Source organism: Streptomyces zhaozhouensis (genome assembly GCF_900230195.1).
In the GTDB taxonomy this organism is placed as follows: Bacteria; Actinomycetota; Actinomycetes; order Streptomycetales; family Streptomycetaceae; genus Streptomyces; species Streptomyces zhaozhouensis.
The window spans coordinates 1-57,671 of record NZ_OCNE01000020.1 but is presented as its reverse complement, the minus strand read 5'-3'; the positions used below and the strand labels follow the sequence as shown (position 1 = coordinate 57,671).

Here is a 57,671-nt window from a genome sequence, read left to right as displayed (position 1 = left end):
CCAGCGCGCTCAACCAGATGGGCGCGCACATCCAGCTCTACCGCGAGTGCCTGGGCGGCACGCCCTGCCGCTTCGGGCAGCGGAACTTCCTGCACTCGGCCGTCGTCTCGGGGCCCACCACGCTCCAGGGCGGCGACCTGGTCATCCCCGACCTGCGGGGCGGTTTCTCCTATCTGATCGCCGCGTTGGCGGCGCACGGCACCTCGCGGGTGCACGGCATCGAGCTGATCAACCGGGGCTACGAGAACTTCCTCCAGAAGCTGGAGGAGTTGGGCGCCAAGGTCGAACGCCCCTGACCGGCCACGACGGGCCCGGATGGGCACGGGTGAGCGACGGGTGAACGAACATGCGTAAGGGGTGGCCCCATTGCGGGGCCACCCCTTCAGTCATCCTCAGCCGAGGGTCACTTGCCCTTGGCGGCTTCCTTCAGCTTGGTGCCGGCGGAGACCTTGACGCTGTACCCGGCCGGGATCTGGATGGGCTCGCCGGTCTGCGGGTTGCGCGCGGTGCGGGCGGCGCGGTGGGTGCGCTCGAAGGTCAGGAAACCGGGGATGGTGACCTTCTCGTCGCCCTTGGAGACGACCTCCCCCACGGTCTCGGCAAGGGCCGCCAGCACGGCGTCGGCGTCCTTCCGAGTCACCTCGGCGCGCTCGGACAGAGCGGCCACCAGCTCACTGCGGTTCATATTTCGTACTCCCAAGTTCATCTTGCCAATGAGGCGTGAGATCGAAGCCGATGCTGCCAGGACCCACTGACACTGCCAGGACCAGGGGTCCTCCCTGGCGCCCGGGTACGCATCCTGCCCTCACCAGTGGCGGGAAGGCCAATCCGAGGCCCCCGGTCGGACGCCGTGAAGCGCCCTGGTCCGCAGGTTGTGACATGCCCGAGGCCGTGCCTCCCGGTCACCCTAAGGGGCGGGCGGAGCGCGTTGGCAACCGACTCGCCGCCCCGCGCGCCGCCGCCGGGGCCGCTCGGGGTGAACGCGAGGGCCCGTGCGGGGCCCGTCGCACGGCCCCGAACGGGCGGGAAGGGGAAGGCCGGCCGGAGGTGAACGTCGCCGCCCTTCCCCGACCCCCCTGCGGCGGGGGCCAGTTGGGCTCGGGCCCGGTCCCGGGGGCGCGCCGGCACGCCGGCGCGCGCCGCTCAGCTCTCGCGTGCCGCCTCGCGCACCGCCTCGGCCACGGCGCCCGAGACCCGCTCGTTGAAGACGCTGGGCACGATGTAGTTGGCGTTCAACTCGTCCCCGCCGACGACGTCCGCCAGCGCCCGCGCGGCGGCCAGCATCATCTCGGTGCTGACGGAACGCGACTGCGCGTCCAGCAGGCCGCGGAACACCCCGGGGAAGACCAGCACGTTGTTGATCTGGTTCGGGAAGTCCGAGCGCCCGGTGGCCACCACGGCGGCCGTCTGGCGGGCGAGCGCCGGGTCCACCTCGGGGTCGGGGTTCGCCAGGGCGAAGACGATCGCGCCGTCGGCCATCGCGGCCACGTCGTCGCCGGTCAGCACGTCGGGCGCGGAGACCCCGACGAAGACGTCGGCGCCGGCGATCGCCTCGCCCAGCGTGCCGGTGACACCCTCCGGGTTGGTGTTGTCCGCGATCCAGCGCAGCGGCGAGTCGCCGTCGGCGTCCACCAGGTCGGGGCGGCCGGCGTGCACCACGCCGTGGATGTCGGCGACGACCGCGTGCTCGACGCCGGCCGCCAGCAGCAGCTTCAGGATGGCCGTCCCGGCGGCGCCGGCGCCGGACATCACCACCCGCACCTGGTCCAGCCGCTTGTCGACGACGCGCAGCGCGTTGTGCAACGCGGCGAGCACGACGATCGCCGTGCCGTGCTGGTCGTCGTGGAAGACGGGGATGTCCAGCGCCTCGCGCAGCCTGGCCTCGATCTCGAAGCAGCGGGGCGCGGAGATGTCCTCCAGGTTGATCCCGGCGAAGCCGGGGGCGATCGCCTTGACGATCTCCACGATGGCGTCCGGGTCCTGGGTGTCCAGGCACAGCGGCCAGGCGTCGATGCCGGCGAAGCGCTTGAAGAGCGCCGCCTTGCCCTCCATCACCGGCAGCGCGGCGTGCGGCCCGATGTTCCCCAGGCCGAGCACGGCGGAGCCGTCGGTGACCACCGCCACGCTGTTGCGCTTGATGGTCAACCGCCTGGCGTCCTCCGGGTGCGCGGCGATCTGGGTGCACACCCGGGCCACGCCCGGCGTGTAAATCATGGACAGGTCATCGCGGTTGCGAATCGGGTGCTTCGAGGTCATCTCGATCTTGCCGCCGAGATGCATCAGGAAGGTCCGGTCGGACACCTTGCCGAGCGCCACCCCGTCGATGCCGCGCAGCTTCTGCACGATCTCGTCCGCGTGGGCCGTGGAACTGGCCGCGATGGTGACGTCGATGCGCAGCTTCTCGTGGCCGGACGCCGTGACGTCCAGACCCGTGACGGAGCCGCCCGAGGACTCCACCACCGTGGTCAGCGCGCTGACGGCCGTACCACTGGCCGGCACCTCCAGCCTGATGGTCATCGAATACGAGACACTGGGCGCCGTTGCCATGGCCGAACTTCCTTCACATTCCTCAATGCCCCTCCGTCCGCGCCTGGCGGCGAAGGGCGGCCGCCGAGCGGACCGCTGTCACCTTACGAGAGGCCGTCGCCGGCCCGGAAGCCGGGACCGGCCGAGGGCCCGACGGTAACAGCGGGGTGGAAGGCGCGGAAGTCACGCCGGGACGCGGGCGTGAACAGGGGGAGAAGAAGAGGGGCGCCGACCCGCCAGCTCGCCTCGCGGCAAGTGGTCGCTCGTAGCGACAATGGTTGGGCCCGGGGGCATGGAACGGGCCGACGCCACTTCCAGGCTACCGCACTGAGCCCGGGGGTCAACCGGGCTCAGTGCGCAGGTCAGCGCGGTGTCCCCGACACCGCGGCGGCGTCGGGCCCGGCCGCGTCCGCGTCCGTCCCGGCCCGCAACGCCTCGGGGACGCCGGCCTCGTCGGGGGCGTCCCCGGGCCCGGAGAGCACCGTCAGCCGCTGGGTGGAACGGGTCAGCGCGACGTAGAGCACCCGGGCGCCGGCCGGCGACTCGTCGGCGATCCGCGCCGGCGCGACCACCAGCGTCGCGTCGTACTCCAGGCCCTTGGCCTCCAGGCTGCCGAGCACCACGAGCCGGTCGTCGGCGCCGGCCAGCCAGGAGCGGGCGGTGGCCCGCAGCCCCATCGCGACCACGACGCCGACCGTTCCCGAGACCTCCGACAGCAGCCGCTCCGCCTCGGCGCGCACCGCGTCCGGCAGCGCCTCCTCCGTCCCGGCCACCGCGTAGCGCGGCAGCACCCCGGTGGAGCGGACCGCGCGCGGCGGCCTGGCGCCGGGCATCGCGCGGGCCAGCACGCCGTCGGCAACGCGCGCGATCTCCGCCGGGTTGCGGTAGTTGACGGTCAGCTCGAAGCGCCGCACCGAGCGGCCGCCGAGCGCCGCCCGCCGCTCGGCGGCCGCCTCCTCCGGCGCCGTCCACGAGCTCTGCGCCGGGTCGCCCACCACCGTCCAACTGGCCTGCCTGCCGCGGCGTCCCACCATCCGCCACTGCATGGGCGTCAGGTCCTGCGCCTCGTCGACGATCACATGCGTGTAGTCGAAGCGCTCCTCGTCGCGCTCCCCGCGCTCGCCCCGCTCGGCCCGGCGCTCCTGCCGTTCCGCGTAGGTCGTCAGCTCGGCGACTCCGGCGAGCGCGTCCAGCTCGTCCAGGCCGCCGCCCGGGGCGGGGCGCGCCGGCTTCGGGGGCGCGCCGAGCAGCGCGCGCAACTCGTCGAGCAGCGCCACGTCGTGGGCCGAGAGCCCACGCCCGTCGGGGGTGACCCGGCGCAGCGAACGGGCCAGCAGCCGGATCTCGCGCGGCCGCAGCAGCCGGCGGGCCTGGCGGGCCAGGCGCCGCTCGTCGGCCATGGTCAACAGCGCCTGGAGCGGCGTGCGTTCCGGCCACCAGGCGGCCAGGAACTCCCGGAAGGTGTCCTCGTCGCCGATGTCCTCGAAGAACGCGTCCCTGGCCTCGGCGGCGAGCTCCGGGTCGGGGTAGCGGGCGGCGGCCCCGGAACGTTCCCACAGCGCGTCGAGCAGCAGCCGGCGGGCGCGCGGGCGCAGCAGGTTGACGGGGGCGGTGCCGCCGAGCACCTGGCGGCGGACGCGCGCCAGCGCGTCGGCGTCCAGCTCGACGCGGCGGCCGAACGCCACGACGCGCAGCCGGTCGGGGGCGTCGTCGGCCTCGGTCGCCTCCCGCGCCACCCGGGGCAGCAGCCGCGCCATGGCGGCCGAGCCCTTGACCGCGGCCACCGGCTGCTCGTCGTAGGCGTCGGCCTCGAACCCGTCGACCAGGGAGCCGAGCGCGCGGATCGCGACCTGGCCCTCCTCGCCGAGCGAGGGCAGCACGCCCTCGGTGTACGAGACGAGCAGCGGGGTGGGGCTGACCACCAGGATCCCGCCGGCGTAGCGGCGCCTGTCCTGGTAGAGCAGATAGGCGGCGCGGTGCAGGGCGACCGCCGTCTTGCCGGTGCCGGGACCGCCGCTGACCTCGGTGACCTTGCCGGCGGGCGCGCGGATGACCTCGTCCTGCTCGGCCTGGATGGAGGCGACGATGTCGGTCATCCGGTGGCCGCGCTCCCTGCCGAGCGCGGCCAGCAGCGCGCCGTCGCCGACGACCGGCAGCTCCCGGCCGGCGAGCGAGGCGCGCAGCCCCGGGCGCAGCAGGTCGTCCTCGACGCCGAGCACCCGCCGCCCCCGGCTGCGGATCACCCGGCGGCGCACCACGCGCCCCGGGCGCAGCGGGGTGGCCCGGTAGAACGGGGCGGCGGCCGGTGCCCGCCAGTCGATGACCAGCGGCACGTAGTCGGCGTCCAGCACCCCGAGCCGGCCGATGTGCAGGGTCTCGGCGATGTCGGCGACCTGGCCGTCCGGCTCCTCGCGCACGGCGTCGTCGGCCGGCTCGACGGAGGTCGAGGCGCCGTCCGGTCCGCGTTCGCCGTCCTTGCCGGCGAGCAGGTCGATGCGGCCGAAGAGGAAGTCCTCGAACTCGCGGTTGAGCCGGGAGAGATGGAGTCCGGCCTGGAAGACCTGGGCGTCCCGCTCGGCGAGCGCGCCGGGCGTGCCGACCTGGCCGCGCCTGGCGGCGTCCGCCATCAGGTACTCCGCCTCGTGGATCTTCTCGGTCAGCCGTCCGTAGACGGCGTCCAGATGCCGTTGCTCGTCCCGGATCTCCCGGTCTCGCACGTCCAACGCCTCGGCCCCCTTCTGCTGCTGTGGCAGGGCGGCCGTCAACCGTACGCGAAGTCGGGACCACCGGCAGCCACCGCGCCACGGCGGGGTGCTGTCCCGCGACTGTCAGTCGCCGTACTTGGCGCCCGCCGGGGCCGGGTCGATGGCCAGCCGGTAGCCGCGTTTGACCACCGTCTGGACCACTCCGGGCGCGCCCAGCGCGGTGCGGAGCCGCGTCATCGCGGTCTCGACGGCGTGTTCGTCCCGGCCCGCGCCGGGGAGCGCGCGCAGCAGCTCGGAGCGGGGAACGACCCAACCGGGGCGGCGCGCGAGGGCGCGCAGCAGAGAGATACCCGCCGGCGGCACGGGCCGCAGCGCGCCGTCGAGTACTACCGCGCGCCCCCTGATCTCCAGCCGGTGGCCGGCGACCGGCAGGGTCTCGACCCGCGAGGGCAGCTCGGCGCAGAGCAACTGCACCAGCGGGCCCAGCCGGAACCGTTCCGGCTGCCGCGTCGGCACGTCGTGGGCCTGGAGCGGCAGCGCGGTGACCGGACCCACGCAGGCGGCCAGCACCCGGTGCCGCAACGCCTCCAACAGCGGTTCCAGCAGCGCCCGTTCCTCCGCCCTGCGCAGGAACGAGGTGGCGGCGGGCGCCGAGGTGAACGTCACGGCGTCGACGCCGCGCGCCAGCACCGTGTCGATCAGCCGGTCGACGGGGGCGATGTCGGCCGGCGGCATCCAGCGGTAGACCGGCACCTCCACCACCTCGGCCCCCGCGGCGCGCAGCGCCTCCAGGAAGCCCGGCTGCGGCTCACCGTGCAGTTGGAGCGCGAGCCGCTTCCCCGCGACCCCCTCCTCCAGCAGCCGGTCCAGCACCTCGGCCATCGACTCGGACGCCGGCGACCAGCTCTCCCGCAGCCCGGCCGCGCGGATGGCGCCGCGCACCTTGGGGCCGCGGGCCAGCACCTCGCCGGTGGCGAGCGCGGCCAGCAGCGGCTCGCCGAGCCCCCAGCCCTCGGCCGCCTCCACCCAGCCGCGGAAGCCGATCGCCGTGGTCGCCACCGTCACGTCGGGGGCGCGTTCCATCAACTGGCGGGTGGCGGCCAGGAGTTGCTCGTCGTCGGCGAGCGGCACGATGCGCAGCGCGGGGGCGTGCGTGACCTCGGCTCCGCGCCGGCGGAGCAGCGCGCCCAGTTCCTCGGCCCGGCGCGCCGCGGTGACGCCGACGGCGAAGCCGTCCAGGGGCCGGACGGCCGGCCGCTGACGCTCTTCGTGCTGGTCCTGCTGGTCCTGCTGGTCCTGCTGGGGCATGACCGTTCCACCCTGGTGGTTCGCTCGCTGACGGGGACATGGGGACGAGGCCGACGGATGGTGCGGGGCACCGGCCATGGAGTGCCGCCGAGCCTGGCAGACGGGCGTGTCGGTGCCGGTTCCGCCGTGTTGCGCCGGTGTGAAGCGGCCCCGGCCCGCACCTCAGACTCCCACGTGGCCCGGCACCTCGTTCCGCCGGCCGCCGGCGACCGCGGTCTCCCGCGACCGGGGCCCCATCGCGCCGCGCAGATAGACGGCCCAGGTGACCGCCGAGCACAGGGCGTAGAAGACGAGGAACGCGACGAACGCGTTCACCCCCGAGCCCGTGGCCTGGAAGGACTGCCGGAAGGCGAGGTTGATGCCCAGCCCGCCGAGCGCGCCGACCGCCCCGATCAGCCCGATCGCGGCCCCCGACAGCCGCCGCCCGTAGGCCGCCGCGGCCTCCCCGCGCAGCCCGAGCGCCACGGCCTTGGCCTGGTAGATGCCGGGGATCATCTTGTACGTCGAACCGTTGCCGATCCCGCTGAGCACGAAGAGCGCGACGAAGCCCACCAGGAAGACCCCGAGCGACTCGGCGCGCGAGGCCGCGATCACCACCCCGGTCGCCGCCGCCATCCCCAGGAAGACCCACAGCGTGATCCGCGCCCCGCCGAAGCGGTCGGCCCAGTGCCCGCCGAACGGCCGCACCAGCGACCCGAGCAGCGGACCGACGAACGTCAGGGAGGCGGCCTGGAGCGGGGTCCGGTCGAACTGCGTCTGGAGCACGAGGCCGAACGCGAAGCCGTAGCCGATGAACGAGCCGAACGTGCCCGTGTACAGGAACGACATGATCCAGGTGTGGCGGTCCCTGACCGACTCCCGCGCCGCGCCGGTGTCGTTGGTCACCGGGGCCAGGTTGTCCATGTACCGCCACGCCAGCACGGTCGCCACCACGATCAGCGGGGTGTAGGCGGCCAGCAGCACCCGGGGGCTGCCGTCCCCCGCGGTGGCGATCACCAGCAGGCCGGCGAGCTGCACCACGGGCACGCCGACGTTGCCGCCGCCCGCGTTCAGACCCAGTGCCCAGCCCTTCTTGCGCAGGGGGAAGAAGGCGTTGATGTTGGTCATCGACGAGGCGAAGTTGCCACCGCCGATCCCGGTCACGACGGCGACCAGCAGGAACGTGCTGTACGAGGTGCCCGGTTCCATCACCACCCAGGCGGCGAGCGTGGGCAGCAGCAGCAGCGAGGCCGAGATCACCGTCCAGTTCCGGCCGCCGAACCTGGCCACCGCGAAGGTGTACGGCACCCGTACCAGGGCGCCGACCAGGGTCGCGGTGGAGACCAGGAAGAACTTGCCGGCGGCGTCGACCCCGTACTCGTCGCCCATGAAGAGCACCAGCACCGACCAGAACGACCAGACGGAGAAGCCGATGTGCTCCGAGAGCACGGAGAGCAGCAGGTTCCGGCGGGCGACGCGTTCCCCCGTGGTCCGCCAGAAGTGCTCGTCCTCCGGGTCCCACTGCTCGATCCAACGTCCGCCCCGACGGGCGGGCCGTGGCCTGACGACTGACATGCTGCCTCCAGCGCGGTCCGAACGAACCGAGAACGTAACAACCGGCGGCTTCGGCACTGTTGGCGGCAGGTGACACGCACGCAACCTCCGCCTCACCCACGGGAGGCTCCACGAGTGAGCGCCCACCACGACCGGGGGCGCGGGAATCCGCGCGGGCGACCCGGCACCGGGCCGCACCCGACGCCCCGGCCCGGCCGGCGGGAGCGGCGGCTACCCCTCGGTGAGGCGGCCGGGCAGCGGAGTGGGCCCCAGATGCGTGCTCTTCGGTGGCATTCCCGCGCCGCTCGCCGCGCCGGCCCAGATCTGGTCCCAGGTCGGCGGCGGCAGGATCAGCCCCACCTCGTCGGCCGCCGGGTAGTGGCTGGTGTAGCGCAGCGCAGGCGACAACTGCTGGTCCTCGCAGAGCGCCGGGATCAGCACATGGTCGCTGATCGCGGCCGGCAGCTCGACCCACTCCACCGGCAGCGTCCGCAGCCGCCCGGCCAGCGCGACGGGCGAGATCTCGGAAAGACCCCAGATCCGGCCCTGCCCGGTCAGCAGATAGGTGCCGGGGCGCGGCACCGGCCGCCTCGCCGGCGGCAGTTCACGGACGCGCGCGATCCGCTCCGCGGCGCGCACCGCCCGTTCCAGGTCGAGTCCCGGCACCACCCGGTGGGTGGCCGAGAGCGTCAGCGGGTAGCGCCGGTGGTCGACGACGAGCGCCAGCAGCCGGTCGCCCACCGCGTCGGGGTGCGCCCGGCGCAGCCGCCTGGCGGCCTCCAGCCGGTGGTGCCCGTCGGCCAGCAGCATCGGCGGCAGCGGCGGCGGGTCGAGCGCCCAGGACGCGTCGCAGGCCCAGAGGCGTTGCAGCCCGCCGCCCGGCACCGGCAGCTCCTGGTCGGCGGGACGCCGCACGGTCTCCTCGACGCAGTCGTGGAAGGCACCGAGGTCGGGCGCGGCCAGCAGCAGCGGTTCGACGCTGCCGCCGCGCTCCTTCAGCAGGCGGGTCTGGAACCTGACGGCGTTCTCGCCCACCTGCTGGTGGCGCAGCACATGCCCGCTCTCCACTCCGTGCAGGCCCAACGCTCCGATCACCCCGCGCTGTTCGACGGAGCCGACGGCGTCGACGCGTTCCAGCACGTAGTAGCTGGCGCGGCCGAGCGGCCGGCCGAGAACACCGTGGAAGGGGAGCAGCAGGTCCGTGCGCGGTGCCGGGCTCTCCGGCAGCACCAGCGGGCGGGACAGCTCAGGCAGCAGAGTGCTCCTCCTCGTTCGCGGACACGGGGACCACGACCGGCCGCAGGACGTCCTGGGCCTTCCGGAGCACGGCCTCCAGCTCGCACGGCGCGTCCGCCACGGCGATGACGCAGCCATGTCCGGCGACCCGGCTGGTGGTCTCCGGAACATGACCGCCCGGCGGGACGGAGATCTCGACGTCGGTGACTCCCGGCAGCGCCAGTGCCTCGTCCATCCCCTCGACCGTGACCAACGCGCCGGGGGGCAGGCGCAGTTGACGGAGACCGGCGAAACGTTCGCGGGTCCGGCCGACGGGTTGGGGAAGACCGAGCGCCGCGGCGAGGGCCAGGGCTTCGAGGTCCGTTCCCTCGGCCAGCAGCAGCAGTTCGCTGATCCGGTCCTCGCCCGGGTGGGCGTGGGACTCGACCAGTCGTGGCCCCGCCGAGGTCAGTATCACCTCGGTCTGCGAGGGGCCGCTGCGGTGGCCGGCGGTGTTGAGCGTGGCGACGACCAGCTGGTGGATCTGGCGGGTGGTGTCCCGGTCCAGCTCCGCCGGCAGGTCGTAGCCGGTCTCCCTGCCCTCCGGCACGCCGGAGGTGTACCGCCTGGAGATCGCCAGGACGGTGTGCGTGCCGGCCAGGGAGTGGGCCACCACGCTGTACTCGGGTCCTTCCAGGAACTCCTCCACGATCAGCGCAGGTTCCGGCGGCAGCCCGGCGGCCAGGAACGCCGCGTCCGCGGCATCACGCAGCAGATGGACGTCCTGGCCGCCGAAACCGGTGCGTGGCTTGGCCACGCACGGGAAGCCAACGCGCAGGGCGACGGCTTCCAGATGCGCGGCGCGGTCGCAGTGCTCGAACCGGACGGGGGCACCGGTGAGCTGGTTGACCTTGCCGCGCAGGGCCGCCTTGTCCGTAAGGTACGCGACGGCCGCATGGGGGTTGCCAGGAAAGCGCAGGGCTTCGTTGGCCCGAGCCGCCGCGAGGGCGCTGGCCTCGGCGAAGCCGAAGACGGAGATCCTGACGGGAACGTGGGCGAGGTGACCGATCGACATCAGCAACCGCGAGTGGTCGCGCCACTCCACGGTCATGGCGTCGTCAGCGGCCTCCGCCGCCTCCCGGACCTCCGGGCTCGAAAGGTCGGGTGCGAGAACGAGCGTGGTGGCGCCGACCGCGTGGGCCGCCTCCACCACCGAGCGGCGTGGGCTGAGCAACACCGCCAACGGTTTCGATGGCGTGGTCATGCCGGCCTCGCTGCTCACACGAACCCTCCGATGACCCGGATCAGGCCCAGATGTTCCCGGCCTGGGACGCTGCCTGGGTGGAACCGGACTCGACGGAGGAGCCCTGAGCTGCGGCTACTCCACCGGACACAGCCGCGACGACAAGGGCTGCGAAAAGGCTGAGAGCAAACTTCTTCACGGGTTCCCTCTTCCGTGTCCACATAGACGAACATGAGTGGCATGCTGGCGCAATCATGCTCACGAGCATTCACGGAGAAGTCGATAGAGTCACTGTGGCATCATCTCGCCTGTCAAGTTGACGCCAAGGGGCTGGCCGACGTCGTTCGAGGAAGAAGAGCGTGCACGAATCCGGCGAAATAGACGCAGCAGCGACCCGAGTTTACCGGCTCCGCGTGATCCATCCCACAGATTCGGTGAGCCAGATCGCGTCACGCGCCGGATTGACCGAGGACGAGGTCACCGCCGCCGAGGAACGCCTCTTCACACTCGGCCTGTTGCGCACCTCACCGAGTGGCGGACGTGTGGCGATCTCGCCGGAGAGCGCGGCCGACGCGCTACTCGCCCCCCTCGAACAGGACATCCTGCAACGCCGGATCGCCATGGCCGCCACCAGGGCCAGACTGCACGCGCTCTCCGGGGACTACCTGGAGGCCCGCTCGATGCGCTCGGCGAAGAGCAGCATCGAGGTGGTCGAGGGCATCGAGAACATCCGCGCCGTCATCGACGACCTCGCCCGCACCTGCACCGAGTCACTGGACGCCCTGGTCCCGGGCGGCGGCCAGCCCGAGGGCGCGATCCGCGCGGCGACCCCGCTGGACCTGGAGACGCTGGAACGCGGCGTGAAGACGCGGATGCTCTTCCAGCACACCGCGCGCAAACACCGCGCCACCGTGGTCTACGCCGGCACCCTGATCGCCGCCGGCGCCCAGGTGCGCAGCGTCAGCGTGCTGCCGTCCCGGATGCTGATCTACGACGCCAGCTGCGCGGTGCTGCCGATCGACCCGCTGCACACGGCCGCGGGGGTGGCCCTGGTGCGGGCGCCGGCGGTGCTCAACTTCCTCCAGCAGCTCTTCGAGCACTACTGGGACCGCGCCATCGACTTCGCGGAGGAGGACCAGCGCTCCGGCAGCGAACCGACCGACGTCGAACGCGACGTGCTGATGCTGATGGCGGCCGGGAAGAAGGACGAGGCGATCGCCCACCAACTCGGCATGTCCCCGCGCTCGGTGAGCAGAATCGTGGCCAGGCTGATGGAACGCCTCGGCGCCGACAGCCGGTTCCAGGCCGGCGCGCGCGCCGCGCTGCAGGGCTGGCTGTCCTGACGGGCGGAGCGGGAGGAACGGACCGAGCACGATGATCGACGACGAACCCGACGTGCTGATCGACCGTGAGATCGACGCCACCACGGTGCGGATCTACCAGCTGCGGGTCGCCCATCCCACCGACCACCCCGCCGAGTTGGCAGAACGCGCCGGCCTCGCCGCCGACCAGGTGCGGGCCGCGGAGCGGCTGCTCTCCCGGCTGGGCCTGCTGCAGCGCACCCCGGGCGGCGGCTGGGTGGCGATCAACCCGGAGAACGCGGCGGAGAGCCTGCTGGCCCCGATGGAGGGCGACATCCTCCGTCAGCGGGTGGCGATGGCCGCCACCAGGGAGCGGCTGCACGCGCTCTCCGGCGACTATCTGGAGGCCCGCTCGATGCGCTCGGCCAGGACCAGCATCGAGGCGGTCGAGGGCATCGAGAACATCCGCGCCGTCATCGACGACCTCGCCCGCACCTGCACCGAGTCACTGGACGCCCTGGTTCCGGGCGGCGGGCAGAGCGAGGCCGCGCTGTCGGCGGCGGCGCCGCTGGACCTGGAGCTGCTCAAGCGCGGGGTGCGGATCCGCTCGCTCTTCCAGCACGGCGCGCGCCGGCACCGGGCGACCGCCCGCCACGTGAGCCGCATCACCGCCGCCGGCGCCCGGGTCCGCACGGCCGGCGTGCTCGCCTCCCGGATGCAGATCTACGACGGGGAGCTGGTGGTGCTGCCGCTCGACCCGGGGCACTCGGCCGCCGGCGTCGCCCTGGTCCGCGACCCCTCGGTGGTCGACTACGCCAGCCAGTTCTTCCAGCTCAGTTGGGGCGCCGGGCTGGACTTCGACGGCACGGGGGAGGAGGACGCCCCGGTCGCGGGGACCGCGCCGATCGGCCAGGAGCGGGACGTGCTGCTGATGATGGCCGCCGGGCTCTCCAACGACGAGATCGCCGACCGGCTCGGCGTCTCCGCGCGCTCGGTCAGCCGCGTCGTGGCCAACCTGATGACCCGGCTGAACGCCACCAACCGCTTCCAGGCCGGCGTCGAGGCCGCCACCCAGGGCTGGCTCACCAGCTGACCGGCGGGCAGCGCACGCGCCCGCCTCAGCGCCGGTCGAGGAAGTCGGCCGCCACCGGGCCCGCGTCCTGGCCACCGGACCCGCCGTCCTCCAGCATCACGGCGAACGCCAGGTCCTCCTCGCCGAGGAAACCGATGATCCAGGCGTGGGTGGCGAGTTCGCCGTCCTCGTTCGTGAACTCGGCCGTGCCCGTCTTGCCGTGCGGCTCACCCGAGACGTCGGCCAACGCCGAGGCGGAGCCCTCCGTCACGGTGTCCCGCATCAGCCCCCGGAGCGCCTGGACCGTCTCGCCCGACAACTCGGCCGTCGCCTCGTGCCGCCGCTCCACCGCTTCCGGCACCAGCACCGGCTGGTGGAAACCGCCGGCCGCCACCGTGCCGGCGACCGAGGCCATCGCCAACGGGCTGGCCTGCACCTGGTGCTGGCCTATCAACGAGGCGGCCAGCTCGTTCTCCTCGGCGGTCGGGGGCACCGACCCGTCGAACGTCGCCGCGCCCACCTCCCAGGTGGCACCTATCCCGAACGCCTCGGCCGTCCGTCCCAGCGACTCGTGGTCGAAGCGGTCCAGATTGCCTATGAACGCCGTGTTGCACGAGGCGGCGAAGGCGTCGTGCAACGAGGTGTCGTCGCCCAGCTCGAACTCGTCCTGGTTCTCGAAGCGCTGTCCGTTGACCGTGACATGGCGCGGGCAGCCCAGCGGGTCGTCCACGCCGACCCCGTTCTCCAGCAGATGCGCCGTGGTCAGCACCTTGAAGGTGGAGCCGGGCGCCAACTGCCCCTCCAGGGACCGCGCGAAGCCGTCCACCGGGGTGTCCGCCGCGGCCAGCACCTCGCCCGTGGACGCCCGCAGCGCCACGATCGAACCGTCGCTCTCCGCCTGGGCCAGCGCCTCCTCGGCCGCCCGCTGGATGTCGGCGTCCAGCGTGGTGACGACCGGGCTGCCCGGCTCGCCCTCGCGCCGCTCCAGCGAGGCCACCGCCTCCCCCGACTCCCGGTCCGCGACCACCAGCTCGGCGCCCGGGGTGCCGGCCAGCACCTCCTGATACCGCGCCTGGAGCCCCGAGGCCCCCTCCCCCGTCTCCGGATCGACCGAGCCCACCACGGCGCGCGCCGCGTGCGCCAACGTCCGCTCCTCCTCGGCGAACTGCAGCCCCGGGACGGCGACCAGCTCCTCCGCGTGCTCGGCGTAGACCTGGTCCCTGAGCGTGACCACTGGCACCGCCTGGTCCGGCTCGGCCTCGGCGACCCGCTCGGCGAGCGCCTCGACGTCTATCCCCGCGTCCAGCGCCTCCAGCGTCTCCCAGGCCAGCTCCTCGTCGGTCAGCTGGGCCGGCCATATGCTCACCGCCCAGACCCTGGCCGGGCCGGCGACCGGGGTCTCGTCCGCCGTGACGATCGGCGCGCGCTCCGGCCAGGAGACCGTGTTGACCAGGGTCTGCCCCTCGGACAACTCCGGGTGCAGCAGCGCCGACTGCCAGCGCAGCCGCCACTCGTCGCCCGACCCGGGAACGGCGAGCGCGACGTTGTCCCAGGAGACCTCGCCGATGCCCGGCAGCGTGAAATGGGCGGTGAAGCCGACCGCCCGCGCGTCGTCGGGGGCGCCGTCCGGCTTGTCGACCGCGCCCGTGACCTCGAAGGAGACCTCCTCGGGCGCCGTGTTGTTCGCCACGGAGCCGAGCAGCGACTCGGCGGCCGCGGGGTCGTCGGTCCCGGCCGCGGCCTCGGCCAGCTCGCCGGCCGCCCAGGCGTCGAGGAACCGCTCGGTGGCCGCGCGCGCCCGCTCCTCGCCCCCGCCGTCACCGCCCCCGCGCAGCAGCAGGACCGCGACCACGGCGAGGACCGTCACCAGCGCGGCACCGCCGATGAGCGTGACCCGCTGATTACGCCAACTGTTCGCCATGGTCGCGACCTTACCGGCCCACACCGACAAAAAGACGGGCTTACGCCCACAATCGGCGGCCGTCCCCGGTGAACCCCGCCACGTCCGCCCGCACGGGCGCCGCCGGGAACCCCGCGGCCGCTCCACCGCCGGCCGAGGACGCCCCCGCGCCCGCGCCACGACCGCGGGCCCCGCACGACGACCGCGGCGCCCGGCCCGCGGGACAGCAAAAAGCCCCGGACCGGGGACCCGGTCCGGGGCGACAGTGGAGATGGCGGGAATCGAACCCGCGTCCAACGAAGTGGAAGGAGGGCTTCTCCGAGCGCAGTCCGCTGCGATTTTCTCGGCCCCGGAGATCACGCGGACAAGTCTCCGACGGGCTCAGTCACTGTGTGATGTCCCACACACCCCCGTGACCGGGGCGGGTGGTGAGTCCCCTAGCTGATGCCAGGACCCGGGACGGGAACTAGCCCGGGCTGACACCTCGCGGTCGCTGCTCAGGCAGCGAGGGCGAAGGAATCGCGCTTGGTATTGGCGATTATTTTTTTGCGGCATGTGGTTAACGAGATCATTGCCGCTTCCTCGGCTCGCTTCCCCTGCTTCGACGTTCGCTGTCGAAACCGATCATCCCCATGTTGAGTTGACAAACGGCCCGCCGCGGGTGTCCCCAAGCGGCCCGTGCCGTGCTCTGCCGTCCAGTATAGCGCGGCGCCCCGCGGCACGCCCGGCCGTTTCAGCCCCGCTGCTTGCGGCGGGCGGCGGACATGACGCGCTCCGCCTCCCTGCGGTCCTGCTTCTCCCGCAGCGTCTGCCGCTTGTCGTACTCGCGCTTGCCCCTGGCCAGCGCTATCTCGACCTTGGCCCGCCCGTTCACGAAGTAGAGCTGGAGCGGCACCAGGGTGAGGCCGCTCTCCTGGAGCTTGCCGATCAGCTTGTCGATCTCCGAGCGGTGCAGCAGCAGCTTGCGCTTGCGCCGGGCGCTGTGGTTGGTCCAGGTGCCCTGCGCGTACTCCGGGATGTGCACGTTGTGCAGGTAGGCCTCGGCGCCGTCGATCTGGCCGAACCCGTCCACCAGCGAGGCGCGACCCGCGCGCAGCGACTTGACCTCGGTGCCCGTCAGCACCAGCCCACACTCGTACGTGTCGAGAATGAGGTAGTCGTGCCGGGCACGCTTGTTCTGCGCGATGAGTTTGCGTCCCTTTTCCTTAGCCATGACCAGCCAAGTCTACCCATCGGAGATCGTCGGGGCCGAGCGATATTCCGCGCCTACAGACCGAGCCCGGCGAGCACTCTCCCGGCCTCGGCCTCGGCGTCGGCGCCGGGCGCCACCAGCAGGTCGGGCACGAGGCCGCCCTCGTCCACCGTGCGCCCGGACGGGGTCGCGTAGTGCCCGACGGTCAGCTCGGCGACCGAGCCGTCCGGCTGCTCGCTCGGCATCTGCACCGTGCCCTTGCCGAAGGTGCGGTGACCGACGATGACCGCTCGATTACGGTCCTGGAGCACTCCGGTAAACATCTCGGCCGAACTCATGGTGCCTCCGTCCACCAGCACCACCAACGGGGTGCCGGTGTCCCCGCCGGGTGGGGCGTGCAGAGCCCGCTCCTCGCCGTGCACGTCGTAGGTGGCGACCAGCCCCCCGTCCAGGAAGACGGAGGCGGCGTCGGCGGCCTCGGTCAGCAGCCCGCCCGCGTTCCCCCGCAGGTCGACCACGATGCCGCGCCCCTCGGGCACCTCGGCGACCGCCTCGCTCAGCAGCTCGGCCGAGCCCCGGGTGAACGAGTCCACCTCGATGCGGGTGAAGCCCTCCCCCTCGCTCACCGTCACGCTGCGGATCGCGAGTCGGGCGCGCTCCACCGACAGCTCCCGGTGCTCACCGTCCCGTTCCATGCCGAGCAGCACGGTGCTGCCGGGGCCGGCGTGTGCGGCGCGGTCGCTGCCGCGCAGCCGGCTGACCACGTCGGTCACCGGGCCGTCGGCCAGCGGCACGCCGTCGATCGTGTGGATCACGTCGCCGGGACGGACGCCGGCGCGCTCCGCCGGGCTGTCCGCGTGCACCTCGCCGACCTCGATCCGGCCGTCGGCCGTGCGCAGTACCGCTATGCCGGTGCCGACGTACTCGCCGTCGAGGCCGCGGCGCAGCGCCTCGTACTCCTCGGGGGTGTAGGCCGCGGACCAGCGGTCACCGCTGCGGCTGACCAGCCGCCCCGCGTCGTCGAGGGCAGCCGAGGCGGACTCCCTGGCATCCTCGACGCCGAGGCCGGTGCCCGAGCCGGAGGCCAGCACGGCTGCCTCCGCCCCGTCGTTCCCCTCCGGCCACGAACCGGTCGCGGCCCCGGTCACCAACACCCCGGTGAAGACACACGCCAGAGCGGTGCCCCGCCGGACGCTCCGGGACGAACCACGGTGAGACGGACCAGACATGCTGCGGAGTGTAGGACATCCCCGGCGGGCGCACGGTAGTCGCCAGTTGCTTCAGCGCCGGGGATACGTCACACCGATTTCACACCTTCAGGTACTTGTACAAGGCGAAGAATGCTGCAAGGGCGGGCATCGCGATCCCGGTCACCAACACGTAGGGCAGCACCGAGAAGACGGCGTCCCAGCCGACGAAGTCGATCACCGGGATGCGCTCGGCGAGGAAGCCGTCGATGCCCAGATAGACGCCCAACAGCAGGAAGCAGGCGAGCAGCGCGCCCATCAGCCCCGCGATCGTGGCCTCCAGGATGAACGGCAGCTGGATGTAGAAGCTGGAGGCGCCGACCAGCCGCATGATCCCCGTCTCACGGCGCCGGCTGAACGCGGAGACCCGCACCGTGTTGACGATCAGCAACACCGCCACCACCAGCATCAGCATCATCAGACCCACGGCCGCGATGTTCACGCCGTTCAACAGGTTGAACAGGTTTTCCAGCAGGGAGCGTTGGTCCGTCACCGACTGCACGCCCTCCCGGCCGGCGAAGGCCGAGGAGATCACCTCGTACTTGGTGGGGTCGGTCAGCTTGATCCGCAGGGACTCCTGCATCTGCTCCGGGGTCACCACGGAGGCGAACGGCGAGTCCTTCTGCTGCTCCTGGTAGTGCTCGTACGCCTCCTCCGCGGTCTCGTGGTAGACCTTGTCCACGAGCTCCAGGCTCTCCAGCTCGGCCGCGATCTCCTCCCGCTGCTCCTCGGTGGCCGGGCCACGGGAGCAGGCGGCGTCGGTCTCGGCGTCGACCTCGTTGCAGAGGAAGATCGACACCTCGACGCGGTCGTACCAGTAGTCCTCCATGCTGTTGACCTGCTTGCGCGCCAGCAGCGCGCCCCCGAGCAGGGCCAGGGAGAGGGCGACCGAGACGATCACCGCGAAGGTCATGGTGAGGTTCCGACGGAGACCGACCCCGATCTCCGAGAAAACGAAGTGGGCGCGCATGGCGTCCTTTCCGTGGTCGAGTCAGTGCTGGTAGCCGTAGACACCGCGGGTCTGGTCACGCACCAACCGACCGCGTTCAAGTTCGATCACACGCTTACGCATCTGGTCCACGATCTGGGCGTCGTGGGTCGCCATGACCACGGTGGTACCCGTGCGGTTGATGCGGTCGAGCAGCTTCATGATGCCCACCGAGGTCTGCGGGTCCAGGTTGCCCGTGGGCTCGTCCGCGATCAGCAGCAGCGGCCGGTTGACGAACGCGCGGGCGATGGCGACGCGTTGCTGCTCACCGCCGGACAACTCGCCCGGCATCCGGTCGTCCTTGCCGCCGAGGCCCACCAGGTCCAGCACCTCGGGCACGGTCTTGCGGATCTGACCGCGCGGCTTGCCGATCACCTCCAGGGCGAAGGCGACGTTCTCGCCCACCGTCTTGTTGGGCAGCAGCCGGAAGTCCTGGAACACGGTGCCGAGTTGCCTGCGGACCTGCGGGACCTTCCAGTTGGAGAGCCGGCCGAGGTCCTTGCCGAGCACGTGCACACTGCCCTGGCTGGCGCGCTCCTCCCGCAGCAGCAGCCGCAGGAAGGTGGACTTGCCCGAGCCCGACGAGCCCACCAGGAAGACGAACTCGCCACGTTCGACCTCCAGCGAGACGCCACTGAGGGCCGGCGCCTGCTGCCGGGGATAGGTCTTGGAGACGTTGTCGAATCGAATCACGGTTACACCAAGTCGGGACTGGGTATGGACGAGGGGTTCTCCCTTGCTGGGCAGACCCTACGCGAAGCGCCGCGCGCCGCGCAGTCCCGCAGGCCACGCGGCCGCCCCACTTGCCCGCACTCGCGGGGGTTCTCCCGCCGGTGCCGACCGCCCTTCCGCCGTCTCCCCGCCCGCTTCCCGAGGGCCGCCGCCCGTTCCCCGTCTGCGGATCGGCGTCCCGCCTGGCAGAGTGGAGGAGACGGGGGGACGAGAGGAGACGATCGCATGACCGCCGACTGGCTGGTGTGCGCCAACTGCGCGGGGCGGGTGAGCGAGGGGCGGTGCGCGGTGTGCCGCGCCGAGCTGGCGCGGCTGCGGCAGACGCGCGGCCCCTGGGAGCTGCTGGGCCACCCGGGCGCGCTGATCGCGCTCCTGGTGGGGCTGGCCGCCGTGGCCTGGCTCATGGCACGGCCCGCCTGAGGACGGCCGCGAACGGGCCCCGCGCCGCTCGGGAAGAAGCCGAAGAAGCCGAAGAAGCCGTCGAACAGCCGTCGAACGAGGGAAGGGCCCGGAACGCCTGAGCGTTCCGGGCCCGTTGCCCTGATTCAGGGTCGCCTACCGCCGGTTCAGGCGGGGGTGGCGCCACCCTTGTTGATGAGACGCGGCAGGTAGCGGAAGCCCACACCGCCGGCGATCATGGTGGCAGCACCGATGACCAGCAGGGTCTCGTTCATGGAGGAACCGGTCTCGGCCAGCTCCTCGCGCTCCTCGGTGGCCGCCTCGTCGGTCAGGTCCTCGGTGGGAGTGTCCTGCTCGATGGGGCTGCTGCCACCCTCGGTGTCGGGCTCCAGGCCGCCGTCGCCGCCCTCGGCGACACCCTGCGGGCCGCCGGAGGCGGAGCCGTCGTTGTCGCCGTCGTCACCGTCGGCGCCGCCGTCGTCACCGCCGTCGTCACCGTCGGAGTCGCCCTCGGACGCGCCCTGGTCGTCGCCCTCGACGCTGCCCTGGTCGTCACCCTCGACGCTGCCCTGGTCATCGCCCTCGACGCTGCCCTGGTCATCGCCCTCGACGCTGCCCTGGTCGTCGCCCTCGACGCTGCCCTGGTCATCGCCCTCGACGGAACCCTGGTCGTCGCCCTCGACGCTGCCCTGGTCGTCACCCTCGACGGAACCCTCGTCGTCGCCCTCGGTGTCACCCTCGGTGATGCCCTCGGCGATGCCGACGATGCCGCCGTCACTGCCCTCGACGACGCCCGCGACGGTGAGGTCCGGGGTCTCGTTAACCGGCTTCGCCGGGTTGCTTGCCGACGCGGTGCCAACGACGGCGAGCGAAGCGCCCGCGGCGAAGACGGCGGCCGCGGCGATACGCGCCACGTTGGCCCGAGTCTTGGGACTGGCCATCTATCCACTACCCCCTGTAGCTACTTGGTATGTGACGGAGATGCCATCACAGTGTCCCGTGAATGGGGCAGCCTCACGCAAGGGCGGCGGAACCGCTTGGGGTTCACCTAGCTCTTGCGCCCCTCGCGCTACTCGCACCCACGGATCACAGGCGTGCCAAGTGAACACCCTTCCCCCTGAGCGCATCCCCGTCAAGCAGGATGTCCGGTAAGTGCCCTGTAGAGGGAAGAAGTTGTGTGAAGGTTACTTCTCGTGCTGTTTACGCCACCGGATTCCGGCTTCCAGGAAGTCGTCGATATCCCCGTCCAGTACGCCCTGAGGGTTTCCGACTTCGTGTTCGGTGCGCAGATCCTTGACCATCTGGTACGGCTGGAGAACGTAACTGCGCATCTGGTTACCCCAGGAGTTTCCGCCGTCCCCCTTGAGGGCGTCCATCTTCGCCTGCTCCTCGGCCCGTTGGTGGGCGAGCAGCCGCGCCTGGAGAACGCGCATCGCGGCGGCGCGGTTCTGGATCTGGGACTTCTCGTTCTGACAGGAGACGACGATGCCGGTCGGCAGGTGGGTCAGCCGGACCGCGGAGTCCGTGGTGTTGACCGACTGCCCGCCGGGCCCCGAGGAGCGGAAGACGTCCACCCGGATCTCGTTCTCCGGGACCTCGATGTGGTCGGTCTGCTCCACCACGGGCAGCACCTCGACGCCGGCGAACGAGGTCTGGCGGCGGCCCTGGTTGTCGAACGGCGAGATGCGCACCATGCGGTGGGTGCCCTGCTCGACGGAGAGGGTGCCGTAGGCGTAGGGCGCCTTGACCGTGAAGGTGGTGGACTTGATGCCCGCCTCCTCCGCGTAGGAGGTGTCGAGCACCTCCGTCGAGTACCCGCGGCGCTCGGCCCAGCGCAGGTACATGCGCTGGAGCTGCTCGGCGAAGTCCGCCGCGTCGACGCCGCCGGCCTCCGCGCGGATGCTGACCATCGCCTCGCGCGGGTCGTACTCGCCGGAGAGCAGGGTGCGCACCTCCAGCTCGTCGACGGCCTTGCGCACGGAGGCCAGCTCGTCCTCGGCCTCGCGGCGGGCGTCGGCGTCGCCCTCGTCCTCGGCCAGCTCGAAGAGGACCTCCAGGTCCTCGATCCGGCCGTGCAGCTCCTCGACCTTGCGCAGCTGGCCCTGGAGCAGCGACAGCCGGCTGGTGACCTGCTGGGCGCTCTCCGGGTCGTCCCACAGGTTGGGTGCCGCCGCCTGCTCCTCAAGCTCGGCGATGTCGGACCGCAAGCGGTCGAGATCGATCACGGCCTCGACGGACTCCATGGTGGAGGCGAGGGACTTCAACGCTTCGGAAACATCGACGACTGCCACCCCCCCAGCGTAACCGTTGACGTCGGGGGCGCCCGGCCGCCCGACGGCGGCCCTACGGGCGGGCGGGCCCGGCCGGCGCCGGCCCCTCGGCCACGGCCTCGTCGGCCACGGCCTCGTCGATCACGGCCTCGTCGATCACCGTCGGGACGATGGCCGGGCCCATCCCGTCACCGCCCTCGCCTTCGTCGCCGCCGGAGAGCAGCAGCCAGCCGGCCACTCCGGCGAGCACGGCCGCGCCGGCGACCGTCACCGCCAGCCGGCGGCGGCGCCTGGCGCCCGGGGTGGTCGCGTTGCGCGCCGAGCCGGCGCGCGGCTGCCCGGGGGCGCGGGGCGCGCGGGCGGTGCCGCGCGCTCCGCCGGAGAGCTCGTCGGCGTCCGGGACCCGCATCCGGGTGTGGGTGACGCGCTCGGAGTCGGGGGCGGCGCCGCGCACCAGGGGAACGGCGGCGCGCGAGGAGGCGGCCGTCGCCAGTGCCGCCTCGTCCTCGGCCGGCTGGCCGCGCTCCTCCTCCAGCGTGGGATCGCCGAGGTCCAGCGGCCCGCGGCCGGCCAGCGCCGGCTGCGACTCCCGCAGACGGGAGGCCAGTTCGGCGGCGCGCAGCCGGGAGGCCGGCGCCTTGGCCAGGCACTGCTGGATCAGCTCCCCCAGCTCGTCCGGCAGCCCGGGCAGCGGCGCCACCTGCTCGGTGACCTGCCGGCGCAGCACGGCGCCCGGGTGACCGCCGCCGAACGGGGTGAAGCCGGAGAGGAGCTCGTAGAGGACGGTGACCAGGGCGTAGATGTCCACGGAGGCCCGGGGCGGCAGGCCCTCGACGATCTCGGGGGCCATGTAGTCGGGGGTGCCGACGACCCCGGACTTGCCGCCGTGGCGCGGCTCGTCGATCAGCTTGGCGACGCCGAAGTCGGTCAGCAGCGCGTGCGGGCGCTCGCCCGAGGTGTCGAGCAGGATGTTCTCCGGCTTGACGTCGCGGTGCACGATGCCGGCCGCGTGCGCGACGGCGAGGCCGCTGGCGACGCCGGCGACGATGGCCGCCGCCTCGGCCGGGGCCAGCCGGCGCTCCCTGGCGAGGTGGGTGCGCAGGTCGGGTCCGCGCACCAGGTCCATGACCAGGGCGATCTCGCCGCCCTCGCCGGCCTGTTCGTCCGGGACCAGCAGTTCGCGCACGCCCACGATGTGCGGGTGTTCCAGGCCGAGCAGCGCGTGCCGTTCATGGGCGAAGCGCTCGGCGAGATCGGGGTCGGCGGCGAGGTCCTCCCGCAGGAGCTTGATCGCGACCGGGCCGTCCGGACCCTCCCCGAGCCACACCGTTCCGGCGCTGCCGCGGCCGAGCACACGGTGGGCGGTGTAGTGGCTGCCGATGTTCCGTGCCATGGCGTGAGGCTACGTGGCCCCTCCGCGCGACACAGGACAGCACGCCGGGATTGTCCCGGTTTACCGGCATGTCCTGGACGAAATTCCTGACGGGAAGTCGATAAATCACCGAGATCATCGACGAGTTGCGCGGTGATCGTGATCGGGATTCACCAACGGACGGAAGCGGGGCCTCCATTCGCCCCGCTTCACTCCCCGCCGGGAACGCTGTCCTGGAGGTCTTCGACGTTCTGCTGTGCCTCGTCGATCAGGCCGAGCCATTCCCGCACGTCGTCGAACCAGTCGGTGACGGTGTTCCAGAAACTCTTGCCGTCGGCGATCCAGTCCTGAAGCGGCGTGAAGTTCCAGACGAGAAAACCGATCACGACGAGAATGAGCAGCATGAAGAGGCAGCCCTTGAGGCAGCCGAGCCCGGGAATCCGCATCGGGTTGGCGCTGCGGGAACGGCCGCGCGGCTCGCGGTCCCGGCGCGGCTCGGGCTCCTGGTACGGCGGCGGCACGGGGCGCTGGTACTGCTGCGGCGGCGGCTGGTAGCGCTGCTGCTGTTGTTGCGGAGGGTAACCGTAGGGGTCCGGCCTCGGCTGCGGCGGCTGCTGGGGCTGCCGCTGCTGCGGGCGCCGCTGGGGGCGCCGCTGGGGCTGGCGCTGCGGCTGCCGGTAGAGCGGGTCCTGGGGCTCCTGGTGGACCGGCTGGACGCGGGTGGGCTCGTTGCGGTCCCGGGCGGCGCGCATCTGGTCGCCCCACGGGTGCGGCCCCTCGGGCTCGGGCGGCGTGGGCGGCTGGGCCGGCATGGACCGGGTGTCGCCGAGGCCGTCGCTCCGGCCGCCGTCGGCTCCGACGCTGGGCATCACGTTGGTCGCGGCCTCGGAGTCCGCGCCGCCCGCGTCCGGGGCGCCACGTGAGCCGCCCGGCATGACCTGGGTGGGCTCGGCAGAGCCCTCGGGGCTGATCCCGGTGCCGGGGACGCGGACCGGCGAGCTCTCGGGGAGCAGCAGGGCGCCGACGCCGAGCGCCGCGTTGCGCTGGTCCGGGGTGGCGTTCTCGTTGACGCCGGCGGCGACGGCGCGCAGCGCGCGGGCGAGGTTGGCGGCCGAGGGGCGCTCGTCGGGGGACTTGCGCAGGCAGCGGTCGATGACGGTCCACAGCGGGCCGGGGACCCCGTCGGGGCGGTGCGGCTGCTCGCTGATGTGGCGCTGGAGGACCTGGAGGGTGTTGCCCCCGCCGAACGGCGGCTGGCCGACGACCAGTTCGTACAGCAGGATGCCGGCGCCGTAGACGTCGACGGCCGAGGTCTGCTCGCGGCCCTCGGCGGACTCGGGGGCCACGTAGGAGGGGGTGCCGACGAACTCGTGCGCCCTGGTGACCCCGGGGGAGTCCGCGAGGCGGGCGATGCCGAAGTCGGTGAGCATCGGGCGCAGCGGCTGCCCGTCGCGGCCGCCGGCGAGGAGCACGTTGGCCGGCTTCAGGTCGCGGTGGACGATGCCCTTGCCGTGCGCGGCGGCGAGGGCGTCGGCGACCTGCGCGGTGAGGAGGGCGGCGGCGACCGGCGTCATCGGGCCGTTCTCGTAGAGGTGCCGGTGCAGGTCGGGGCCGTCGATCAGGTCCATCACCAGGGCTATCACCTCGCCCTCGACGACCAGGTCGCGGGTGCGGACGATGTTGCCGTGGTTGGCGGCGGAGAGCCGCAGCAGGACGGAGCGCTCGCGCAGGAAGCGCATCACCACGTCGGGGTCGTGCGCCAGCTCCTCCTTGAGGACCTTGATCGCGACCAGCTCGCCCGGCTCCCCCTGGACGGCGGCCTCCGAGCCGGCGGCCTCGCGCTGGCGCCCGCGCCAGACGGTGCCGGTGGCGCCGCGTCCGAGCGGCTCGTCAAGCAGGTACTTGCTGCCTACCGGCCGCACGCTGGCTCCCTGATGCTTCGCTGATGGTCACGTGTCCCGAGACACCTACTGTAGTGCCGCACTGTAGTGCCACCGGGTGACATCGGGGCTTCGCCCCGGGCACTGCCGGGTGGGACGCGGCACCCGCCGGGTCGGTTGCGTGGGGGCGCGTCGGGGTGATCGCGCGCGGCTCCCCGGAGGGGGCGCGCGGGATGGCGCGGAGGGCGGTGGATGATGGGGTGCCGGGTGGCGCCTCCCCGGCGGAACGCGGGCGGTCCTGCTGCCGCAACGATCCGGGCCGGTACCGGCCCGGGAAGGGCCACCCCTGGTAACGACCGATCAGATCTGGTCAGATATAGCCAATCAAGATCATTAAGCATCAGATGCGCGTTCCGCTGTCAGTGACGGGTGCGAGGATGCCACCAGCATCATCCGCATCCCCGCGGGTCGGGACATGACAGCCGGGAGTGACCGGGAGGGCCGCGATGCCGATTCAGATCAGGGTGACCGTCCTCGGGCCCGGCGTTGCCGACGGCGTCGACGTGACCGTCTCCGCACCCGCCGACACCCCGCTCTCCGCCGTCGTCGGCTCCCTGGCCAGCGCGGTCACGCCCGGGGGCGCGACACCGGGCGCCGTCTACTGCGAGGACCGCAGGCTGGACCCGGCGCTCAGCCAGCTGGGGCAGCCCCCGCTGGTCGACGGCGCGGTGCTCTCGCTGCACCGGCCGCTGGAGGGGCCGGGCGCCGAGCCGGTGCCGGCCCGGCTGCTGGTCGCCTCGGGCCCCGACGCGGGCGGGGTCCACCTGCTGCGCGGCGGCACGGCCACCATCGGCCGCTCGGCCGACACGGACATCGCGCTGGACGACCCGGACGTCTCCCGGCTGCACTGCGCGCTGACGCTGGCCCCCGACGGCACGATCACCGTCGCCGACCTCGGCTCGACCAACGGCACCTGGCTGGACGGCCGCCCGGTGCGGGAGCACCCGGTCGCGCTCCCGCCGGGCGGGATACTGCGGCTCGGCGAGTCGGCCCTGCGAGTGCTGACCGCCGAGGAGCGGTCGCGCGAGCCGGCGCTCGGCGGGCCGCCGGCGTCCGCCCCGGCGCCCGCCCGCGCGGGCGGGGCCGCCGGGCCCCCGCCCGAGCCGCCGCCGACCCGGGTGCAGCGCCGCGCGGTCTGGGGGCGCCGCGCCTCGGGGCGCCCGGAGGAGGCCCCGCCGGAGCCGGTCGCGGCCGAGCCGGTGGCCCGGATCGCGCCCGCCGAGGAGTCGCGTTGGCCTGATCTGGCCGCCCTGTTGCTGCTGGCCGTCGAGTCGGGCCCCCGGCTCTGGGAGCGCGGGCCGGGCAGCCCGGACGCCTACGGGATAAGGCTGGGCACGGCACAGAGCCCGGCCGACGGGCTGCCGCCGGTCACGGTCAGCCTGCCCGCCGTGGGATCGCTCGGCCTGGCCGGGCCGCGCGAGCGGATCGCCGGGCTGGCCCGCGCGGTGCTGGCGCAGTTGGCCGCGCTCCACCCGCCGAGCGCGCTGGAGCTCGTGGTGCTGGCGCCGGGCCGGGCCACCGAGTGGTCCTGGCTCGGCTGGCTGCCGCACACCCGCCCGGCGCGCGGCCAGGACTGCCGGCTGCTGCTCGGCTTCGACGAGGAGCAGGTGGCCGCCAGGCTGCGGGAGTTGACGGAGATCGAGGCGCCGGGCGCGGGCCGGGCGCCGGCCAGGCGCTCGGTGGTGCTGGTGGACGGCGGGCTCTCGCCAGCCGCCGCCCGGCGGCTGGCGCGGCTGGCGGTCGAGGGCCCGGCCGCGGGTGTGCATCTGCTCTGCCTCGCCGAGACGCCGCCGGCCACCCCCTCCTCCCCCGTCGCCGAGACGCTGGGCGCCGCCCGGGCCGCGCATCCGGCCTTCGCCGCCTGCGGCTCGGTGGGCCTGCTCAGCGGCGCGATGGCCACGGCGGTCCGGCTGGTCGGACCCGATGGCAGACCGGGCCCGGCGGCCAGCGCCGACGCGGTCTCGCCCGCGTGGGTCGAGCGCTTCGCCCGCGCGCTGGCCCCGCTCCGCGAGGAGGGCGCGGGCGGCCCCGGCGGCGCCCAGCCGGGGACGGCGCCGCTGCCGGAGAGCTGCCGTCTGCTGGACGTGCTTGAGCTGTCCCGGGTCACCCCGGCGGCGCTGCGGCGGCGCTGGGCGGGCGGCACCGGGCTGCCGCTGGTGCTCGGCGCGGGCGAGCGGGGGCCGGTCTCCTTCGGCCTCGGCGGTTCCCGTGTGCCGCTGCTGGTCGAGGGCGGCCCGCGTTCCGGCCGCACCGAGACGCTGAACGCGCTGGCGGCCTCGCTCGCCGCGACGCTCGGCCCGCGCGAGCTGTCGCTGCTGCTGGTAGAGGGCGAGGGCGACGGGCTGGCGCCGTCGGCGGAGCTGCCGCAGGTCGCCTCGCACGTCGGGGCGACGGACCCGGTGCGGATCAGGGCGTTCGCCCAGGCGCTGCGCGGTGAGCTGAAGCGGCGGGCGCTGCTGCTGGGCGGCGCCTCGTTCGATCCGCGGCGCGGCTTCGGCGAGGGACTGACCCCCGCGGCCGGGGAGTTGGGCGAGGGGCGCGTGGTCGCGCCGCGCAGCGGCGGGGAGGCGCTGGGCCCCGAGTCCGAGCCGCCGATGCGCGCGCCCGGCAGCGCCCCGCTGCCCTGGCTGGTGGTGCTGGTCGACGATCTGCCGGCGCTGGTCTCGCCGCCGTTGGGCGCCCCCGGGCGGCAGGCGGCGGGCTCGATGATGCGGGCGCTGGACGCGGTGCGGCGGGAGGGCCCCGCGCTCGGCGTGCGGCTGGTGCTGGCCGGCGGGCCGCCGGCCGGCGAGGACCCGCTGCGGCTCGCGGCGGCCGCCCGGCTCGTGCTGACGGGGGCGCCCGTCGGCCGCGGCGAGCTGCGCACCGTGGACGGCGGTCGCGCCCCCACGCAGGCCGGCCGGATCACGGGCCGCATCCCGCGTACGGCGACGCTCCGCCCGACGGTGACCCGGCTCGACTGGGCGCGGCTCGGCGATCCGCCGGCCCGCCGCCCGGTCCGCGAGCTGGGGAACGGCCCGACCGACATCGCGCTGCTGGCCAGCGCGGCGGCGCGCGCCGCCTCCCCGAAGGAGTCGGCGCCCGCCACCCCGGTCTGACGCGAAGCGGGGTGACGGTCGGGGCGGCGGGCCCGCCGCCCCGACCGTCACCGCTCTCCCCGAAGAACGCACGAGACCCGACCAGACCGCTCGGGACCGCTCGCGACCGCACGAGACTCCCCGGTACCGCACGAGACCGCGCGTCGCCGTGGGTCTGGTTCCGGCCAGTTCCGCCCGGTCCGCGCCCGCGGTCCTGACCGGTTTCGCCGCAGGTCGTTGCGGTAGTCCGGCACGTCATCGCAACGACCACTTCAGGCCATCGGGACACCCCCTGGCGCATTGGCCCCGCATTGTCCGCGCGGGACGTTACAGCAGCATCACAAAGGCCCGTGGGGGTCACCTCCGTCTTGATCGGATACCGGGCAGCGCGTAGGAACAGGCGGCGTAGGGACGTGCGGCGTGGCAGGCCCTGCGCAGACGGGGGTTGCCGCATCCAGGATTGAGGCGGTGTTCATGCGCGGTTCGGGCCCAAGCCCAGGCCGGAGAGTGAAACGGGCGACGGCGGCCGTGGTGGCCACCACGGCGCTTGCCCTGTCGGCCTGTGGCAGCGACGAGGAGGGCGAAGCGGCGCAGCGGGAGCCAACCGTCGAACTCCCCGACCTGAGCGGGGAGTCACTGGAGGTCGGCGCGGTGTGGACCGGCGCCGAGCGGGACAACTTCGTGCGGGTGACCGAGGAGTTCGAACGCCGCACCGGGGCCTCGGTCACGGTGGTGCCCAGCGGGGACAACGTCTCCCAGTTCGTCGGCACCAAGATCGAGGGCGGCGCGCCGCCCGACGTCGTGATGGTGCCGCAGCCCGGTGTGCTGCGGGAGTTCGCGGACAACGGCTGGATAGCGCCGCTCGGGGAGACCACCCGGGCACAGCTCGACGCCAACTACACCGAGGGCTGGCAGCAGTTGGCGGCCGGCGGCGACGGCGACCTCTACGGGGTCTACGTCAAGGCCGCCAACAAGTCGCTGGTCTGGTACAGCTCGACGGCCTTCGACTACGCGGGCGTCTCCGCACCCGACACGTGGGACGCGTTCGTCGACACCGCGTGGACGGTCTGGGAGTCGGGCACCACCCCGGTCTCCGTGGCCGGCGGCGACGGCTGGACGCTCACCGACTGGTTCGAGAACATCTATCTCTCCCAGGCCGGCCCCGAGATGTACGACCGGCTCGCGGCGCACGAGATCCCCTGGACCGACGAGAGCGTCACCGAGGCGCTGACCACGCTCGGCGAACTCTTCGGCGAGGGAAGGCTGTTGCTCGGCGGCCAGAGCGGTTCGCTGCAGACGGACTTCCCGACCTCCGTCACCAACACGTTCTCCAACCTCACCACCCCGGACGCCGGGATGGTCTTCGAGGCGGACTTCGTGGGCTCGGTGATCACCGACAACACCGACGCCGAGGTCGGCGTGGACGCGCGGGTCTTCCCGTTCCCCGCCGTCGGGGCCGGCGACCCGCCGGTGGTGTCCGCGGGCGACGCCGCCGTGGCGGTCGCGCCCGACGGGGAGATGAGCGAGGCGCAGGAGGCGTTCCTGACCTATCTGGCCTCCACCGACGCCGCGGCCATCTGGGCCGAGCCGGGCGGCTTCGTCTCGCCCAACAAGTCCCTTGAGTTCGACGTCTATCCGAACGACGTCCAACGGGGCATCGCCGAGGCGCTGATCGCCGCCGGCGACGACTTCAGGTTCGACATGTCGGACCAGACCCCGGCCGCGTTCGGCGGCACCACGGGACAGGGCATGTGGCAGGGACTCCAGAACTTCCTGCGCGACCCAGACGACATCGAGCGGGCCCAGGAGTACCTGGAGTCCCAGGCCGCCGACGCGTACGGCCACTGACGGACGGAGACTGACAACCCATGGCTTCCGGCAAGGCGGTGATCAGGGCACGCCCCTGGGTGGCGGCGAGCTTCCTGCTCCCGGCGCTGCTGCTGCTCGGCGCGCTCGTGGTGTACCCCATCGGGTACTCGATCCAGCGCAGCCTGTTCGACGCTTCGGGCGACAGCTTCGTCGGCCTGGACAACTTCAAGGAGATCTTCACCAACGACGGCATCAGGACGGCGCTGAAGAACAACCTGATCTGGATCGTGGTGGCGCCGACGGTGGCCACCGCGCTGGGTCTGATCTTCGCGGTGCTGACCGAGCGGGTGCGCTGGGCGACGGTCTTCAAGCTGGTCGTCTTCATGCCGATGGCGATCTCGATGCTGGCCGCCGGAATCATCTTCCGGATGGTCTACGAGCAGAACCCGGACCGCGGTCTGGCCAACGCGCTGGCGACGACGGTGCACGACACCTTCGCCGAGTCCAGCGGCTGGCCCGACGCCGAGCCCCGGCCCGGCGGTCCGCTGACCGTCGAGGAGGACGGCTCCTATCTGCTCACCGAGCCGGTGACCGCCGGCACCCCCGCGCTGCTCCCGCTCGTGGCGGTGCCGCAGCCGCAACTCTCCGACGCCGAGCCGGCCGTGGCGCCGAGCGGCGACCCGGGCGAGGTGTCGGGAACGGTGTGGATGGACTTCACCCGGGGCGGCGCGGGCGCCGAGAACACCATCGACCCCGAGGAGCTGGCGCTCTCCGGGATCAAGGTGGAGGCGGTGGTCGACGGCCGGGTGGTCGCCGACACGAAGACCGGCGACGACGGCACGTTCACCCTGCCCGCCGAGGCGGACGGGGCTCAACTCCGCCTGACCTCGGACAACTTCACCTCCCCCTACAACGGGATCGAGTGGCTCGGCCCCAACGTCGTCACCCCGGCGATCATCGCCAGCTACGTCTGGATGTGGGCCGGCTTCGCGATGGTGCTGATAGCCGCCGGCCTGGCCAGCGTGCCCAGGGAGACCCTGGAGGCGGCCCGGGTGGACGGCGCGGGCGAGTGGCAGGTGTTCCGCAGGATCACCGTTCCGCTGCTGGCCCCGGTGCTGGGGGTGGTGTTCGTGACACTGATGATCAACGTGTTGAAGATCTTCGACCTGGTCTATGTGATCGCGCCAAGCTCCAGTCAGGCGGACGCCAACGTCCTGGCGCTCCAGCTCTATCTGTCCTCCTTCGGCACCGGAGCCGACCAGGGCGTGGGCAGCGCGATCGCGGTGTTCCTGCTGCTGCTCGTGGTGCCGGTGATGATCGTCAACCTGCGCAGGCTGCGACGGGAGAACCAGCGGTGACCGCTCCCACCATGACCGCACACGTACCCGACCCGGCCGACGCGCCGGCCTCGGCGCCCGCGGGCCCGCAGCGCCGCCCCTGGGGCGAACGCCTCGCCTCCCTCGCCTCCGGCTCGGTGGTGCGGGTGATCCTGGTGGTGGTCGGCGTGCTGTGGCTGCTGCCCACCGCCGGGCTGCTCGTCTCGTCGTTCCGCGATCCCCGGGACATCGCCTCCACCGGCTGGTGGGAGGCGCTGACCGACCCGGGCCAGTGGAGCTTCAGCAACTACGACAGCCTGCTGGGGAACGAGAAGTTCACCGGCTCGGTGTGGACCACCGTCGCGATCACCCTGCCGGCGACGGCGCTGGTCGTCGTGGTGGGCGCGCTGGCCGCCTACGCCTTCGCCTGGATGGACTTCCCCGGCCGCGACTGGGTGTTCCTGGTCGTCGTCGGCCTGCTGGTCGTGCCGATCCAGGTGGCGCTGATCCCGGTGGCGCGGCTCTTCAACACCCTGGGGATCTTCGAGACCACGGCCGGGGTGGTGCTCTTCCACTCGGCGTTCGGCCTACCGTTCGCGATCTTCCTGTTGCGGAACTTCTTCGCCGAGATCCCACGGGAGCTGCTGGAGGCCGCGCGGCTGGACGGCGCGGGCGAGCTCCGACTGTTCTTCCGGGTGGTGCTGCCGCTGGGCGGCCCGGCGATCGCGGCGCTGGCCATCTTCCAGTTCATGTGGGTCTGGAACGACATGCTGGTCGCGCTGATCTTCGCCGACGCCGGCTCGCCGCCGATGACGGTGGCGCTCCAGCAGGAGATGCGGCAGTTCGGCAGCAACTTCGACGTGCTGGCCCCCGGCGCCTTCCTGACGATGCTGATCCCGCTGGCGATCTTCTTCGCCTTCCAGCGGCAGTTCGTCTCCGGCGTGATGGCCGGCGCGGTGAAGTGAGCACCGACGCGGTGAGGTGAGCGCCCGCGCTCCCAGGCGAGCGCGGGCGCGGGCCACCCGGCCCGCGCCCCCCTTGAAGGGCGGCCCGCGCCTCCCGAAGAGCCACGAACGACCGGTGGGCCGGTCCCGGGACTTCCCGGGACCGGCCCACCGTCGTGTGCGCTCGGGTCAGCGGTTGCTGCGCAGCAGGGTGCGCATCGTCCGCATCGCCACCGAGAGGTTGGCCAGGTCGAAGCTGTCCGAGGACTGGATCTCGTGCAGCGTCGCCCGCGCCCGGTTGAGCACCGCGGCGCTGCGGTCGGCCCAGGCCGCGAACCGCTCCTCCGGCGTGGCCTCGGCACCGCCGGCGGCCAGCACGTCGGCGGCGATCAGCTGGTGCGCCGCGTACAGGTCCTCCCGGATCGCGGTGCGTGCCATCGACTGCCAGCGGTCCAGCCGGGGCAGCTCGCTGATCCGCTCCTGGAGCCGGGAGATGCTCAGCTCGTCGCTGAGGTGGTAGTACACCTCGGCAACGTCGAGCAGCTCGCGGCCGGTGCGGTCGGCGACCGCCACGATGTCCAGCGCGGAGAAGACCGCGGACAGCCCCGCCACCCGCCGCGCCAGTTCGTCCGGCACCTTGGCCTCGGCCAACTCGGCGTGCTGCGCGTTGAGATGATCCAGCTCACGGCCCCGCAGCAGGCTCGGCAGCTCGGCCCAGACCAGGCCGACCCGCTCGCCGAACAGCTCCGTGTTCTCCGCCAGCTTCAACGGCTGCGGGCGGTTGTTGAGCAGCCAGCGGGCACCGCGCTCCACCAGCCGACGGGAGTGCAGCCGGATGCGGGTCAGGGTGTCGGCGGACACCTCGTTGTCCAGCCGCTCGGCCGTGTCCCAGATCTCGGCCTGCCGGAAGATGTCCCGGGCGACGGTGTGCGCCCGCACGATCTCCTCGGTGGACGCCCCCGACTCCTCCTGCATCCGGTGGACGAAGGTGCAACCGGCCACGTTGAGCGTGTCGTTGACCAGCACCGTGGTGATGATCTCGCGGCGCAGCGCGTGCCGCTCGATCCGCTCGGGGAATCGTTCCCGCAGGGCGCCGGGGAAGTACGCCCGCAGCAGCCTCCCGACATAGGGGTCGTCCGGCAGCTCCGTGGTCAGCAGCTCGGCCGTGGTGGTCAGCTTGCCGTAGGCCAGCAGCACCGAGAGCTCGGGCTGGGTGAGCCCGTGCCCGGCGGCGCGCCGCTCGCGGATCTCGTCGTCCGACGGCAGGAACTCCAGCTCCCGGTCCAGCAGCCCCCGCTCGCCCAGCCGGCCGATCACCCGCTGGTGCGCCAGGACCAGGCCGGAGGCCGTGGCCTCGCCGTTGGCCAGCGCGACGTTCTGCGCGTAGTTGTTGCGCAGGACCAGGTCGCCGACCTCGTCGGTCATCTCGGCGAGCAGGGCGTTGCGCTGCTTGCCCGTCAGGTCGCCGGCCGCCACCACGGCGTCCAGCAGCACCTTGATGTTGACCTCGTGGTCGGAGGTGTCCACGCCCGCGCTGTTGTCGATGGCGTCCGTGTTGCACCGGCCGCCGGCCAGCGCGAACTCGATGCGGCCCCGCTGGGTCAGGCCCAGGTTCCCGCCCTCGCCGACCACCTTGGCGCGCAGGTCGCGGCCGTTGACGCGGATCGCGTCGTTGGCCTTGTCCCCCGCGTCGGCGTGCGACTCGGAGGCGGCCTTCACATAGGTGCCGATGCCGCCGTTCCACAGGAGGTCGACGGGCGCGCGCAGGATCGCGCGCATCAGCTCGGCCGGGGTGAGGGAGACGGTGCTCTCCGGCAGGTCGAGCGCCTCGCGGACCTGGGGGGTCAGCGCGATCGACTTGGCGCTGCGCGGATGCACGCCGCCGCCCTTGGAGAGCAGCGAGGTGTCGTAGTCGGCCCAGGAGGAACGCGGCAGCTCGAAGAGCCGGCGCCGCTCGGCGTAGCCGACGGCCGCGTCCGGGTCGGGGTCGAGGAAGATGTGCCGGTGGTCGAAGGCGGCCACCAGCCTGATCTGCTCCGACAGCAGCATCCCGTTGCCGAAGACGTCACCCGACATGTCGCCGATCCCGGCCGCGGTGAACGGCTCGGTCTGCGTGTCGTGTCCCAGCTCGCGGAAGTGGCGCTTGACGGACTCCCAGGCGCCGCGCGCCGTGATGCCCATCCCCTTGTGGTCGTACCCGGCGGAGCCGCCGGAGGCGAACGCGTCGCCGAGCCAGAAGCCGTAGGACTGGGCGACCTCGTTGGCGATGTCGGAGAACGTCGCCGTGCCCTTGTCCGCGGCGACCACCAGATAGGTGTCGTCGCCGTCGTGCCGGACCACGTCGGCCGGCGGCACCACGGCGCCGTCCACCAGGTTGTCCGTGATGTCCAACAGCCCCGAGATGAAGGTGCGGTAGCAGGCGATGCCCTCGGCCAGCCACGCGTCCCGGTCGGCCGCCGGGTCGGGCAGCCGCTTGCCGACGAAGCCGCCCTTGGCGCCCACCGGCACGATCACCGTGTTCTTCACCTCCTGGGCCTTCACCAGGCCCAGGATCTCGGTGCGGAAGTCCTCCCTGCGGTCCGACCAGCGCAGCCCGCCCCTGGCGACCTTGCCGAAGCGCAGGTGCACGCCCTCGACACGCGGCGAGTACACCCAGATCTCGAACGCCGGGCGCGGCTCCGGCAGCTCGGGGATCACCTGCGGGTCGAGCTTCATCGACAGGTAGGCGTGCGGGCTGCCCTGGGAGTCGTGCTGGAAGTAGTTGACCCGCAGGGTCGCCTTGATCACGGTGAGGAACGCGCGCAGGATGCGGTCCTCGTCCAGGTTCTGCACCTGCTCCAGGGCGCCGTCCAGCTCCTCCAGCAGCCCGTCCGTCAACTCCCGTCCCGCGCTCTGCCGTTGCGGGGCGTGCCGGGCCTCGAAGAGGTTCACCAGCAGGCGGGTGGTGTGCACGTTGCGCCGGAGGGTGGCCTCCATGTTCTCCCGGGCGAACCGGGCGCCGGCCTGCCACAGGTACTTGGCGTAGGCGCGCAGCACCATCGCCTCGCGCCAGGTGAGACCGGCCGTGAGCACCAGCGCGTTGAACCCGTCGTCCTCCGCCGCGCCCGTCCAGGCCGCGGCGAACGCGTCCTGGAAGCGCTCCCTGGCGCCGCCGCCCAGGCTGTCCGCCAGCGCCTCGGGCAGTCGCAGCCCGAAGTCGTAGATCCAGGTGGGAGACCCCTCGGTCGGCCGCAGCTGGTAGGGGCGCTCGTCGACCACCTCGACGCCCAGGTGCTGGAGCACCGGCAGCACGTCGGAGAGGGTGACGGGCTCGCCGGTCCGGTAGATCTTGAAACGCCGCTCCCCCGGGCCCGCGTTGACCGGCTCGTAGAGGCTGAGCGCGAAGTCCGCGCCCTCCTCCGGCCGCAGCCCGATCACGTGCTGGAGGTCGGCGACGGCGGCGCGCGGCGGGAAGTCCGCCTTGTACCCCTCGGGGAACGCGTGCGCGTACCTGCGGCCCAGGTCCGCAGCCTGCTCCTCGCCGCACTCGGCGAGCAGGGCGTCGGTGAAGCCGTCCGTCCAGGAGCGGGACGCCTCGGCCAGCCGGGCCTCGATCCGGTCGAGGTCGGCCTCGGTCAGCTCGGGCAGCTCGGTGCCGGGCGCGACGCGGATGACGAAGTGCAGCCGGGAGAGGACGGACTCCGTGTTCCACGCGGTGAAGTCGACGCTCTGGCCGCCCAGCTCCTCCAGGAGGATCCCCCTCAGCCGCAGCCGCACCGAGGTGGTGAACCGGTCCCTCGGCAGGTAGACCAGCGCCGAGTAGTAACGGCCGTACTCCTCCTGCCGCAGGAAGAGCCGCAGCCGGCGGCGCTCCTGGAGGCGGAGCACCGCGGTGGTGATGCTGCGCAGCGTCTCGACCGGGGTCTGGAACAGCTCGTCGCGCGGGTAGGTCTCCAGGATCTGCAGCAGGTCGCGGCCGCTGTGGCTCTGCACGCTGAAGCCGGCGGCCTGGAGCACCTCGGCGACCTTCCGCCGGATCACCGGCACCCGGCGCACCGACTCGGTGTAGGCGGCGGCCGAGAACAGCCCGAGGAAGCGGCGCTCGCCGACGACCCTGCCCTGCTCGTCGAAGGTCTTGACACCCAGGTAGTCCAGGTAGGAACGGCGGTGGACGGTGGCCCGGCTGTTGGCCTTGGTCAGCACCAGCAGCCTCGGCTCCCTGGCCTTGGCCCTGGCCGTCGGGGAGAGCCGGTTGAACGCGGAGGAGGCGGCCGGATGGTCCTCGTCGGGCGCCGGGTAGGGCGGGTCGGAGCGGAGGATGCCCAGGCCGGTGCCGGGCACCGGGAGCAGCTCGTCGGAGCCGCCGCCGTTGTCCTCCCTGGCCAGCTCGTACTCGCGGTACCCCAGGAAGGTGAAGTGGTCGGCCGCCAGCCAGCTCAGCAGCTCGGACGCCTCGTCGACGTCCTGCCGGCCCAGCTCGTCGGGCAGCGTCTCGTCGGAGAGCCCCTCGGCGATCCGCAGCGCGGTGGCGCGCATCTTCTGGTAGTCCTCGACGGCCTCGCGCACGTCGCCGAGGACCCGCCGCAGGTCGGCCTCGACCTGGCGGACCTGGTCCCGGTCGGTCTCCCGGTCGATCTCCACGTGGATCCACGACTCGACCACGGCGTCCGGCGGCAGCTGCTCCGGGTCGACCGCGCCCTCGCGGTCACGCCCGGTGTCCAGCACCTCCAGCATCCGGCCGGTGACGTCGCGACGGACCACGACCTGCGGGTGGACCACCAGGTGGATGCCGCGCTCCTGCCGGGACAGCTCGTTGGTGACGGAGTCCACCAGGAACGGCATGTCGTCGGTGACCACCTCGACCACCGTGTGGGTGCACGTCCAGCCGATCTCGTCGACGGAGGGCGTGTAGACCCGGACGTTGGCCGTGCCCTGCGGGCGCTCGGCGGCGAGCCGGTGGTGGGCGAGGGCCGCGCCGTAGAGGTCGACCGGGTCGCGCTCGGTCACGTCCTCGGGGGCGATGAAGAGGTAGTAGCGCCGCAGGTAGGCGCGCAGCGCGTCCGGGTCCATCCCGTGCGCCGGCGGCTGTCCCTGGTTGGGGCCGTGGTCGGCCACCCGGGCCGCCTGCGCCAGCAGTTCGTCCTTGGCTTCGTCCAGCTTGCTGTGCATGTCCTGCTCCTGTCGCGCACCGTCGCGTGACGTCGAGAAACGGTCACCGGACAGCGCTCGCTCGGATGGCTGGGATGCTTCCGGTGGTACCGAGGGGGAAGTCAGTCGACAGGCCGGCCGCCGAGCTGGCGGAGACGCCGAGAGAGGCCACGTTGCCTCCCGTTCGGAGGCAGGCGGCTATCGCACTGAACACGGCCCCAGGCTATCGCCCCGTCTCCCGACGCGAACGGGCGCCGGTCGCCATGCGCCGGCGCGTCAGCCGCGGCGCACCACCTCCTCGGCGACGGACACCGCCTCCGCGAGGCTGTCGACCACCGGCACGCCGGCGCCTGACAGGCTCCGCCGACTGTGCGAACCGCCCGTGTACAGCACGGCCTTGGCACCCGCGTGGGCCGCCGCCCGCGCGTCGTCCGCGGCGTCGCCGATGACCACCACCCGCGCCGGGTCGACCCCCGCCATGGCCGCCAGGTGACGGGCCATCTGGGCGGCCTTGCCGACCGAGGGCCCCGCGTCCCGGCTGCCGTCGACGCGCAGGAAGTGCTCGGCGATGCCCAGCCGGGTCAGCCAGGGCCCGAGCCGGTCGTGCTCCGCCAGCGAGCAGACGGACTGCGTCCGCCCCGCCCGCGCCCAGCCGGTGACCAGGTCGGCGGCGCCGTCGGCGAGGGCGGCCGTGTCGGAGTGGGCGAAGTAGTGCCGGTGGAACGCCTCGTCCAGCGCCCGCGCCTCCTCGGCGGTGACCGCGCGGCCCAGGGCCCTGCGCTGGAACTCGCTGATCGGGACGCAGTACAGCTCGCGGTACCGCTCCAGGGTCATCCCGGCTATCCCGACCTCGGCGAAGGCCGCGTTGGTCGCGGCGAGGACGATCTCGATGTCGTGCAGCAGCGTGCCGTTCCAGTCCCAGACGAGGTGGGGCACCGGGTCGCGTCGGGGGGCCGGGTCCTGCGAAGAAGCCATGCCCGCACACTACGGCGGGGCACTGACAACGCGGCAGGGCGCCGGCGTCAGAGCAGCTGGTCGAGCTCCTGCACGCCGTACCAGAGCAGTTCGTGGTCGGCGGCGCCGTCCACCACGAACCTGGCGTCGTCGTCACCCTGGTCGGCGGCGCCCACGGCGTCGGCCGCGGCGGCGACGGCCTCCGCGGCGTCCTCGGCGTCCACGTGCAGCGCGGCCAGCCAGACGAGCGGGACCGCCTCGGTGAGCCGCACCTCGCCCAACGCCTCACCCGTCAGCGCCATGTCGGGATCGGCGAACGCCACACCGTCCGGCACCTCGGCGGCCACCACGACGCGCCTCCTGGCCACCCCCAGCTCGGTGGCGACCAGCCGCAACGAGGCAACGGCTGCCCTGCTCAGCGCCGCGTACTCCAACTCCTCCTCGTTGCCCGAGAGATACCACTCGCGCAGCGCGGGGGTCACGGCGTAGGCGGTGAGGGGGGCCGGGGCGATCTCCCTGGCGTTGTGGAGCCGAGCGAGCCCGGAGAGCGTGAGGGGAATGTAGACGCGCACTGAACCGACGCTTCCTTCCTGGGCCTGAAGGCCGCCTCACCCTACCAGGGGGCGCGCGAGCCCCCCTCGCGCCCCGCCGTCGACCTCCGCGCGCTCCGGTCAACTCTTGCCCGACGGTGGGGACTTGATTACACTCCGTACTCGTTACTTGTCAGTAGAACCCATCAGTAGCACCACGCGGCGCGGGGGTAGGCGGCGCGGGGGAAAGGTGCCAGCTGCCATGGCCAGTCATCGGGGTCCAGGGGGCCAGCGCGGCCCTCGGCCGACCGGTCCCGGGGGTCGGCGCACCGACCCGAGGAGGCCCGAGCCGCGGCGGGGCGGGCGGTCGCTCGCGCGTCCGCAGGAGTGGTTCGCCCGCCAGCTGCTGCTGGTCCTCAGCGGGCAGCGGCCGGTCACCGCGCTGCTCGGCCATGTGCGGGACCCGGCCTACGAGCGGCTGGTCCGGCTCGCGCCGCTCGCCCCGCTCCGCCCCACCGAGGGCGAGCCGACGCCGGCGCTGCGCGTGGTGCGCGGCTCGCGCCCCAGCAGTGCCGCGATCGAGGCGTGCGCGGTGTTCAGCGTCGGGGACCGCACCAGGGCCCTGGCGTTCCGGCTCGAACAGCGTCCGGGCGGCTGGCGCTGCGTCGCCGTCGAGCTGGACACGGTCCCGTGACCGCCCGTCGCCGGCCCGCCGCGCGCACGGCGCGGGGGCGCGCCCCGTGCGGGACACGCCCCCTTCGGCGCCGTCGGCGTGCGCGCCGCGCGAGATCACTTCTTGCGGCGGCGGCCGCCCTTCTGGGCCTTGCGCCGCTCGGCGCGGGTCTGCCCCTGGCCGCTGCTGGTGGCGGCGGGCGCGGCGTCCTCGGCGGTGAAGTCGCCCTCGACGACGCCCCCGGCGCTGTCCACCGTCGGCGCCGAGTACCGCAGCCCCTGGGCGGGCTTGGGCGCTTCGAGGCCCTTGGCGAGGATCGCGGGACGCGCGCCGGCCGGAGCGGGCTCCAGGCCGCCCTCGGTCTCCGCCTCCTTGGCCTCGCCCTGCACGGGCACCTGCTCGACCTGCCGCTCGACCTGGACCTCCAGGTTGAAGAGATAGCCGACCGACTCCTCCTTGATGCCCTCCAGCATCGCGGTGAACATGTCGAAGCCCTCGCGCTGGAACTCGACCACCGGGTCACGCTGCGCCATCGCGCGCAGCCCGATGCCCTCCTGGAGGTAGTCCATCTCGTAGAGGTGCTCGCGCCACTTCCGGTCCAGCACGGAGAGCACCACGCGCCGCTCCAGCTCCCGCGTCACCTCGGAGCCCAGCTCCTCCTCGCGGCGGGTGTACTGCTCGTGGATGTCCTCCTTGACGGCCTCCGTGAGGAACTCGGGCGTCAGCCCGTCCCGGCCGCCGGACTCCTCCTCCAGATCCTCCACGGTGACCTGGACGGGGTAGAGCTGCTTGAACGCGCCCCACAGCCGGTCCATGTCCCACTCCTCGGCGAAGCCCTCGACGGTCTCCGCCTGGACATACGCCTCGATGGTGTCGTCCATGAAGTAGCCGACCTGCTCCTGGAGGTCCTCCCCGGAGAGCACGCGGCGCCGCTCGTCGTAGATGACCTCGCGCTGCCGGTTCAGCACCTCGTCGTACTTGAGGACGTTCTTGCGGATCTCGAAGTTCTGCTGCTCGACCTGGCCCTGGGCGGAGGCGATCGCGCGCGTCACCATCTTGTTCTCGATCGGGACGTCGTCCGGCACGTTGGCCATGGCCATGACCCGCTCGACCATCTGCGCCTTGAAGAGCCGCATCAGGTCGTCGCCGAGCGACAGGTAGAAGCGGGACTCGCCCGGGTCGCCCTGCCGGCCGGAACGACCGCGCAGCTGGTTGTCGATCCGGCGCGACTCATGGCGCTCGGTGCCCAGCACGTACAGCCCCCCGAGCGAGGTGACCTCCTCGAACTCGGCCTTCACCGACCGCTCGGCCCGCTCCAGCGCGGCCGGCAGCTCGGCCGCCCACTCCTCGGGCTGCTCCCCCGGGTCCAGGCCCTTGGCGCGCAGCTCCTCCTCGGCGATGTCGTCCGGGTTCCCGCCGAGCTTGATGTCGGTACCACGGCCGGCCATGTTGGTCGCGACGGTGACGGCGCCCTTGCGGCCGGCCTTGGCGACGATCGCCGCCTCCCGCTCGTGGTTCTTCGCGTTGAGCACCTCGTGGCGCACGCCGCGCTTGTTGAGCTGCTGCGAGAGGTACTCGGACTTCTCCACCGAGGTGGTGCCGACCAGCACCGGCTGGCCCTTCTCGTGGCGCTCGACGATGTCGTCCACCACGGCGGCGAACTTCGCCGGCTCGGTGCGGTAGATCAGGTCCGCCTGGTCCGCGCGGGCCATCGGCCGGTGGGTCGGGATCGGGACGACGCCGAGCTTGTAGATCTGGTGGAACTCGGCGGCCTCGGTCATCGCCGTACCGGTCATGCCGGAGAGCCGGTCGTAGAGGCGGAAGTAGTTCTGGAGGGTGATCTTGGCGAGCGTCTGGTTCTCGTCCTTGATCTTCACCCCCTCCTTGGCCTCGATGGCCTGGTGCATCCCCTCGTTGTACCGCCGACCGGCGAGGATGCGCCCGGTGTGCTCGTCGACGATCACGACCTCGCCGTCGATGACGACGTAGTCCTTGTCCTTCTTGAACAGTTCCTTCGCCTTGATGGCGTTGTTCAGATAGCCGACGAGCGGGGTGTTGACCGACTCGTAGAGGTTGTCGATCCCCAGCCAGTCCTCGACCTTGCTGACACCCGCGTCGTGAATGGCGACCGTGCGCTTCTTCTCGTCCACGTCGTAGTCGCCCGTCTCGGGCTCCTGGCGGGTGGGGACGGCCGGCTCGCCCTTCTCCAGGCGCTGGGCCAGCTTGGCGAAGTCCGCGTACCACTTGGTGGCCTGGTCGGCGGGGCCCGAGATGATCAGCGGGGTCCTGGCCTCGTCGATCAGGATGGAGTCGACCTCGTCGACGGTGGCGAAGTTGTGCCCGCGCTGCACCAGCTCGTCCTTCGACCACGCCATGTTGTCGCGCAGGTAGTCGAAGCCGAACTCGTTGTTGGTGCCGTAGGTGATGTCGCAGGCGTACTGCTCGCGGCGCTGCGCGGGGCGCATCCCGGAGGTGATGCAGCCGACCGACAGGCCGAGGAAGCGGTGCACCCGGCCCATCCACTCGGAGTCGCGCTGCGCCAGGTAGTCGTTGACCGTGATGATGTGGACGCCCTTGCCGGAGAGCGCGTTCAGATACGCCGGCAGCGTGCCGGAGAGGGTCTTGCCCTCACCGGTCTTCATCTCGGCCACATAGCCGAGGTGCATCGCGGCGCCGCCCATCAACTGCACGTCGTAGTGGCGCTGCTTGAGGACGCGCTTGGCGGCCTCGCGCACCGTGGCGAACGCCTCGGGCAGCAGGTCGTCCAGGCTCTCGCCGTCGGCGTAGCGCTGCTTGTACTCGTCCGTCAGGGCCCGAAGCTCGGCGTCCGTCAGATCGACGAAGTCCTCTTCAATCGAGTTGACCTCTTTGGCGAGGCGCTGCAACCTGCGCAGGATCTTGCCTTCGCCTGCACGCATGATCTTGTTGAAGACGGACACGAGGGCTGGTCTCCTTGCCGGTCGGGCCTGGCGCGACATGGGATCGCGGGCACAGCGGAATGGCCCCGCCGCACCGGCCATGGTATGCGAGCGCCCACACGGGTGTCAGTGGTCGGCCCTACGATCCCCCCATGACTGCCGCTGTTTTGTCGCTCTCCGCGGACGAGGCCCGCCGCGTCGCCCTACGTGCCCAGGGTCTGCTCGGCTCGCCGGACCGCCGGGCCGGGGTGCGCGGGGTGCTGCGCGACCTCGGCGCCGTCCAGCTGGACACGATCTCCGTGCTGGCCCGCTCCCACGAGCTGCTGCCCTACGCCCGGCTGGGCGCGGTGGGCCGGCCCGCCGTCGAGGAGGCGTACTGGTCGGGGCGGAGCGCCTTCGAGTACTGGTCGCACGCGGCCTGCGTGCTGCCCATCGAGGAGTGGCCGCTCTTCGCGTTCCGCCGCCGGGCCTACCGCGCCCGCACCAGCTGGTCGCAGGAGGTGCCGGAGGCCGCCTACCGGCGGGTGCTCGACCAGCTGCGCGCCGAGGGCCCCTCGACGGCCACGGAGCTGGGCGGCGCGAAGAACGGCGGCCCCTGGTGGGACTGGAGCGAGAGCAAGGTCGCCGTGGAGCGGGCGCTGATGCTGGGGGACGTGGTGGTCACCCGGCGGCAGGGCTGGAAGCGCGTCTACGACCTCCCGGAGCGGGCCCTGCCCGAGGAGCTTTACCACGATCGGCTGAACGACGAGGAGTGCCTGCGCCGGCTGGTCACCCAGGCGGGTGTCGCGATGGGCGTGGCCACCCAGGCGGATCTGGCGGACTACCACCGGCTGCGGGGCGCCGAGGTGGAGGCGGTGATCGAGGACACGGGGCTGGTGCCGGTGACGGTCGCGGGCTGGCCGGAGCCCGAGTCGCAGGGCCGGCGGCACCGGGCCTGGGCCGACCCGGCGGCGTTGGCCGACCCGCCGCGCGGGCGCCACCGCACGACGCTGCTGTCGCCGTTCGACTCGCTGGTGTGGGACCGGCCGCGCACCGAGCGGATCTTCGGCTTCTTCCACCGGCTGGAGGCGTACGTTCCCCGGCCCAAGCGGATATACGGCTACTTCGCGATGCCGCTGCTGGCCGGGGGCCGGCTGCTGGGCCGGGTCGATCCGGCGCGCGAGGGCCGCACGCTGGTCGCCAGGCACGCGGCGTTCGAGGGGCAGACGCACCGCGCGGAGAAGGCGGTGCCGGCGATGGCCCAGGCGCTGGTCGAGGCGGCCGGCTGGGTCGGCTGCGACCAGGTGCGGGTGGAGCGCTGCACCCCGGCGGAGCTGGCCGCCCCGCTGGCGGCGGCCCTTCCCTAGGTCGGCGCCCGGCCGGGGCGGGGGCCGCCCCGGCCGGGTCAGCCGGTCTCCAGGTCCAGGATCTTCTCGCGCATCGCGTAGACGACGGCCTCCATGCGGGAGTGGAGCTGGAGCTTCTCCAGGATGTTCCGCACGTGGTTCTTGACCGTGTTCTCGCTGATGTACAGCTCCTTGGCGATGTCCCGGTTGTTCTTCCCCGTGGCCACCAGTTTCAGGACCTCCAGCTCCCGGTCGGTCAGCCGTGGCGCGGGGACCAGGCGCCGCTCGTCGGTGCGCTGGATCATCGACTTGAACTCGGTGAGCAGCTTCGCCGCCATCGAGGGGCTGATCTGCGACTGCCCGTCGGCCACGGCGCGGATCGCGGCGGTCACCTCGTCCGTGGAGATCTCCTTCAGGAGGTAGCCGGTCGCCCCCGCCTTGATCGCGTCGTAGAGGTCGGCCTCCTCGTCGCTGATGGTCAGCATGATGATCCGCGCGCTGGGGGCCACCTCCTTGATCGAGGTGCACGCCTCGATGCCGCCGCGCCGCGGCATCCGCACGTCCATCAGCACGATGTCGGGCAGCAGGTCCGCCGCCTTCTCCACCGCCTCGGCGCCGTCGCCGGCCTCCCCGACGACCTCGATGTCGGACTCCTGCGCGAGCACGATCTCCAGCCCCCGCCGGAACAGCTCGTGGTCGTCCACCACCAGGACCCGGATCGGCTCACGCGCGGCCTCCGGCTCCCGCTCGGCCCCGGGGACCGGCCGCCCCCTGGACATTCTGGGTCCGAACGTCTCCACCGTCGCATCCCTCCCCCTGGCCGGTTCACCACACTCGGCCACCCCCCATGATTCCATGGCGACACCCCCGGCCGGATCCCCGATCCGGCCAAGGGGTGCGCGTGTTCGGGCGCGGCGCGCCCTCAGGCGCCCAGCGTGCCGCCCGCGCCCTCCGGCGCGACCTCACCCAACGGGTCGGTCTCCAACCGGATCACGCCGTAGTCGTACGCGTGGCGCCGGTAGACGACGCTCGGCTGCTTGGTCTCGATGTCGACGAAGAGATAGAAGTCGTGGCCCACCAGCTCCATCTCGTAGAGCGCCTGGTCCAGGCCCATCGGGGCGGCGGTGTGGGTCTTCTCCCTGACCACCAGCGGCCCGTCGCCCTCCACCACCACCGGGCCCATCTTCCGCACCGGCACCTCGTCCGGCTCGGGGGTCTGCGCCGGCAGCATCCCGTGCCCGTTCAGCGGCGCCGCGTCCGGCACCACATCGGCGACGGCGCTGGCCGGGATGCGCCCGCGCCCCCTGCGGGAGGTGCGCTTGTCGTTCTCCCTGCGCAGCCGGGACTCCAGCTTCTCCACCGCGAGGTCCAGTGCCGCGTACGGGTCCGCGGCCGACGCCTCGGCGCGCACCACGGGGCCCCGGTGGCGCATGGTGATCTCGACCCGGTCGGAACGGTCCGCCTGGCGCGGGTTGGGCTCCTTGGACACCTCCACGTCGAGACGGGTCACCTTGCCGTCGATCCTCTGGATCTTGTCCAGCTTCAGCTTCTCGGCCACATGGCGACGGAAGCGCTCCGGTACCTCGGTCTTGCGGCCCTTGACGACGATGTCCACGTGAACTCCGTTCCCGGACGGCCCCACGCCGGGTGGGACCCTCCTTGGTGCACTTTCGCCGGGCGGGCCGGTGTCCACGGCCCTTCCCCGGCGTTACGACGGGGTTACGACTTTCACCTCCTCTTCCCCGGGGAGGAAGATCAACACCCCCTCCGACAACGGGGTGATGGTCGGAAGTCGATCCTTCGCGAACATACGGGCATCTGTAGTTATGGCGGGCTGATCATCCGTTCCGAAACGGAATGCGCATATCCGCTCTCCTTCGAACGTACCGCTGACCACCCCGGTCCGGCACCCCTACCCACGCGTACGCCCGACCCATGCCGAAAGCGGCCCCGCGACCACCGCGGCCGCCACCGGACGCGCACCGCCGGCGCGCACCGCGCGGGCGGCCTCCGCGAGCGAGGCGCCGGTCGTCACCACGTCGTCGACCAGCACCACGGGCGCCCCCGCGGCCAGCGCGCCCGGCCGCACGGCGAGCGCCCCCGCGAGGTTCTCCGCGCGGGCCCACCCCGGCAGCCCCGCCTGGTCGGCCACCGGCCGCACCAGCCGCAACGCCGGGACCACCCGCGCCGGCACCCCGCCCGCGCGCAACGCACCCGCGGCGCGCGACGCGATCCGGCGCGTCGGGTCGTGCCCGCGCCGGACCACCGCGCCCCGCGAGGACGGAACCGGAACCAGCGCCCACCCCGCGCCCCCGCCCGGCCGCACCGCACCCGAGGCCAGCACCGCGTGCCCCAGCGCCGCCCCCAACGGGCGGGCCAGCGGCAGCATCCCGCGCTCCTTGTGGGCCAGCAGCATCCCCCGCACCGCGTCCGCGTACGGCGCCGCCGCCCACACCGGCGGCAGCCCCGCCGGAGCCGGCACCGGGAGCACCCGCCGCGCCCGACCGGCGCGCAGCTCCGCGACGCACGCCCCGCAGACACCGTCGCGCCCCCGACCGCAACCGGCGCACTCCGTGGGCAGCACCAGGGCCGCGATCTCCCTCCACCATCCGCGCATGGGCACCACCGTGGCCCATCGCCCGCGCGGCGCGGCGACGTTCACCCCCCGTTCCCCCGAAACGGGGAGCCCGCGTCAACGCCGAACGACGCGAAGCGGGCCCGCGACGAACGACGCGAAGCGGGCCCACGCCGAGAAGACCGGGGAGCCGAGACCGGGGAGCCGAGAAGGCCGAGAGAATCGGAGAGCCGAGCGCGCCGGCAGAGCCGGGGAGACCGGACGAGCCGGGAGCCGGAAGGCCGGGGAGACCCGGGCGGAGGACCGGGAGCGCCGCTCACCCCGGGTAGAACGGCCCCTGCCCCACCTCGGCGACCAGCTTCCACTGACCGTCCTCGCTCAGCCGCGCGATGCGGTTGCCGGTCTCGGCGAGCATCGGCAGCGCGTCCTCCTCGGTGGCGGCGACGGCCCGCACGTCGTTGAGGCCCGGCACGCTGGGCCCGCCGCCCGTGGATCCGTCCGTCTCCACATGGCTGATCTGCTCGACCCCGTCCGCGGGGCGGCCGACCACCACCAGCCCGCTGTCCCCGGCCCAGGAGACCGCGACGGTGTCCGCCAACTGCGGTGCCACCGGCCGCAGTTCGGTGACCTCGACGGCGACCCCCTCGTCGGTCCTGGTCCGTTCGACGCGCCCGATCTGAAGGCTGCTGCGCTCACCGTCGCCGACCAGCATCGCGATCCGCACCCCGTCGGGCGCCAGCCGCAGCGCCTCGATCCGTTCCCCCTCGCGCAGCCCCTCCACCGGCACGCCCCGGGGCGCGTCCTCGCCGTCGCTCAGCCGCAGCAGCTCGGGCTCGGCCGCGTCCCGGTCGGCGAGCCACAGGTCGCCGAGCCCGTCCCAGCTCGGCGCGGTCAGCCCGCCGTCCGCCGCCGTGCTCAGGACCAGCTCCGTCGCCACGGTCTCCTCGTCGTCCAACGGGCCCACCAACAGCGTCGAGCCGTCGGCGCTCACCCCCGCCGCGTGTTCCCCGTCGCGGCTGACGGCGGCGCTGCGCAGCCCGACGCCCTGCTCGCCCAGCGGCCCGTCGACCGGGAACGGCTTCTCCTCGTAGTCCTCGGAGAGCGACACCAGCCGCTCGTCGCCGTCCACGTAGTACCCCTGGCCCATGGTGCCGTCGAGCAGCCCCGGCTCGTAACGGGGCGCCTCGGGCGCCTCCTGCGCCTTCCGCTCGCACAGCTCGTCGCCCGACGAGGTCCTGAGCCTGGCCTCCTTGATCTCGACGGAGGCCACGTCCTGCGCCGTGTGCAGCAGTTGCGCCGCCATCCGCTGGCACCGCGACCTCGGCCAGTCCTCCGGCACCCCGGCCAGCCGCACGCCCAACTCGCCCTCGCCGTCGATGGTGACGCCGCTGCCGGTCAGCTCGACGTCCGGCGGGAACTCCGAGGAGACCACCGGGCTCAGCCAGTCGCTCGGCCCGGCCAGCAGGGTGCGCACGCTCTCCGAGACGGGCTCCACCCGCCGCCGCACATAGATCGGGTCCGGCACCAGCACGCCGTCGCCGCGCTCCGCGCGCTCGGGCTCGGAGCTGAGGTCGGCGTAGTAGTACGTGTTGACCGCGTGGTAGATCCGCCGGAAGTCCGGCTCGCCCATGACCAGCCCGTCGGGCAGCGTGTCGATCCGCCACTGCCCCTCGTCGCGCCGCAGCGTGAGCAGGGTGCGGAACTCGCCCTCCCGGGGCCGGTAGACGTGCCCGTCGTCGACCTCGGCCAGCCGCGTCCCCGAGATCTCGATCCGGCGCAGCTCACCCCGACTGTCCTCGTCGACGTCCACCTCCGGCACGCCCGTGTCGACCGCCGTCGTCAGCACCGTCGTGCTGTCGAACGGGTCCCACAGCTCGCGCCGCTCCGGCGTCAGATACTCCCTGGCCGTCTCGTACTCGGCGTCGTCGCTGGTCGTCGCCTCAAGGAAGCCCTGCACGATCTCCTGCGGGGTGGCGTCCTCCGCCGGGCTCACCCCGTCGACCCGCACCTGCGACTCGCTCTCCGCGCGCTGCGAGGAGTCGACTCCCTGCACCGAGCCTCCGCTCGGCATCGAGGCGCAGCCCGCGAGGAGCAGCACCGACACCACCGCAGCGGCCGGCCAACACCGGCGCGTCTCACCGCTGTTCATGGCCGCCCTCCCCACCGCTCGCGGCGTTGCTCGACGCCGAGGACCCCGGGTCGCGGCCGACCGGGTGCCCGTTCCTCTCGCCCGCGCCCGCCGAGATGGCGCGCGCCCCCGCGATCGCCCCGGAGCGCACCGCCCGGCGCGCCCGCGAGTCGTCCGGCTCCAACGGCAGCGGCGAACGACGCGGGCGCGCGCCCACCGTGCACGGCAGCGTCAGCCGGAACTGCGCGCCGCCGCCCGGCTCGCCCCACGCCTCCAGCAGCCCGCCGTGCAGCCGCGCGTCCTCGGTGGCGATGGAGAGCCCCAGGCCGGTGCCGCCCGTCGTCCGCGCCCGCGCGGGGTCGGCGCGCCAGAAGCGGTTGAAGACCCGCTCCGCCTCGCCAGGCCGCAGGCCGATGCCGTAGTCCCGCACCGCGACCGCGACGGCCTGCCCGTCCCGGCCGGCGGCCAGCCGCACCACCACGTCCCTGCCCTCGCCGTGCTCGATCGCGTTGACCACCAGGTTCCGCAGCACCCGCTCGATGCGGCGCGGGTCGACCTCCGCCACCACCGGCGCCCCGTCACCGCGCACCAGCAGCCGCCCGCCCTTCCGCTCGGCCAGCGGCTCGGCGCCCTCGACGACCCGGTGCACCACGTCCCGCAGATCCGTCGGCTCCGCCTCCAGATGGGCGGCGCCCGCGTCGAACCTGCTGATCTCCAACAGGTCGCCCAGCAACGACTCGAACCGGTCCAGCTGGCTCAGCAGCAGCTCGGCCGAGCGGGCGGTCGCCGGCTCGAAGTCGCCGCGCGCCTCGTGGATCAGGTCGGCGGCCATCCGCACCGTCGTCAACGGCGTCCGCAGCTCGTGCGAGACGTCGGAGACGAAGCGGCGCTGCATCCGGGAGAGCTCCTCCAGCTGCTGGATCTGCGTCTGGAGGTTGCGCGCCATCTTGTTGAACGACTCGCCGAGCCGGGCGATGTCGTCCTCGCCACTGACCTTCATCCGCTCCTGGAGCCGCCCCGCCGCCAGCCGCTCGGCGATCCCCGCCGCCATCCGCACCGGGGTCACCACCTGCCGCACCACCAGCCAGGCGATCGCGCCCAGCAGCGCCACCAGGAACAGCCCCGCCGTGGCGAGCGTGCCGGTGACCAGGCTGAGCGACTTCTCCTCCTGCGTGAAGGGGAAGAGGTAGTACAGCTGGTACTGGTTGCCCTCGTTGTCCGGCAACCGCTTGCCGATGATCAGCGCGGCCTCGGTCTCGCCGTTCTCCCGCACCACCGTGCCGTACTGGCGGTATGTCGCCGACGAGCCGTCGAGGGCCTGCCGCATCTCGGCCGAGATGCTCTCCGCAGCCTGGATGTCCCCCATGGAACGCGTGCCCCGCGGCGGCGCCGGCCCGTCGTCCGGGCCGAACGGCACCTGGTCGGAGCTGAGCGCCACCACGTAGTAGACGCCCTGCCCGCCGCTGGCCAACTGCTCCACGATGTTGTTGAGCCAGGTGCCCGCGTCGACGGCCGGCGCGGCGCCGCTGTCGCCCCGCTCGTCGGCGTCGACCGCCAGGTCCTCCGCCACGGCGAAGCCGCCGTCGGCCTGGCTCTGCGCCGTCTGCCGCTTCGCCTCCAGCAGCCCGTTGCGCACCTGCCCGACGACCACCACGCCCAGCACCAGCACCACCGCCATCGACAGCAGCAGCGTGCTGGCGACCACCCGCAGCTGGATGTTCCGCCGCCACAGCCGCATCACCGACAGCAGCGGGCCGCGCGCCACGCGGCCGAAGATCCGGATGGCTGGCTGCGCCCGGCCACTGTTCGCCCCTTCGGACAACAGCCGGGAACCACGCCACCACACCCGGTCGGACACCTCAGCTCGTTCCGGCCTTGTAGCCCACGCCGCGCACCGTCACCACGATCTCGGGGCGCTCCGGGTCCCGCTCCACCTTCGAGCGCAGCCGCTGTACATGCACGTTCACCAGCCGGGTGTCCGCCGCGTGCCGGTAACCCCAGACCTGTTCGAGCAGCACCTCGCGGGTGAACACCTGCCACGGCTTGCGCGCGAGCGCCACCAGCAGGTCGAACTCCAGCGGCGTCAGCGAGATCGTCTGACTGCCGCGCTTCACCGAGTGCCCCGCGACGTCGATCACCAGGTCGCCGATGGCCAACTGCTCAGGCGCCGGCTCCTCGGAACGCCGCAGCCGGGCCCGGATGCGGGCGATCAGCTCCTTCGGCTTGAACGGCTTGACGATGTAGTCGTCGGCGCCGGACTCCAGCCCCACCACCACGTCCACCGTGTCGCTCTTGGCCGTCAGCATGACGATCGGCACCCCGGACTCACCCCGGATCAGCCGGCAGACCTCGATGCCGTCCCGTCCGGGAAGCATCAGGTCCAGCAGCACCAGATCCGGCTTGATCTCCCGGAAGGCGGCCAACGCCTTGTCGCCATCCGCCACGAACGACGGCTCGAACCCCTCCCCACGCAGCACGATGCCCAGCATCTCCGCCAGCGCGGTGTCGTCATCGACGACGAGTACGCGTCCCTTCATGGGCCCATCATCCCATTGCCCGATGGCGCCTCATATGAACGTGATCTGGAACACACCTCGGCCAGCCCGCCGTGATCCACCGGCGCCACCACACCACGCTCCGTCACCAGCGCCGTCACCAGCTCCGGCGGCGTCACGTCGAACGCCGGGTTGTACGCCTGCGCCCCCACCGGCGCCACCGGCACCCCCGGAGCCAGCTCCGTCACCTCGTGCCCCGGCCGCTGCTCGATTCGGATCGCCGCGCCCTCCGGCGTCCCCAGATCCACCGTGCTCACCGGCGCCACCACCACGAACGGCACCCCGTGATGCCGGGCCAGCACCGCCAGGCCATAGGTGCCGATCTTGTTCGCCACCGCGCCGTCGGCCGCGATCCGGTCGGCCCCCACGACCACCGCGTCCACCTCACCCGCCGCGAAGAGCGACCCCGCCGCGCCGTCCACCTGCACCGTGTACGGCATCCCCTCCCGCGCCGCCTCCCACGCGGTCAGCCGCGCCCCCTGCAACAACGGCCGCGTCTCGTCGACCCACAGCCGCCGCAGCTCCCCCGCCCGGTGCGCCGCGCGCGCCACCGCGAACGCCGTCCCGCCGCCGACGGAGACCAACGCGCCCGTGTTGCAGTGCGTCAGCAACCGGTACCTGCCGCCCGGCAGCAACTCGCCCAGCAACCCGCGCCCCAGCGCCGCCATCCGCTCGCTGTCCTCGACCTCCTCCCGGTGCAGCGCCCGCGCCTCGGCCAACGCCGCCGCGGCCGCCGCCTCCCCCGCGCCGCCGGCCGCCTCGTACGCGGCGACCGCGCGCGCCACCCCGTACCCGAGGTTCACCGCGGTCGGCCGCGCCTCGGCCAACGACCGCGCGGCCTCCCGCACGTCGAAGCCGCGCGCCGCGGCCAACGCCACCCCGTACGCGCCGGCGACGCCCAGCACCGGCGCCCCCCGCACCGCCAGCGACTGAATGGCCGCCACCAGCCCGGGAACGTCAGTGACCGTCAACTCCACCTCCTCGGAAGGGAGTCGCGTCTGGTCGAGCAACAACAGCACGGGACCCTCGGGCGGCTCCGCCCAGCGCAGGGTCGGGACTCTCAGATCAGCCATTGCCCCAGTCTGCCGCCCACCCCCCGCCGGGAGAAGGCGCGACCACCCGACGCACACGGCCGGCCCCCCGCCACCACCTCCATGGCACGATGGGCGCCAGGAAAACGGCACACGGCGGGACCGGCACACGGCCGCAAGGGGCAACCCCCCGGAAACCACACCACAAGGGAGCAACCGTGAGCGACAAGCCGGGCTGGACCTCGCCCGGGTCCCCGTCCCCGGACCCGGACAACGGCCCGCAGCAGAGTCCCCCGCCCCAGGGGCCCCCACCGCCGGCCGGCGGCCCGCCCCAGGGCTGGGGACAGGCCCCCGGCGGCTGGGGCCAGACCCCGCCCCCCGGCTGGGGCGGCCGGGGCCCGACGCCCCTGGCCCCCAAGCCGGGCGTCGTCCCGCTGCGCCCGCTGACCCTCGGCGAACTCTTCGACGGCGCCGTCTCCACCGCCCGCGCCCACTGGCGCACCGTGCTGCTCATCAGCCTCGGCATCGCCATCGTCACCCAGGTCGCCGCCACCATCGCCATGCGCCTCTTCCTCAGCGACAGCGAGGGACTGGACGCCCTGGAGAACAACCCCGACCCCACCGACGAGGAGCTGCGCCAGGCCCTCGGCGACCTCGCCGCGTTCACCTCGGTCACCGGCATCGTCACCCTCCTCGGCAGCGTCCTGGCCACCGCGATGCTGACCATGGTCGTCAGCCGCGCCGTCCTCGGCCGCGGCGTCACCCTCGAAGAGGCGTGGGGTGACTCCCGCAGCCGCCTCCTCCCCCTGCTCGGCGTCGTGCTGCTCGTCCCGCTCCTGGCCGTACTCGCCGTCGCCGTCCCCGCGTTCGCCCTCGCCCTCACCGGCAGCGCCGGCCTCGCGGCGCTCGGCGTCGTCGGCGGCGCCGTCCTCGCCGTCTGGCTCTACGTCAGGCTCTCCCTCGCCGCGCCCGCGCTGATGCTGGAACGCCAGGGCGTCATCGCCTCCCTGCGCCGCTCGGCCAAGCTCGTCGAGGGCACCTGGTGGCGGATCTTCGGCATCCAGCTGCTGATGCTGCTGCTGGTCGTCGTCGTCAGCGGCGTCATCGAGTTCCCCGCGACCGCCATCGCCGGCTTCATCGACGGCGAGGGCACCAGCTCCCTCACCGGCGACATCGGCGACATGACGTGGACCTATCTGATCCTCTCCGGGATCGGCGCGGTCATCGCCGCCACCCTCACCCTCCCCATCAGCGCCGGCGTCACCGCGCTGCTCTACATCGACCAGCGGATCCGCCGCGAGGCCCTCGACCTCGAACTCGCCCGCGCCGCCGGCCTCACCGGCGAGACGGACCCCGCGGGAGACAAGGGACCGGAGGCCGGCGGCCCCGACCACGACGGCCCGGAGCGCTGACCCCGTGCGTTCGGCGGACGAGGTGGGCCCCCCGCTCACCGTGCCCAGCGCCCCGGCCAGGGAGGCCGCCGAACGCGAACTCTCCCAGGACGTCTACACCCGACACGAGCCCGGCCTCTTCCGCCGCGTCTGGAACTGGGTCTGGGAACGCCTCTTCGGAGCCCTGGAGTCAGCCGCCTTCCACACCCCCGGCGGCTGGCTCGGGCTCCTGGTGATCGTGCTGATCCTGGTCGCCGTCCTCGTCGCCGTGCGCCTGCGCCTCGGCGCCCTGCGCGGCGCCACGGGCCCCCGCGCCGGCCGGGCCCTGTTCACCGACGAGCCCCTCACCGCCGCCGAACACCGCGCCGCCGCCGAGGCACACGCCGCCGCCGGCCGCTGGTCCGACGCCGTCCGCGAACGGATGCGCGCCCTCGTCCGCGCCCTGGAGGAACGCGCCCTCCTCGACCCGCGCCCCGGCCGCACCGCCACCGAGGCCGCCGCCGAGGCCGCCCGCGCCCTCCCCACACTCGCGCCCCGCCTGAACGACGCCGCCGCCCTCTTCGACGCCGTCGCCTACGGCGAACGCCCCGCCACCGCGGACGACCACGCCCGCCTCGCCGCCCTCGACGACGACGCGCGCCGCGCCACCCCCGACCTCGCCGCCGCCGGCTGGACCACCCCGTGACCGCGCCCGCCGACACCGCGGTCTCCCCCGACGCACGCCAACTGCTGCGCCGCGCCCGCCCGTTCGCCATCGGCGCCGTCGCCCTGGTGCTCGCGGGACTGCTGCTCGCCGTACTCAACTCCGGCGAGAGCGGCGCCCTCCACCCCCGCGCCAGCGTCCCCCAGGGCAGCCGCGCCGTCGCCGAACTCCTCGAGGAACGCGGCGTCACCACCACCCTCGCCACCACCGCGGCCGAGGCCGCCGACGCCCTCGGCCCCGACAGCACCCTGCTGGTCGCCCGGCCCGAGGCCCTCACCCCCACCGCCCGCGACACCCTGCGCCGCGCCGCCGCCGAAGCCGCCACCCGCACCGTGCTCGTCGCCCCGGGCCCCGAGGCCACCGCCGCGTTCGCCCCGCGGGTCACCGTCGCCCCACCGGTCGAGGCCGAGGAACGCCCGCCGCGCTGCGCCTGGCCCACCGCGGAACGCGCCGGCGAGGCCCGCGTCGGCGGCTACCGCTACGCCCTCCCCGAGGGCACCACCGACGCCGCCGACTGCTACCCCGCCGGCGGCACCGCCACCCTCGCCACCGTCCCCACCCCGACCGGCGAGACCGTGCTCCTCGGCTCCCCCGACATCCTCACCAACGACCGCCTCGACGAGGCGGGCAACGCCTCTCTCGCCCTCCAACTCCTCGGCGCCCACCCGCGACTCGTCTGGTACCTGCCCAGCGGCGAGGAGGCACCGGCCGCCGACGAGCAGCGCTCCGTCACCGACCTGCTGCCGCCCGGCTGGCGCTGGGCCGCCCTGCAACTCGGCATCGCCGCCGCCCTCGCCGCCTTCTGGCGCGCCCGCCGCCTCGGCCCCGTGGTGACCGAGCCGCTGCCCGTCACCGTTCCCGCCGCCGAGACCGTCGAGGGCCGCGCCCGCCTGTACCACCGCGCCCACGCCAGGACCCAGGCCGCCGACGCCCTGCGCGCCGCGACCCGCGCCCGCCTCGCCCCCGTCGTCGGCGTCACCCGAGCCGACACCCACCACCCCGAGGCGCTGCCGCCCGCCGTCGCCGCCCACACCCGCGCCACCGCCGCCGAGACGCACGCCCTGCTCTTCGGCCCCGCCCCCGAGGACGACCGCGCCCTGGTCCGGCTCGCCGACGCACTCGACGCGCTCGAACGCCGCGTCACCGAGCAACCGCCCGCCCCCGAACCCCGCACCGATCCCACGACAGGCGAGGAGCCACGCCCGTGACCGCCGCACCCTCACCCGAAGCCCCGCACGCGGTGCTGGAGTCCCTGCGCGCCGAGATCGGCAAGGCCGTCGTCGGCCAGGACGCCGCCGTCACCGGCCTGGTCGTGGCGCTGCTCTGCCGGGGACACGTGCTCCTCGAAGGCGTCCCCGGCGTCGCCAAGACCCTGCTCGTCCGCACCCTCGCCACCGCGCTCGCACTCGACACCAAGCGCGTCCAGTTCACCCCCGACCTGATGCCGAGCGACGTCACCGGCTCGCTGGTCTACGACACCCGCAGCGCCGAGTTCTCCTTCCAGCCGGGGCCGGTCTTCACCCATCTCCTCCTCGCCGACGAGATCAACCGCACCCCGCCCAAGACCCAGGCCGCGCTGCTGGAGGCGATGGAGGAACGCCAGGTCACCGTGGACGGCGAGCCGCGCCCGCTGCCCGACCCCTTCATGGTCGCGGCCACCCAGAACCCGATCGAGTACGAGGGCACCTATCCGTTGCCGGAGGCACAACTCGACCGCTTCCTCCTGAAGTTGACGCTGCCGCTGCCCTCCCGCGAGCAGGAGGTCGACGTGCTGACCCGGCACGCCGCCGGCTTCGACCCCCGCGACCTCGCCGCCGCCGGCGTCCGCCCGGTCGCCGGGGCCACCGACCTGGCCAACGCCCGAGCCGCCGTCGCCGGGGTCACGGTCTCCCAGGAGATCACCGGCTATGTCGTCGACCTCTGCCGCGCGACCCGCGAGTCGCCCTCCCTCGCGCTGGGCACCTCGCCGCGCGGCGCGACCGCGCTGCTGGCCACGGCCCGCGCCTGGGCCTGGCTCTCCGGCCGGGACTTCGTCACCCCCGACGACGTGAAGGCGCTCGCCCTGCCCACCCTCCGCCACCGCGTCCGGCCACGCCCGGAGGCCGAGATGGAGGGCGTCACCGCGGACCGGGTCCTCACCGGCCTGCTCACCCGCGTCCCGGTCCCCCGCTGATGGCCCTCACCGGCCGCACCGCGCTGATCGCCGCGCTGGGGGCGCTGGTCGTCGGGCTGCTGCCCGGCTGGCACGGCGTCCTCGCCGTGGGGCTCCCGCTGCTGGCCGCCGTCCTCTACGACCTGGCCAGGGCCGCCCCGGTGCGCACGCTGCGGTTCGCCCGCGACGGCGACACCTCGGCCCGCCTCGGCGAGACGGCGGAGGTGCGGCTGACCGTCACCAACCCCGACGGCCGACGCCCGCTGCGCGCCGAGCTGCGCGACGCCTGGCCGCCCAGCTCCTGGCAACCCGGCACCGCGTTCGCCGCCGCCCGGCACCGCCTCACCGTGCCGCCGCGCGAACGCCGCCGGCTCGTCACCACGCTGCGCCCGACCCGCAGGGGCGACCACCGGGCGGTCCGGGTCACGGTCCGCTCGCACGGGCCGCTGGGCCTGGCGGCGCGCCAGGGCGGCCACGAGGTGCCGTGGACCGTACGGGTGCTGCCGCCGTTCACCAGCCGCCGCCATCTGCCGGCGAAACTGGCCCGGCTGCGCGAACTCGACGGCCGCACCTCGGTGTTGACCCGGGGTGAGGGCACCGAGTTCGACAGTCTGCGCGACTATGTCCCGGGCGACGACGTCCGCTCCATCGACTGGCGCGCGACCGCCCGCCGCTCTGCCGTCGCCGTCCGCACCTGGCGTCCGGAACGCGACCGGCATCTGCTGCTGGTCCTGGACACCGGCCGGACCTCGGCCGGCCGCGTCGGCGACGTGCCCCGTCTGGACGCGGCGATGGACGCCGCGCTGCTGCTGACGGCCCTCGCCCACCGCGCGGGCGACCGGGTGGACCTGCTGGCCTTCGACCGGGAGGTCCGCGCCTCGGTGCGGGGCCGCACCGGCTCCGACGTGCTGCCGGCCACGGTGGCCGCGCTCGCCGCCCTGGAGCCCCGACTGGTCGAGACCGACACCTCGGCCCTGGCGGCGACGGCCCTCGCACAGGCGCCCCGGCAGTCGCTGCTGGTCCTCTTCACCGGACTGGAGGCGGCCCCGGTCGAGGCCGGTCTGCTGCCGGTGCTCCCTCGGCTGACGGAGCGGCACACGGTGCTGGTCGCGGCGGTGGGCGACCCCCGTGTCGCCGAGCTGGAGGCGGGCCGTTCCACGGTGAGCGCTGTCTACGAGGCCGCCTCTGCGGCCCATCACCGCGCCGAACGCCAGCTGACGGCCCAACGCCTCCGCGGTCTGGGCGTCACCGTCGTCGAGGCCACCCCCTCGAACCTGGCGCCGGCCCTCGCCGACGCCTATCTGACGCTGAAGGCGACCGGCCGGCTGTGAGCTGACCTGGAAGGCGGGAAAGGGAGAGAACAAAAAAGCCGAGGGGCTTCACGGAAATTGATTTCCGTGAAGCCCCTCGGCTTATTCAAATAATTGTCCGGCGGCGTCCTACTCTCCCACACGGTCCCCCATGCAGTACCATCGGCGCTGAAGAGCTTAGCTTCCGGGTTCGGAATGTAACCGGGCGTT

42 protein-coding genes, 1 rRNA gene and 1 other RNA gene (1 of these 44 running past the window's edge) are annotated in these 57,671 nt (G+C 73.2%); 15 read left to right on the top strand and 29 right to left on the bottom strand.

Annotation, left to right across the window (positions count from 1 at the left end; all coding sequences use genetic code 11):
* Positions 1–296: the end of a UDP-N-acetylglucosamine 1-carboxyvinyltransferase gene (murA, locus tag CRP51_RS23265; protein WP_097233274.1), read on the top strand. 1,024 nt of this gene lie to the left of the window's left edge; the window shows 296 of its 1,320 coding nt (coding positions 1,025–1,320); the start codon falls outside the window, past its left edge; its stop codon occupies positions 294–296.
* Between the two features lie 107 nt (positions 297–403).
* Here the strand turns inward: murA and CRP51_RS23260 are convergent, their stop codons facing one another.
* From CRP51_RS23260 to CRP51_RS23225, 7 genes are all read right to left on the bottom strand, one after another.
* Positions 404–685, bottom strand: coding sequence for an HU family DNA-binding protein (locus tag CRP51_RS23260; RefSeq protein ID WP_097233273.1), 282 nt, complete (start codon positions 683–685; stop codon positions 404–406).
* A gap of 458 nt (positions 686–1,143) precedes the next feature.
* Complete coding sequence (locus CRP51_RS23250; RefSeq protein WP_097233271.1) at positions 1,144–2,547, bottom strand: NAD-dependent malic enzyme; 1,404 nt, start codon at positions 2,545–2,547, stop codon at positions 1,144–1,146.
* 341 nt (positions 2,548–2,888) lie between these two features.
* Positions 2,889–5,249 carry a HelD family protein gene (locus CRP51_RS23245; protein ID WP_107500856.1) on the bottom strand — a complete coding sequence of 787 codons (2,361 nt, stop codon included), beginning with the start codon at positions 5,247–5,249 and terminating at the stop codon, positions 2,889–2,891.
* 105 nt (positions 5,250–5,354) lie between these two features.
* Positions 5,355–6,539: a uroporphyrinogen-III synthase gene (locus CRP51_RS23240; RefSeq protein ID WP_097233270.1), complete on the bottom strand. Its 1,185-nt coding sequence runs from the start codon at positions 6,537–6,539 to the stop codon at positions 5,355–5,357.
* Between the two features lie 162 nt (positions 6,540–6,701).
* Positions 6,702–8,093: a nitrate/nitrite transporter gene (locus CRP51_RS23235; RefSeq protein WP_097233269.1), complete on the bottom strand. Its 1,392-nt coding sequence runs from the start codon at positions 8,091–8,093 to the stop codon at positions 6,702–6,704.
* A 210-nt stretch (positions 8,094–8,303) separates the two neighbouring features.
* A complete protein-coding gene (locus CRP51_RS23230; RefSeq protein WP_170970645.1) occupies positions 8,304–9,302 on the bottom strand; it encodes a DUF1015 family protein in 999 nt (332 codons plus the stop codon).
* A gap of 16 nt (positions 9,303–9,318) precedes the next feature.
* Positions 9,319–10,551 (bottom strand): ATP-grasp domain-containing protein, encoded by a 1,233-nt coding sequence (locus CRP51_RS23225; RefSeq protein ID WP_141514651.1) that lies wholly within the window; start codon positions 10,549–10,551, stop codon positions 9,319–9,321.
* Between the two features lie 413 nt (positions 10,552–10,964).
* Here CRP51_RS23225 and CRP51_RS23220 point away from each other — a divergent pair, with 413 nt between their 5' ends.
* Positions 10,965–11,873: a helix-turn-helix transcriptional regulator gene (locus CRP51_RS23220; RefSeq protein WP_245880757.1), complete on the top strand. Its 909-nt coding sequence runs from the start codon at positions 10,965–10,967 to the stop codon at positions 11,871–11,873.
* Positions 11,874–11,904: 31 nt separating this feature from the next.
* Complete coding sequence (locus CRP51_RS23215) at positions 11,905–12,924, top strand: helix-turn-helix domain-containing protein (RefSeq protein WP_097233265.1); 1,020 nt, start codon at positions 11,905–11,907, stop codon at positions 12,922–12,924.
* 25 nt (positions 12,925–12,949) lie between these two features.
* Here CRP51_RS23215 and CRP51_RS23210 read toward each other — a convergent pair whose 3' ends face one another.
* The 6 genes from CRP51_RS23210 to ftsE form a co-directional block, all read right to left on the bottom strand.
* On the bottom strand, positions 12,950–14,824 hold the full coding sequence (locus CRP51_RS23210) for a penicillin-binding transpeptidase domain-containing protein (protein ID WP_097233264.1): 1,875 nt from the start codon (positions 14,822–14,824) through the stop codon (positions 12,950–12,952).
* A gap of 242 nt (positions 14,825–15,066) precedes the next feature.
* Positions 15,067–15,435: a transfer-messenger RNA gene (ssrA, locus tag CRP51_RS23205) on the bottom strand.
* A 101-nt stretch (positions 15,436–15,536) separates the two neighbouring features.
* A complete protein-coding gene (gene smpB / locus CRP51_RS23200) occupies positions 15,537–16,016 on the bottom strand; it encodes an SsrA-binding protein SmpB (RefSeq protein WP_097233263.1) in 480 nt (159 codons plus the stop codon).
* A 53-nt stretch (positions 16,017–16,069) separates the two neighbouring features.
* A complete protein-coding gene (locus CRP51_RS23195) occupies positions 16,070–17,224 on the bottom strand; it encodes a S41 family peptidase (RefSeq protein WP_097233262.1) in 1,155 nt (384 codons plus the stop codon).
* A 79-nt stretch (positions 17,225–17,303) separates the two neighbouring features.
* Complete coding sequence (ftsX, locus tag CRP51_RS23190) at positions 17,304–18,212, bottom strand: permease-like cell division protein FtsX (RefSeq protein WP_097233261.1); 909 nt, start codon at positions 18,210–18,212, stop codon at positions 17,304–17,306.
* Positions 18,213–18,233: 21 nt separating this feature from the next.
* A complete protein-coding gene (ftsE, locus tag CRP51_RS23185) occupies positions 18,234–18,923 on the bottom strand; it encodes a cell division ATP-binding protein FtsE (protein ID WP_097233260.1) in 690 nt (229 codons plus the stop codon).
* A gap of 264 nt (positions 18,924–19,187) precedes the next feature.
* Here ftsE and CRP51_RS23180 point away from each other — a divergent pair, with 264 nt between their 5' ends.
* Positions 19,188–19,382 (top strand): hypothetical protein, encoded by a 195-nt coding sequence (locus tag CRP51_RS23180; RefSeq protein WP_097233259.1) that lies wholly within the window; start codon positions 19,188–19,190, stop codon positions 19,380–19,382.
* A 146-nt stretch (positions 19,383–19,528) separates the two neighbouring features.
* Here CRP51_RS23180 and CRP51_RS23175 read toward each other — a convergent pair whose 3' ends face one another.
* The 4 genes from CRP51_RS23175 to CRP51_RS23160 form a co-directional block, all read right to left on the bottom strand.
* Complete coding sequence (locus CRP51_RS23175; protein ID WP_141514650.1) at positions 19,529–20,302, bottom strand: LPXTG cell wall anchor domain-containing protein; 774 nt, start codon at positions 20,300–20,302, stop codon at positions 19,529–19,531.
* A 243-nt stretch (positions 20,303–20,545) separates the two neighbouring features.
* Positions 20,546–21,652: a peptide chain release factor 2 gene (gene prfB / locus CRP51_RS23170; RefSeq protein WP_097233257.1), complete on the bottom strand. Its 1,107-nt coding sequence runs from the start codon at positions 21,650–21,652 to the stop codon at positions 20,546–20,548.
* Positions 21,653–21,704: 52 nt separating this feature from the next.
* On the bottom strand, positions 21,705–23,024 hold the full coding sequence (locus CRP51_RS23165) for a serine/threonine-protein kinase (protein ID WP_097233256.1): 1,320 nt from the start codon (positions 23,022–23,024) through the stop codon (positions 21,705–21,707).
* A gap of 188 nt (positions 23,025–23,212) precedes the next feature.
* Positions 23,213–24,925, bottom strand: coding sequence for a serine/threonine-protein kinase (locus CRP51_RS23160; RefSeq protein ID WP_097233255.1), 1,713 nt, complete (start codon positions 24,923–24,925; stop codon positions 23,213–23,215).
* A 464-nt stretch (positions 24,926–25,389) separates the two neighbouring features.
* Between CRP51_RS23160 and CRP51_RS23155 the strand changes: the two genes are divergently transcribed.
* The 4 genes from CRP51_RS23155 to CRP51_RS23140 all read left to right on the top strand — a co-directional run bounded on the left by CRP51_RS23155 (position 25,390) and on the right by CRP51_RS23140 (position 32,110).
* Entirely contained in the window at positions 25,390–28,041 is a 2,652-nt protein-coding gene (locus CRP51_RS23155) for an FHA domain-containing protein (RefSeq protein WP_439333209.1), read from the top strand.
* A 453-nt stretch (positions 28,042–28,494) separates the two neighbouring features.
* The gene (locus CRP51_RS23150) at positions 28,495–29,868 is read left to right on the top strand and encodes an ABC transporter substrate-binding protein (RefSeq protein ID WP_097233329.1); all 1,374 of its coding nucleotides are present in this window, start codon (positions 28,495–28,497) and stop codon (positions 29,866–29,868) included.
* A gap of 20 nt (positions 29,869–29,888) precedes the next feature.
* Positions 29,889–31,187 (top strand): carbohydrate ABC transporter permease, encoded by a 1,299-nt coding sequence (locus tag CRP51_RS23145; protein WP_097233254.1) that lies wholly within the window; start codon positions 29,889–29,891, stop codon positions 31,185–31,187.
* A gap of 11 nt (positions 31,188–31,198) precedes the next feature.
* The gene (locus CRP51_RS23140; protein WP_097233253.1) at positions 31,199–32,110 is read left to right on the top strand and encodes a carbohydrate ABC transporter permease; all 912 of its coding nucleotides are present in this window, start codon (positions 31,199–31,201) and stop codon (positions 32,108–32,110) included.
* 168 nt (positions 32,111–32,278) lie between these two features.
* Here CRP51_RS23140 and CRP51_RS23135 read toward each other — a convergent pair whose 3' ends face one another.
* From CRP51_RS23135 to CRP51_RS23125, 3 genes are all read right to left on the bottom strand, one after another.
* A complete protein-coding gene (locus CRP51_RS23135) occupies positions 32,279–37,237 on the bottom strand; it encodes an NAD-glutamate dehydrogenase (protein ID WP_097233252.1) in 4,959 nt (1,652 codons plus the stop codon).
* A gap of 255 nt (positions 37,238–37,492) precedes the next feature.
* On the bottom strand, positions 37,493–38,191 hold the full coding sequence (locus CRP51_RS23130) for an HAD family hydrolase (protein WP_097233251.1): 699 nt from the start codon (positions 38,189–38,191) through the stop codon (positions 37,493–37,495).
* Positions 38,192–38,238: 47 nt separating this feature from the next.
* A complete protein-coding gene (locus CRP51_RS23125; protein WP_097233250.1) occupies positions 38,239–38,742 on the bottom strand; it encodes a DUF6912 family protein in 504 nt (167 codons plus the stop codon).
* Between the two features lie 220 nt (positions 38,743–38,962).
* Between CRP51_RS23125 and CRP51_RS23120 the strand changes: the two genes are divergently transcribed.
* On the top strand, positions 38,963–39,394 hold the full coding sequence (locus CRP51_RS23120) for an Rv3235 family protein (RefSeq protein WP_097233249.1): 432 nt from the start codon (positions 38,963–38,965) through the stop codon (positions 39,392–39,394).
* A 95-nt stretch (positions 39,395–39,489) separates the two neighbouring features.
* On the opposite strand, the gene secA is transcribed toward CRP51_RS23120, so the two are convergent.
* Positions 39,490–42,312, bottom strand: a complete 2,823-nt coding sequence (gene secA / locus CRP51_RS23115; protein WP_097233248.1) for a preprotein translocase subunit SecA — start codon at positions 42,310–42,312, stop codon at positions 39,490–39,492.
* A 131-nt stretch (positions 42,313–42,443) separates the two neighbouring features.
* Between secA and CRP51_RS23110 the strand changes: the two genes are divergently transcribed.
* Positions 42,444–43,637 carry a winged helix-turn-helix domain-containing protein gene (locus CRP51_RS23110; RefSeq protein WP_097233247.1) on the top strand — a complete coding sequence of 398 codons (1,194 nt, stop codon included), beginning with the start codon at positions 42,444–42,446 and terminating at the stop codon, positions 43,635–43,637.
* Positions 43,638–43,675: 38 nt separating this feature from the next.
* Here the strand turns inward: CRP51_RS23110 and CRP51_RS23105 are convergent, their stop codons facing one another.
* The 7 genes from CRP51_RS23105 to mtnA all read right to left on the bottom strand — a co-directional run bounded on the left by CRP51_RS23105 (position 43,676) and on the right by mtnA (position 51,947).
* The gene (locus CRP51_RS23105; protein ID WP_097233246.1) at positions 43,676–44,395 is read right to left on the bottom strand and encodes a response regulator; all 720 of its coding nucleotides are present in this window, start codon (positions 44,393–44,395) and stop codon (positions 43,676–43,678) included.
* A gap of 143 nt (positions 44,396–44,538) precedes the next feature.
* Complete coding sequence (gene hpf / locus CRP51_RS23100) at positions 44,539–45,231, bottom strand: ribosome hibernation-promoting factor, HPF/YfiA family (RefSeq protein ID WP_097233245.1); 693 nt, start codon at positions 45,229–45,231, stop codon at positions 44,539–44,541.
* Between the two features lie 297 nt (positions 45,232–45,528).
* Positions 45,529–46,233, bottom strand: a complete 705-nt coding sequence (locus CRP51_RS23095) for a ComF family protein (RefSeq protein WP_097233328.1) — start codon at positions 46,231–46,233, stop codon at positions 45,529–45,531.
* A gap of 274 nt (positions 46,234–46,507) precedes the next feature.
* Positions 46,508–48,340, bottom strand: a complete 1,833-nt coding sequence (locus tag CRP51_RS23090; RefSeq protein WP_141514649.1) for an LpqB family beta-propeller domain-containing protein — start codon at positions 48,338–48,340, stop codon at positions 46,508–46,510.
* Positions 48,327–50,177 (bottom strand): MtrAB system histidine kinase MtrB, encoded by a 1,851-nt coding sequence (gene mtrB, locus CRP51_RS23085; RefSeq protein WP_099459326.1) that lies wholly within the window; start codon positions 50,175–50,177, stop codon positions 48,327–48,329. The genes CRP51_RS23090 and mtrB overlap by 14 nt, the downstream gene beginning before the upstream one ends.
* Position 50,178: 1 nt before the next feature.
* Entirely contained in the window at positions 50,179–50,856 is a 678-nt protein-coding gene (gene mtrA, locus CRP51_RS23080; protein ID WP_097233243.1) for a two-component system response regulator MtrA, read from the bottom strand.
* A complete protein-coding gene (mtnA, locus tag CRP51_RS23075) occupies positions 50,853–51,947 on the bottom strand; it encodes an S-methyl-5-thioribose-1-phosphate isomerase (protein ID WP_097233242.1) in 1,095 nt (364 codons plus the stop codon). The genes mtrA and mtnA overlap by 4 nt, the downstream gene beginning before the upstream one ends.
* A 176-nt stretch (positions 51,948–52,123) precedes the next feature.
* On the opposite strand from mtnA, the gene CRP51_RS23070 reads away from it, so the two are divergent.
* The 5 genes from CRP51_RS23070 to CRP51_RS23050 are packed head-to-tail and all read left to right on the top strand — an operon-like array spanning position 52,124 to position 57,482.
* Positions 52,124–53,317 (top strand): glycerophosphoryl diester phosphodiesterase membrane domain-containing protein, encoded by a 1,194-nt coding sequence (locus tag CRP51_RS23070; RefSeq protein WP_097233241.1) that lies wholly within the window; start codon positions 52,124–52,126, stop codon positions 53,315–53,317.
* Between the two features lie 4 nt (positions 53,318–53,321).
* Entirely contained in the window at positions 53,322–53,981 is a 660-nt protein-coding gene (locus tag CRP51_RS23065) for a DUF4129 domain-containing protein (protein ID WP_097233240.1), read from the top strand.
* Positions 53,978–55,207 carry a DUF4350 domain-containing protein gene (locus CRP51_RS23060; protein ID WP_097233239.1) on the top strand — a complete coding sequence of 410 codons (1,230 nt, stop codon included), beginning with the start codon at positions 53,978–53,980 and terminating at the stop codon, positions 55,205–55,207. The genes CRP51_RS23065 and CRP51_RS23060 overlap by 4 nt, the downstream gene beginning before the upstream one ends.
* On the top strand, positions 55,204–56,172 hold the full coding sequence (locus tag CRP51_RS23055) for an AAA family ATPase (protein ID WP_097233238.1): 969 nt from the start codon (positions 55,204–55,206) through the stop codon (positions 56,170–56,172). Before CRP51_RS23060 ends, CRP51_RS23055 begins: the two co-directional genes overlap by 4 nt.
* A complete protein-coding gene (locus tag CRP51_RS23050; RefSeq protein WP_097233237.1) occupies positions 56,172–57,482 on the top strand; it encodes a DUF58 domain-containing protein in 1,311 nt (436 codons plus the stop codon). Before CRP51_RS23055 ends, CRP51_RS23050 begins: the two co-directional genes overlap by 1 nt.
* 95 nt (positions 57,483–57,577) lie before the next feature.
* Here CRP51_RS23050 and rrf read toward each other — a convergent pair.
* Positions 57,578–57,671 (bottom strand): 5S ribosomal RNA (gene rrf / locus CRP51_RS23045); the annotation flags it as partial.

Excerpts from the sequence above, each read along its gene's own strand:
- CRP51_RS23130 (WP_097233251.1), bottom strand. The coding sequence starts at position 38,191 with ATGGCTTCTTCGCAGGACCCGGCCCCCCGACGCGACCCGGTGCCCCAC.
- CRP51_RS23140 (WP_097233253.1), top strand. The coding sequence starts at position 31,199 with ATGACCGCACACGTACCCGACCCGGCCGACGCGCCGGCCTCGGCGCCC.
- CRP51_RS23210 (WP_097233264.1), bottom strand. The coding sequence starts at position 14,824 with ATGGCGAACAGTTGGCGTAATCAGCGGGTCACGCTCATCGGCGGTGCC.
- CRP51_RS23165 (WP_097233256.1), bottom strand. The coding sequence starts at position 23,024 with ATGGCACGGAACATCGGCAGCCACTACACCGCCCACCGTGTGCTCGGC.
- mtnA (WP_097233242.1), bottom strand. The coding sequence starts at position 51,947 with ATGGCTGATCTGAGAGTCCCGACCCTGCGCTGGGCGGAGCCGCCCGAG.
- CRP51_RS23050 (WP_097233237.1), top strand. The coding sequence starts at position 56,172 with ATGGCCCTCACCGGCCGCACCGCGCTGATCGCCGCGCTGGGGGCGCTG.
- CRP51_RS23175 (WP_141514650.1), bottom strand. The coding sequence starts at position 20,302 with ATGGCCAGTCCCAAGACTCGGGCCAACGTGGCGCGTATCGCCGCGGCC.
- smpB (WP_097233263.1), bottom strand. The coding sequence starts at position 16,016 with ATGGCTAAGGAAAAGGGACGCAAACTCATCGCGCAGAACAAGCGTGCC.
- CRP51_RS23180 (WP_097233259.1), top strand. The coding sequence starts at position 19,188 with ATGACCGCCGACTGGCTGGTGTGCGCCAACTGCGCGGGGCGGGTGAGC.
- ftsX (WP_097233261.1), bottom strand. The coding sequence starts at position 18,212 with ATGCGCGCCCACTTCGTTTTCTCGGAGATCGGGGTCGGTCTCCGTCGG.
- CRP51_RS23145 (WP_097233254.1), top strand. The coding sequence starts at position 29,889 with ATGGCTTCCGGCAAGGCGGTGATCAGGGCACGCCCCTGGGTGGCGGCG.
- CRP51_RS23110 (WP_097233247.1), top strand. The coding sequence starts at position 42,444 with ATGACTGCCGCTGTTTTGTCGCTCTCCGCGGACGAGGCCCGCCGCGTC.
- CRP51_RS23095 (WP_097233328.1), bottom strand. The coding sequence starts at position 46,233 with ATGCGCGGATGGTGGAGGGAGATCGCGGCCCTGGTGCTGCCCACGGAG.
- CRP51_RS23120 (WP_097233249.1), top strand. The coding sequence starts at position 38,963 with ATGGCCAGTCATCGGGGTCCAGGGGGCCAGCGCGGCCCTCGGCCGACC.
- CRP51_RS23090 (WP_141514649.1), bottom strand. The coding sequence starts at position 48,340 with ATGAACAGCGGTGAGACGCGCCGGTGTTGGCCGGCCGCTGCGGTGGTG.
- mtrA (WP_097233243.1), bottom strand. The coding sequence starts at position 50,856 with ATGAAGGGACGCGTACTCGTCGTCGATGACGACACCGCGCTGGCGGAG.
- CRP51_RS23225 (WP_141514651.1), bottom strand. The coding sequence starts at position 10,551 with ATGACCACGCCATCGAAACCGTTGGCGGTGTTGCTCAGCCCACGCCGC.
- CRP51_RS23240 (WP_097233270.1), bottom strand. The coding sequence starts at position 6,539 with ATGCCCCAGCAGGACCAGCAGGACCAGCAGGACCAGCACGAAGAGCGT.
- CRP51_RS23195 (WP_097233262.1), bottom strand. The coding sequence starts at position 17,224 with ATGTCTGGTCCGTCTCACCGTGGTTCGTCCCGGAGCGTCCGGCGGGGC.
- CRP51_RS23155 (WP_439333209.1), top strand. The coding sequence starts at position 25,390 with ATGCCGATTCAGATCAGGGTGACCGTCCTCGGGCCCGGCGTTGCCGAC.
- CRP51_RS23150 (WP_097233329.1), top strand. The coding sequence starts at position 28,495 with ATGCGCGGTTCGGGCCCAAGCCCAGGCCGGAGAGTGAAACGGGCGACG.
- CRP51_RS23105 (WP_097233246.1), bottom strand. The coding sequence starts at position 44,395 with ATGTCCAGGGGGCGGCCGGTCCCCGGGGCCGAGCGGGAGCCGGAGGCC.
- CRP51_RS23250 (WP_097233271.1), bottom strand. The coding sequence starts at position 2,547 with ATGGCAACGGCGCCCAGTGTCTCGTATTCGATGACCATCAGGCTGGAG.
- CRP51_RS23235 (WP_097233269.1), bottom strand. The coding sequence starts at position 8,093 with ATGTCAGTCGTCAGGCCACGGCCCGCCCGTCGGGGCGGACGTTGGATC.
- CRP51_RS23215 (WP_097233265.1), top strand. The coding sequence starts at position 11,905 with ATGATCGACGACGAACCCGACGTGCTGATCGACCGTGAGATCGACGCC.
- CRP51_RS23135 (WP_097233252.1), bottom strand. The coding sequence starts at position 37,237 with ATGCACAGCAAGCTGGACGAAGCCAAGGACGAACTGCTGGCGCAGGCG.
- CRP51_RS23260 (WP_097233273.1), bottom strand. The coding sequence starts at position 685 with ATGAACCGCAGTGAGCTGGTGGCCGCTCTGTCCGAGCGCGCCGAGGTG.